This window comes from Sphaerisporangium sp. NPDC051011 (assembly GCF_040653595.1).
GTDB lineage: Bacteria > Actinomycetota > Actinomycetes > Streptosporangiales > Streptosporangiaceae > Sphaerisporangium.
In genome coordinates, this window is record NZ_JBFAGG010000003.1 from 56,679 (window position 1) to 114,349 (window position 57,671).

General features: G+C 72.7%; 45 protein-coding genes (2 of these 45 cut by a window edge). 24 read left to right on the top strand and 21 right to left on the bottom strand.

Annotated features, from left to right (window positions below; genetic code table 11):
• The 3 genes from npdG to AB0H21_RS07585 form a co-directional block, all read left to right on the top strand.
• Positions 1-304 carry the 3' end of an NADPH-dependent F420 reductase gene (gene npdG, locus AB0H21_RS07575; RefSeq protein ID WP_358513150.1) on the top strand. The gene continues 368 nt to the left of window position 1, outside the view, so only the last 304 of its 672 coding nucleotides appear in the window; its start codon lies beyond the left edge, outside the window; it ends in the stop codon at positions 302-304.
• Positions 305-406: 102 nt separating this feature from the next.
• Entirely contained in the window at positions 407-1,582 is a 1,176-nt protein-coding gene (locus AB0H21_RS07580) for an aminotransferase class I/II-fold pyridoxal phosphate-dependent enzyme (protein ID WP_358513151.1), read from the top strand.
• Between the two features lie 9 nt (positions 1,583-1,591).
• Positions 1,592-2,512 carry a threonine/serine dehydratase gene (locus tag AB0H21_RS07585; RefSeq protein ID WP_358513153.1) on the top strand — a complete coding sequence of 307 codons (921 nt, stop codon included), beginning with the start codon at positions 1,592-1,594 and terminating at the stop codon, positions 2,510-2,512.
• Between the two features lie 194 nt (positions 2,513-2,706).
• Here the strand turns inward: AB0H21_RS07585 and panB are convergent, their stop codons facing one another.
• Positions 2,707-3,558 carry a 3-methyl-2-oxobutanoate hydroxymethyltransferase gene (gene panB, locus AB0H21_RS07590; protein WP_358514194.1) on the bottom strand — a complete coding sequence of 284 codons (852 nt, stop codon included), beginning with the start codon at positions 3,556-3,558 and terminating at the stop codon, positions 2,707-2,709.
• Between the two features lie 387 nt (positions 3,559-3,945).
• Here panB and AB0H21_RS07595 point away from each other — a divergent pair, with 387 nt between their 5' ends.
• Positions 3,946-5,457, top strand: coding sequence for an MFS transporter (locus tag AB0H21_RS07595; protein WP_358514196.1), 1,512 nt, complete (start codon positions 3,946-3,948; stop codon positions 5,455-5,457).
• Positions 5,458-5,464: 7 nt separating this feature from the next.
• Positions 5,465-6,070 carry a TetR/AcrR family transcriptional regulator gene (locus AB0H21_RS07600; RefSeq protein WP_358513155.1) on the top strand — a complete coding sequence of 202 codons (606 nt, stop codon included), beginning with the start codon at positions 5,465-5,467 and terminating at the stop codon, positions 6,068-6,070.
• A gap of 188 nt (positions 6,071-6,258) precedes the next feature.
• Here AB0H21_RS07600 and AB0H21_RS07605 read toward each other — a convergent pair whose 3' ends face one another.
• The 5 genes from AB0H21_RS07605 to AB0H21_RS07625 form a co-directional block, all read right to left on the bottom strand.
• Positions 6,259-8,049, bottom strand: coding sequence for an NAD+ synthase (locus tag AB0H21_RS07605; RefSeq protein WP_358513157.1), 1,791 nt, complete (start codon positions 8,047-8,049; stop codon positions 6,259-6,261).
• A gap of 44 nt (positions 8,050-8,093) precedes the next feature.
• The gene (locus AB0H21_RS07610) at positions 8,094-8,339 is read right to left on the bottom strand and encodes a hypothetical protein (RefSeq protein ID WP_358513159.1); all 246 of its coding nucleotides are present in this window, start codon (positions 8,337-8,339) and stop codon (positions 8,094-8,096) included.
• A 190-nt stretch (positions 8,340-8,529) separates the two neighbouring features.
• The gene (locus AB0H21_RS07615; RefSeq protein WP_358513161.1) at positions 8,530-9,999 is read right to left on the bottom strand and encodes a BTAD domain-containing putative transcriptional regulator; all 1,470 of its coding nucleotides are present in this window, start codon (positions 9,997-9,999) and stop codon (positions 8,530-8,532) included.
• Positions 10,000-10,184: 185 nt separating this feature from the next.
• Entirely contained in the window at positions 10,185-12,152 is a 1,968-nt protein-coding gene (locus AB0H21_RS07620) for a sensor histidine kinase (protein ID WP_358513163.1), read from the bottom strand.
• Positions 12,153-12,355: 203 nt separating this feature from the next.
• Positions 12,356-13,555 carry an MFS transporter gene (locus AB0H21_RS07625; RefSeq protein WP_358513165.1) on the bottom strand — a complete coding sequence of 400 codons (1,200 nt, stop codon included), beginning with the start codon at positions 13,553-13,555 and terminating at the stop codon, positions 12,356-12,358.
• Between the two features lie 62 nt (positions 13,556-13,617).
• Here AB0H21_RS07625 and AB0H21_RS07630 point away from each other — a divergent pair, with 62 nt between their 5' ends.
• Positions 13,618-14,604: a winged helix-turn-helix domain-containing protein gene (locus AB0H21_RS07630; protein ID WP_358513167.1), complete on the top strand. Its 987-nt coding sequence runs from the start codon at positions 13,618-13,620 to the stop codon at positions 14,602-14,604.
• A gap of 95 nt (positions 14,605-14,699) precedes the next feature.
• On the opposite strand, the gene AB0H21_RS07635 is transcribed toward AB0H21_RS07630, so the two are convergent.
• Positions 14,700-16,106, bottom strand: a complete 1,407-nt coding sequence (locus AB0H21_RS07635; RefSeq protein ID WP_358513169.1) for an expansin EXLX1 family cellulose-binding protein — start codon at positions 16,104-16,106, stop codon at positions 14,700-14,702.
• Between the two features lie 312 nt (positions 16,107-16,418).
• On the opposite strand from AB0H21_RS07635, the gene glnA (AB0H21_RS07640) reads away from it, so the two are divergent.
• From glnA (AB0H21_RS07640) to AB0H21_RS07650, 3 genes are all read left to right on the top strand, one after another.
• Complete coding sequence (gene glnA, locus AB0H21_RS07640; RefSeq protein WP_358513171.1) at positions 16,419-17,780, top strand: type I glutamate--ammonia ligase; 1,362 nt, start codon at positions 16,419-16,421, stop codon at positions 17,778-17,780.
• 605 nt (positions 17,781-18,385) lie between these two features.
• Positions 18,386-20,890, top strand: coding sequence for an IPT/TIG domain-containing protein (locus AB0H21_RS07645; protein WP_358513173.1), 2,505 nt, complete (start codon positions 18,386-18,388; stop codon positions 20,888-20,890).
• A 644-nt stretch (positions 20,891-21,534) separates the two neighbouring features.
• On the top strand, positions 21,535-22,272 hold the full coding sequence (locus AB0H21_RS07650; protein WP_358513175.1) for a hypothetical protein: 738 nt from the start codon (positions 21,535-21,537) through the stop codon (positions 22,270-22,272).
• Between the two features lie 36 nt (positions 22,273-22,308).
• Here AB0H21_RS07650 and AB0H21_RS07655 read toward each other — a convergent pair whose 3' ends face one another.
• The 6 genes from AB0H21_RS07655 to grpE form a co-directional block, all read right to left on the bottom strand.
• Positions 22,309-24,135: a hypothetical protein gene (locus AB0H21_RS07655; protein WP_358513177.1), complete on the bottom strand. Its 1,827-nt coding sequence runs from the start codon at positions 24,133-24,135 to the stop codon at positions 22,309-22,311.
• On the bottom strand, positions 24,135-26,672 hold the full coding sequence (locus tag AB0H21_RS07660) for a hypothetical protein (protein ID WP_358513179.1): 2,538 nt from the start codon (positions 26,670-26,672) through the stop codon (positions 24,135-24,137). The genes AB0H21_RS07655 and AB0H21_RS07660 overlap by 1 nt, the downstream gene beginning before the upstream one ends.
• Positions 26,673-26,795: 123 nt before the next feature.
• Positions 26,796-27,968, bottom strand: a complete 1,173-nt coding sequence (locus AB0H21_RS07665; protein ID WP_358513181.1) for a hypothetical protein — start codon at positions 27,966-27,968, stop codon at positions 26,796-26,798.
• Positions 27,969-27,972: 4 nt separating this feature from the next.
• Positions 27,973-30,567 carry a hypothetical protein gene (locus AB0H21_RS07670; RefSeq protein ID WP_358513183.1) on the bottom strand — a complete coding sequence of 865 codons (2,595 nt, stop codon included), beginning with the start codon at positions 30,565-30,567 and terminating at the stop codon, positions 27,973-27,975.
• Positions 30,568-30,577: 10 nt separating this feature from the next.
• Positions 30,578-32,161 (bottom strand): Hsp70 family protein, encoded by a 1,584-nt coding sequence (locus AB0H21_RS07675; protein ID WP_358513185.1) that lies wholly within the window; start codon positions 32,159-32,161, stop codon positions 30,578-30,580.
• Positions 32,162-32,164: 3 nt separating this feature from the next.
• Positions 32,165-33,094 (bottom strand): nucleotide exchange factor GrpE, encoded by a 930-nt coding sequence (gene grpE / locus AB0H21_RS07680; RefSeq protein WP_358513187.1) that lies wholly within the window; start codon positions 33,092-33,094, stop codon positions 32,165-32,167.
• Positions 33,095-33,524: 430 nt separating this feature from the next.
• Here grpE and AB0H21_RS07685 point away from each other — a divergent pair, with 430 nt between their 5' ends.
• The 4 genes from AB0H21_RS07685 (at position 33,525) to AB0H21_RS07700 (ending at position 38,430) form a co-directional block, all read left to right on the top strand.
• Positions 33,525-34,277 (top strand): type 1 glutamine amidotransferase, encoded by a 753-nt coding sequence (locus tag AB0H21_RS07685; RefSeq protein WP_358513189.1) that lies wholly within the window; start codon positions 33,525-33,527, stop codon positions 34,275-34,277.
• Between the two features lie 64 nt (positions 34,278-34,341).
• A complete protein-coding gene (locus tag AB0H21_RS07690) occupies positions 34,342-37,338 on the top strand; it encodes a bifunctional [glutamine synthetase] adenylyltransferase/[glutamine synthetase]-adenylyl-L-tyrosine phosphorylase (RefSeq protein WP_358513191.1) in 2,997 nt (998 codons plus the stop codon).
• Between the two features lie 66 nt (positions 37,339-37,404).
• Positions 37,405-37,902 carry an NUDIX domain-containing protein gene (locus AB0H21_RS07695; protein WP_358513193.1) on the top strand — a complete coding sequence of 166 codons (498 nt, stop codon included), beginning with the start codon at positions 37,405-37,407 and terminating at the stop codon, positions 37,900-37,902.
• Positions 37,903-37,965: 63 nt separating this feature from the next.
• Positions 37,966-38,430: an XRE family transcriptional regulator gene (locus AB0H21_RS07700; RefSeq protein WP_358513195.1), complete on the top strand. Its 465-nt coding sequence runs from the start codon at positions 37,966-37,968 to the stop codon at positions 38,428-38,430.
• A gap of 327 nt (positions 38,431-38,757) precedes the next feature.
• Here AB0H21_RS07700 and AB0H21_RS07705 read toward each other — a convergent pair whose 3' ends face one another.
• Positions 38,758-39,129 carry an amidohydrolase family protein gene (locus AB0H21_RS07705; protein WP_358513197.1) on the bottom strand — a complete coding sequence of 124 codons (372 nt, stop codon included), beginning with the start codon at positions 39,127-39,129 and terminating at the stop codon, positions 38,758-38,760.
• Positions 39,045-39,302, bottom strand: coding sequence for a hypothetical protein (locus AB0H21_RS07710; RefSeq protein WP_358513199.1), 258 nt, complete (start codon positions 39,300-39,302; stop codon positions 39,045-39,047). The genes AB0H21_RS07705 and AB0H21_RS07710 overlap by 85 nt, the downstream gene beginning before the upstream one ends.
• Before the next feature lie 446 nt (positions 39,303-39,748).
• Between AB0H21_RS07710 and AB0H21_RS07715 the strand changes: the two genes are divergently transcribed.
• The 4 genes from AB0H21_RS07715 (at position 39,749) to AB0H21_RS07730 (ending at position 45,005) form a co-directional block, all read left to right on the top strand.
• Positions 39,749-41,458, top strand: a complete 1,710-nt coding sequence (locus AB0H21_RS07715; RefSeq protein WP_358513201.1) for a BTAD domain-containing putative transcriptional regulator — start codon at positions 39,749-39,751, stop codon at positions 41,456-41,458.
• A 214-nt stretch (positions 41,459-41,672) separates the two neighbouring features.
• Positions 41,673-42,245: a hypothetical protein gene (locus AB0H21_RS07720; protein ID WP_358513203.1), complete on the top strand. Its 573-nt coding sequence runs from the start codon at positions 41,673-41,675 to the stop codon at positions 42,243-42,245.
• A gap of 507 nt (positions 42,246-42,752) precedes the next feature.
• Complete coding sequence (locus AB0H21_RS07725) at positions 42,753-43,784, top strand: hypothetical protein (protein WP_358513205.1); 1,032 nt, start codon at positions 42,753-42,755, stop codon at positions 43,782-43,784.
• A gap of 168 nt (positions 43,785-43,952) precedes the next feature.
• On the top strand, positions 43,953-45,005 hold the full coding sequence (locus tag AB0H21_RS07730; RefSeq protein WP_358513207.1) for a polysaccharide deacetylase family protein: 1,053 nt from the start codon (positions 43,953-43,955) through the stop codon (positions 45,003-45,005).
• Between the two features lie 200 nt (positions 45,006-45,205).
• Here AB0H21_RS07730 and AB0H21_RS07735 read toward each other — a convergent pair whose 3' ends face one another.
• From AB0H21_RS07735 to AB0H21_RS07750, 4 genes are all read right to left on the bottom strand, one after another.
• Complete coding sequence (locus tag AB0H21_RS07735) at positions 45,206-47,473, bottom strand: heavy metal translocating P-type ATPase (protein ID WP_358513209.1); 2,268 nt, start codon at positions 47,471-47,473, stop codon at positions 45,206-45,208.
• Positions 47,474-47,493: 20 nt separating this feature from the next.
• Complete coding sequence (locus AB0H21_RS07740; protein WP_358513211.1) at positions 47,494-48,489, bottom strand: hypothetical protein; 996 nt, start codon at positions 48,487-48,489, stop codon at positions 47,494-47,496.
• Positions 48,486-48,698, bottom strand: coding sequence for a heavy-metal-associated domain-containing protein (locus AB0H21_RS07745; RefSeq protein WP_358513213.1), 213 nt, complete (start codon positions 48,696-48,698; stop codon positions 48,486-48,488). The genes AB0H21_RS07740 and AB0H21_RS07745 overlap by 4 nt, the downstream gene beginning before the upstream one ends.
• A gap of 203 nt (positions 48,699-48,901) precedes the next feature.
• Entirely contained in the window at positions 48,902-49,084 is a 183-nt protein-coding gene (locus AB0H21_RS07750) for a hypothetical protein (RefSeq protein ID WP_358513215.1), read from the bottom strand.
• 200 nt (positions 49,085-49,284) lie between these two features.
• Here AB0H21_RS07750 and AB0H21_RS07755 point away from each other — a divergent pair, with 200 nt between their 5' ends.
• Positions 49,285-49,455 (top strand): hypothetical protein, encoded by a 171-nt coding sequence (locus tag AB0H21_RS07755; RefSeq protein ID WP_358513217.1) that lies wholly within the window; start codon positions 49,285-49,287, stop codon positions 49,453-49,455.
• Positions 49,456-49,752: 297 nt separating this feature from the next.
• Positions 49,753-51,000: a glycosyltransferase gene (locus tag AB0H21_RS07760; protein ID WP_358513219.1), complete on the top strand. Its 1,248-nt coding sequence runs from the start codon at positions 49,753-49,755 to the stop codon at positions 50,998-51,000.
• Between the two features lie 350 nt (positions 51,001-51,350).
• Here the strand turns inward: AB0H21_RS07760 and AB0H21_RS07765 are convergent, their stop codons facing one another.
• Positions 51,351-51,764: a VOC family protein gene (locus AB0H21_RS07765; RefSeq protein WP_358513221.1), complete on the bottom strand. Its 414-nt coding sequence runs from the start codon at positions 51,762-51,764 to the stop codon at positions 51,351-51,353.
• Between the two features lie 436 nt (positions 51,765-52,200).
• Here AB0H21_RS07765 and AB0H21_RS07770 point away from each other — a divergent pair, with 436 nt between their 5' ends.
• From AB0H21_RS07770 to AB0H21_RS07790, 5 genes are all read left to right on the top strand, one after another.
• Positions 52,201-52,416 carry a winged helix-turn-helix domain-containing protein gene (locus tag AB0H21_RS07770; RefSeq protein ID WP_358513223.1) on the top strand — a complete coding sequence of 72 codons (216 nt, stop codon included), beginning with the start codon at positions 52,201-52,203 and terminating at the stop codon, positions 52,414-52,416.
• 6 nt (positions 52,417-52,422) lie between these two features.
• Positions 52,423-52,680 (top strand): hypothetical protein, encoded by a 258-nt coding sequence (locus AB0H21_RS07775; protein ID WP_358513225.1) that lies wholly within the window; start codon positions 52,423-52,425, stop codon positions 52,678-52,680.
• 101 nt (positions 52,681-52,781) lie between these two features.
• The gene (locus AB0H21_RS07780; RefSeq protein ID WP_358513227.1) at positions 52,782-53,246 is read left to right on the top strand and encodes an ATP-binding protein; all 465 of its coding nucleotides are present in this window, start codon (positions 52,782-52,784) and stop codon (positions 53,244-53,246) included.
• A gap of 143 nt (positions 53,247-53,389) precedes the next feature.
• Entirely contained in the window at positions 53,390-53,788 is a 399-nt protein-coding gene (locus AB0H21_RS07785) for a hypothetical protein (RefSeq protein WP_358513230.1), read from the top strand.
• Positions 53,789-53,974: 186 nt separating this feature from the next.
• Positions 53,975-55,981, top strand: coding sequence for a glycosyltransferase family 39 protein (locus tag AB0H21_RS07790; protein WP_358513232.1), 2,007 nt, complete (start codon positions 53,975-53,977; stop codon positions 55,979-55,981).
• Between the two features lie 338 nt (positions 55,982-56,319).
• Here the strand turns inward: AB0H21_RS07790 and glnA (AB0H21_RS07795) are convergent, their stop codons facing one another.
• A protein-coding gene (gene glnA / locus AB0H21_RS07795) for a type I glutamate--ammonia ligase (RefSeq protein ID WP_358513234.1) crosses the window boundary here: on the bottom strand, positions 56,320-57,671 show its 3' portion. Its footprint extends 73 nt past the window's final position; only the last 1,352 of its 1,425 coding nucleotides appear in the window; its start codon lies off the right edge, out of view; its stop codon occupies positions 56,320-56,322.

Here is a 57,671-nt window from a genome sequence, read left to right on the forward strand (position 1 = left end):
CGCGGCCCAGCAGGCGGCGGCCGTTCTGCCGGACAGCCGCGTCGTGGCGGCGTTCCACCACGTCTCCGCGGTGCTGCTGCTCGACCCCGAGGTCGCCGAGATCGACCTGGACGTGCTGGTGCTCGGCGACGACCGCGAGGCCACCGACACCGTGCAGGCGCTGGCGGCCCGCATCCCGGGCGTGCGCGGGATCTACGGCGGGCGGCTGCGCAACGCCCGCCAGATCGAGGCGTTCACCGCGAACCTGATCTCGATCAACCGCCGTTACAAGGCCCATGCCGGGATCCGCGTCACCGATGTGTGAGCCTGTGTGAGCCGCCTGCGCGGGGGCCGGGAGCGCGGCCGTTCGCCCGCCCGGGTGAGATGAATCTGACAAAACGGGTATTTTCCCGCCATTCTTGACGTCATGAGCGATCTGCACCCGGATACCCGTGCCGTCCACGTGCCGCGGCCGCCGCTGAACGGCAGCGTCCCCATCGCGACCCCCCTCTACCAGACCTCCGGATTCGCCTTCGAGGACCCCGCCGTCTTCGCCGACGGGATGGGCCGCCCCGACGGCGCCTTCGTCTACGGGCGGCTGTCCAACCCGACCGTCCGCGCGCTGGAGGACGCGGTCGCCGGTCTGGAGGGCGGCGTGGCCGCCGTCGCCGCCGGGTCGGGCATGGGCGCGATCAACTGCGTCCTGTTCGGGCTGCTCTCTCCCGGCGACCACCTGATCGCCCAGAAGCCGCTGTACGGCGGGACGGCCACGATCATCGCGGACCTCGCCCGCCGGTTCGGGGTCGCGGTGACCTACGTGCCGGAGGACGACCCCGCGGCGGTGCGCGAGGCCGTGCGCCCCGAGACGCGGCTGCTGTACCTGGAGACGATCGCCAACCCGATGACCCAGGTCGCCGACCTGCCCGGCATGTGCGCCGCCGCGCGCGAGGCGGGCCTGATCTCCGTGGTGGACAACACCTTCGCCTCGCCGGTGCTGTGCCGCCCGCTGGAGCACGGCGCCGACGTCGTCGTCCACTCGGTGACCAAGTACCTCAGCGGGCACAGTGACGTCCTCGGCGGGGTCGCGGTCTTCGCCGACGAGGCGCTGCACCGGAAGGTCTGGACGTTCTCCACCGAACTCGGCGCCACGCTCGACCCGTTCGCCGCCTGGCTGACGCTGCGCGGCATCCAGACCCTGCCCCTGCGCATGGCCCGCCACTGCGAGAACACCCGCGTGCTCGCCACCCGCCTGGCCGAGCACCCCGCCGTCGCGGCGGTCCATTGGCCGGGACTGCCCGGGCACCCTTCCCACCGGCTCGCCGCCAAGCTCCTGCCGGACTTCGGGGCCGTCTTCTCCTTCGACCTGACCGGTGGGCGCGCGGCGGGGGAGAGGTTCATGAGCTCGGTACGGCTGGCGCTGCTCGCGCCCTCGCTGGGCGGGGTCGAGACGCTGATCCTGCACCCGGCCACGACCTCCCACCGCTCGCAGACCGCCGAGGAGCTCGCCGCGTCGGGGATCGGCGAAGGGACCGTGCGCGTGGCGGTCGGCATCGAGCACGCCGAGGATCTATGGTCCGACTTCACCCAGGCCCTCGACCGCTAGGAGACATAGGTGATCATCACGCGGCAGGACGTCGAGGAGGCGGGCGCCCGCATCGCCGGGCGCGTCCGGCGCACCCCGGTCGTGGAAGGGGAGCCGGGGCTCGTCCTGAAGCTGGAGAGCCTCCAGCACGCGGGCTCGTTCAAGGTCCGCGGAGCGTTCAACCGCATCCTCGCCGCCGGGCCGGCGCCGGAGGCCGGGGTGATCGCGGCCAGCGGGGGCAACCACGGGGTCGCCGTCGCCTACGCGGCCCGCGTGCTCGGCGTCCGGGCGGAGATCTTCGTCCCCGAGGTGTGCGCGCCGGTCAAGGTCGCCGGGCTGCGGGCGCTCGGCGCGCACGTCACCCAGACCGGCGCGATCTTCGCCGACGCCTACGAGGCCTCGGCCAAGCGGGCCGCCGAGACCGGCGCCCTGGAGATCCACGCCTACGACCAGCCGGAGGTCGTGGCCGGGCAGGGCACGCTCGGGCTGGAGCTCCTCGGCCAGGCCCGCGCGCTCGGCGGCGTGGACACCATCCTGGTCGCCGTCGGCGGCGGCGGGCTGATCGCGGGCGTGGCGGCGGCGGTGGCGGGCGAGGCCCGGGTCGTCGCCGTGGAGCCCGAGCGCATCCCGACGCTGCACGACGCGCTCGCCAACGGCGGCCCGGTGCCGGTCGAGGTCGGCGGGGTCGGCGCCGACGCCCTGGGCGCGAGCCGGGCCGGGCGGATCGCGTACGAGACGACGCGGGCGGCGGGCGTGCGCACGCTGCTCGTCACGGACGAGGCGATCATCGAAGCGCGCCGCGAGCTGTGGCGCGACTACCGGCTCGCCACCGAGCACGCGGGCGCGACGGCCCTGGCCGCCCTGCGCTCGGGGGCGTACACCCCCGAGCCAGGCGAGCGACTCGCGGTCGTCATCTGCGGCGCCAACACCGACCCGTCCACCCTGACCTGAGGTTCAGGCCTAAAGGGCGCACCGGACCCGCCGCGCCGGAGGCGCGGCCATGGGTACGGTTCGGGGCGCGGTGGTGTTCTGGAGCCGGCACGCGCGAGGGTGAGGAACGATCCCTTGCGTGGGACGGTGGAAGAACGCCGCCTAAAGTGCGCCCCGGACCCGCCGTGCCGGAGGCGCGGCCATTAGCACAGCCATCAGCGGTAGCTGTGCTCCGGGGCGGGGAAGGCGCCGGAGACGACCTCGTCGGCGAAGGCGCGGACCGCGTGGTCCATTTCGCCGGCCAGGTCGAAGTACTTCTTCACGAACTTCGCGGGGCGTTGGGTGAGGCCCATGAGGTCCTGCCAGACCAGGACCTGGGCGTCGCAGGACGGCCCCGCGCCGATGCCGATCGTCGGGATGGACAGCGCGGCCGTGATCCGGGCGGCGAGGTCGGCGGGCACGCACTCGAGCACGACGGCGAACGCCCCGGCGTGCTCAAGGGCCTTGGCGTCGGCCATCAGCTCGTCGCCCGACTGGCCCCGGCCCTGCACGCGGTAGCCGCCGAACGCGTTCACCGACTGCGGGGTCAGCCCGAGGTGGCCCATGACCGGGATGCCGGCCGAGACCAGCAGGTCGATCTGCGGGAGCACGCGGCGCCCGCCCTCCAGCTTGACCGCGTGGGCGCCGGCCTCCTTCATGAACCGCGCGGCCGAGGTCAGCGCGTCCTTCGGGGAGGCCTGGTAGGAGCCGAACGGCAGGTCGGCCACGACCAGCGCGCGGGAGGAGCCGCGGACGACGGCGGCGGTGAGCGGGATCAGGTCGTCGACGGAGACCGGCAGCGTGGAGTCGTAGCCGTACACGACCATCGCTGCCGAGTCGCCTACCAGCATGACCGGAATGCCGGCCTCGTCGAACACCTTGGCGGTCATCGCGTCGTAGGCGGTGACCATCGGCCACTTCTCGCCGCGGTCCTTGGCGGCGGCGAGGTCGCGGACGGTCACCCTTCGCCCAGCTTGGCCGCCGTAGAGCGCGGTCGGCGAGCTGGTGTTTCTCGACGTAGAGGACATCATGGATACCTCCAGGTCTCGAGGCGCCCCTGTGGCGTCCCCGGACGGTCAGATCATCGCACGGCTGACCGTTATGACAACACCCCGGATGCCCTCTGCTCATCCCTCCACGCACCCCGGCCGGCGCTTTACCTGGCGGACGCCGCCACGACCGTCCTGCGGACGTAGCCACGACCGTCCTGAGGTGCGGCGACGCCGGAGATCTCGCCCCGATGGGCTCGCGCGGGCAGGAGATCATAACGAAACGGGACGGTTGCGTATCGAATCCTCGCGCGCTACGGTAACGGTGCGAAACGCACTCGTATCGAAATTTCGCTCTTACTCGTACTTGGGGGGTTCGTGGACAAGACGACAGGTCACCCACGCCGATGGCAGGTCCTAGGTGTGATGGTGTTCAGCCTGCTCGCCGTCGTTCTCGACAACACGATTCTCAACGTGGCTCTGAAGGTCATCTCCGATCCCGAGGCCGGGCTCGGGGCGTCGCAGAGCCAGCTCGAATGGGCCATCAACTCCTACACGCTCGTCTTCGCCGGCCTGCTGTTCACCTTCGGCGTGCTCGGCGACCGGTTCGGGCGCAAGCGCATGCTGCAGATCGGCATGGTGCTGTTCGGCCTGGCGTCCCTGGCCAGCGCCTACGCGCAGGACCCCGGGCAGCTCATCGCCGCGCGGGCCGCCATGGGCCTCGGCGGCGCGGCCGTCATGCCCGCCACCCTCGCGATCATCTCCAACGTCTTCGCGCCGCAGGAGCGCGGCAAGGCCATCGGCATCTGGTCCGGAGGGGTGGGCCTCGCGGTCGCCATCGGCCCCATCACCGGCGGCATCCTGCTCGAGCACTTCTGGTGGGGCTCGGTCTTCCTGGTGAACGTGCCCATCGTCCTCATCAGCTCCGTGCTGATCGCGGTGCTGGTGCCCGAGTCCCGCAACCCCGACAAGGCCCGGCTCGACCCCTTCGGCGTGCTGCTGTCCATCGTCGGACTGGTCGGCGTCGTCTACGGCATCATCAAGATCGGCGAACTCGGCACGGTCACCGACCCGCAGGTCCTGGTGCCCACGCTCGTCGGCCTGGCCGTGCTCGCGGGGTTCGTCCTGCACGAGCGCAGGGCGGCCCACCCGGCCTTCGACGTACGCTACTTCGCCATCCCGCGGTTCTCCACGGCCGTCGCCAGCGTCGGCCTGGTGTTCTTCGCCATGATGGGCGTGATGTTCTTCATGGCGTTCTACCTGCAGATCGTCAAGGGGTACTCGCCGCTCGCCGCGGGCGCGCTCGTGCTGCCGTTCGCGGCGGCCCAGCTCATCTTCTCGCCGCTCAGTGCCCAGATGGTCCGCCGCTTCGGCGGCAAGGTGCTCGCCACCGCCAGCATGCTGCTGGTCGCGGCGTCCCTCGCGAGCTACACGATCCTCCAGGTGGACACGCCGATCTGGGTGTTCGAGATCATCGGCTTCGTCCAGGGCGCGGCGCTCGCCAACATCGGCCCGCCGGCCACCGAGGCCGTGATGTCCTCGGTGCCCCGCGAGAAGGCGGGCGTCGGCTCGGCCATGACCAACACCATCCGGCAGGTCGGCGGCGCGCTCGGCGTGGCGCTGCTCGGCTCGGTCCTGTCCGCGACCTACCGCGACAACGTGGCCGGCGCGCTCACGGTCCTCCCGGAGGGCCTGCGGCACGCCGCGGGCGAGTCGATCACGGCCACCATGGGCGTCGCCCAGTCCCTCGGCGCCCAGGGTGCCGCGATCGTCGCCCACGCCAAGCAGGCGTTCGTGGACGGCATGCACGTGACCGCCCTCTGCGCCGCCGTGATCGCGCTGGTCGGCGCGGCCGTGGTGGCGAGGTGGCTCCCAGGGAAGGAAACGGTCGTGCCGCCGGTGGCGGCACCGGAAAGCACGGAACCGGCAGTAGTGTGAACAGATCATGGTGACTGAGCGCATGGGGGTGGCCCGCGCGCCGGGCCGCCCTCGCAGCGAGAAGGCGGAGCGCGCGATCGTCGACGCGACGATCGACATGCTGGCGGAGGGTACGAGCGTGGCCGAGCTCTCCATCGAAGCCATCGCCACGCGGGCGGGTGTGGGCAAGACCACCATCTACCGGCGCTGGTCCAACAAGGAGGACCTGGTCGTCGACGCGCTGGCCACGCTCAAGCCTCCCATGCCCGAGCCGCTCGGCAGATCCGCCCGCGAGGACATCGTCCGGCACCTCGGCGCGATGCAGCAGGAGACGCACGATCGGCGCCTGCGCTGCATCATGACCATCGCGCTGAGCGAGTCCGACCGCTACCCGCACCTGGCCCAGCGCTTCCGCGAGATCGCGATCAAGCCCCGGCGCGAGGCGCTGCGGTCGATCATCCGGCGGGGCGTCGACACGGGCGAGTTCCGCGCCGAAACCGACGTCGAGATGGCGATGGCCGCGCTCAGCGGCGCGATGCTGGTCTTCACCAAATGGCATGACCCCAAGGAGGAGCTTCCCGCCGACCTGGCCGAGCGCATCACCGACCAGGTGCTGGCGGGCCTGCAAGCGTGAGCTGTGCCTATTGCCGCGCCTCCGGCACGGCGGTTCGGGACGCCCCTTTTGGCGGCGTTCTTCCGCCCTCACACGCGAGGGATCGTTCCTCACCCTCGCGCGTGAGGACTCCAGAACACCGCCGCGCCCCGAACGGCCTATGGCCGCGCCTCCGGCGCGGCGGTTCGGGCTTCAGGCGCTCTGAACGGTCAGGTGGCGGGGGTCTCGCGCCAGCGGTTGGTGATGGGCAGTCTGCGGTCGCGCCCGAAGTTCTTCGGGGTGATCTTCGGGCCCGGCGGGTACTGCCGCCGCTTGTACTCGGCGAGGTCCACCAGCCGGATCACCCGGGCCACCAGCTCCGGGTCGTGTCCCGCCGCGACCAGGTCGTTCTTGCCCATGTCGTGCTCGACGTAGTCGGCCAGCAGCCGGTCCAGGACGTCGTACGGCGGGAGCGAGTCGGTGTCGCGCTGGCCGGGGCGCAGCTCGGCGCTCGGCTCCTTGGTGATGGAGTTCTCCGGGATGGGCGGGACGGCGAACGGGTACAGCAGGTCGCCCTCGCGCCCCACCTGGGCGTTGCGCCACCGGGAAAGGTCCCACACCGTCGTCTTCAGTACATCCTTGATCGGCGCGAACCCGCCCGCCGAGTCGCCGTACAGCGTGGAGTAGCCGGTGGCCAGCTCGCTCTTGTTGCCCGTGGTCAGCACCAGGTGACCGTGCTCGTTGGACAGGCCCATCAGCAGCATGCCGCGCACCCGCGCCTGAAGGTTCTCAGCGGCCAGGCCGTGCAGGTCGACCTCCTTCTCGAACGCGTCCACGATGCCCTCGATGGGCACCAGCCGCGCGTGCGAGCCCTGTCGTTCGACCAGGTCGCGGGCGTCGCCCACCGAGTGGTCGGAGGAGTGGCGGGACGGCATGAGCACGACGTGCACGCGGTCGGGGCCCACGGCGTCGGCGGCGATGGTGGCGGTCAGCGCCGAGTCGATGCCGCCGGACAGGCCGAGGATCACCGAGCGGAAGCCGTTCTTGGTGAAGTAGTCGCGCGTGCCGAGCACGAGCGCCGAGTACACCTCTTCCAGGTCGTCCAGGCGTGGGGCCACCACGGGCGGCTCCGGGGTGTAGGCGGGGAGGGGCTCGGCGGAGAGCTCCAGCCGCTCGACAGTGATCGTCGTGCCGTCCTGGGCGTCGACCGGGAAGGTCCCGGGACGCGCGGCGGGGTCGGCCGCGGGCAGTTCCAGGTCGGTGACCAGCAGCTCCTCCCGGAACTGGCCCGCGCGGGCGATGAGCTCGCCGTCGGCGCCGACCACGATCGAGTCGCCGTCGAAGATCAGCTCGTCCTGGCCGCCGACCTGGTTGGCGTAGGCGAGCGCGCACCCGGCCTCACGCGCCCGGTTCGCGCACAGCTCCAGCCGCACATCGTCCTTCTCGCGCTCGTACGGCGAGGCGTTCGGCACGACCAGCAGTCCCGCACCTGCCTGCGCGACGGCCGCGACCGGGCCGCCGTCCTGCCACAGGTCCTCGCAGACGGCGATCGCGACGTCCACGCCGTGCAGGCGGAAGATCGGCAGCCGGTCGCCGCGCACGAAGTAGCGGTACTCGTCGAAGACGCCGTAGTTGGGCAGGTGGTGCTTGGCCGTGCGGGTGACGACGCGGCCGCGGTGCAGCAGGGCGGCGGCGTCCAGCGGCGCGCCCTTCGGCTGCCCGGCCCGGGGCGCGAGGCCGGAACGGTCGACGTAGCCGGCCACCACGGGCACCTCGCCGAGCCCCTCCTCGGCCAGTCGCGCGGCGACGGCCTCCAGTGTCGCGATCGAGGCGTCCACGAAGGATGTGCGGAGCACCAGGTCCTCGACCGGATAGCCGGTCAGGAACATCTCGGTGAAGACCACCAGGTGCGCGCCGCGGTCGGCGGCGCGGCGCGTCCACGCGACGAGCGCGTCGGCGTTGGCGGAAAGGTCGCCCACCACCGGGTTGGTCTGGGCGAGGGCTATACGCAGTTGAGGCACGATCTCCACCTTACGTGTGGCGCCGGCCCGGCCCTCGGGGCGGTTCAGCTCTGAGGGCGCAGGCCGTCCATCATGATCGTGAGCAGCGGTTCGCCGCTCTCTTCCGAGCGCTCCGTCGCCACCGCGACGGCGTGGGCGATGCGCAGCAGCTCCAGGCCGGTGAGGCCGTCCCGCACGACCCCCGCCTCCTGGGCCCGGGCGAGCAGCGCGCCGGCGGCGGCGCGCATATGGACGTGGCAGGCGGCGTACGGCTCGGAGTCGGCCTCCATCGTCGACTTCAGCGCCTCCACCAGCCGCGCTTGGACCGTCGGTCGGGCTCCGCGCGGGCGCGCGATACCACGACTGTAACCGACCGCCAACCGAAGACAGCCTCGCATCATTGGAGCCCCAGGATGTATCAAACCCATCCCCTAATGGGGTGGTGTGGGTAGGGTTCGACACGATCACGGATCCGCCGCGAGCCGCCGTTCACGGGCGCGGTCAGCGGGCCGTGCCCGGGCTGATCAGGCCGGACTCGTAGGCCAGGACGACGAGCTGGGCGCGGTCGAGCAGGGCCAGGCGGTCCAGGAGCGAGGCGATCGCCGCCCCGACGGAGTCCTCGGGGACGGACAGCGTCGTGGCGATCTCCTGGTTGGTCTGTCCCCGGGCCACCAGCTTGATCACGTCGAGGTCGGCGTCGGTCAGGCCCTTCAGGGCGGGGGGCACGTCCGGGTCGCCGCGGCCGGCGAAGGCCGCGATGAGCCGGGTCGTCAGGGCGGGGTCGATCAGCGCGTCGCCATCCGCCGCCGCGCGGAGCGCGGCCAGCAGCTGCTCGGGCGGGGAGGTCTTGAGGACGAACCCGCTGACCCCGGCGCGCAGGGCCGCGTACAGGTTGTCGTCCGTCCCGAAGGTGGTCATCATGACGACCTTCGGCGGGGCGGCGTCGGCCAGGACCCGGCGCGCCGCGGCCAGGCCGTCCAGGCGCGGCATGGAGATGTCCATCAGCACCAGGTCGGGCCGGGTGCGCCGGATCAGCGCGATGGCCTGCTCGCCGTCCTGGGCCTCGCCCACCAGCTCCACGCCCGGCTCGTTCTCCATGATCACCCGGAGCCCGGCGCGGACGAGGGCCTGGTCGTCGGCGACGACCACCCGCAGCGCCGACGCCTCCCGTGCGGCCACCCCGGCGGGCGCCGCGTCGGGGGCGTCCGGGGCAGGGCCGTCCAGGTGCGCGGCGTGGGCGAGGATGTCACGTTCCAGCCGCTGTAGCGTCGGGCCGAGGTCCAGGCCCAGCTCCTCGCGCAGCAGCGTGCGCGCCCGGCGCAGCGCCCCGAGGGCGTCGCCCTGCCGCCCCGCCCGGTACAGGGCCAGGGCGAGCAGCCGCCACGCCTCCTCCCGCAGCGGATGGGCCGAGGCGTGGGACTCCAGGTCCGGGATCGTCGCCGACGCCATGCCGAGCCGCAGCGCCGCCTCAGCGCGCTGCTCGACCGCCATCAGCCGCAGCTCGTCCAGCCGCATCGCCTCGGCGGCGGCCCACGAGAGGTCGGCGAACTCGGCCAGCGCCGGGCCGCGCCACAGCCCGAGCGCCCGTTCCATGCGGTCCCACACCGCGGCGGCGTCCCCGGTCTCGCCGGCGCGGACGAGGCTCTCGAACAGCCAGGTGTCGACGGTGTCGGAGCCGGCGCGCAGCGCGTACCCGGGCGGGGCGGAGACCAGGATCTCGGCCTCCTCGCGAGGAGCGCGCCCGGGCTCCAGCGCGCGGCGCAGCCGGGAGACGTACCCCTGGATCGTCGACAGCGCCTGGGCGGGGGGATCGCCCGGCCACAGCTCGTCGATGAGCACGCTCATCGGGACGGCCCTGCCGCGCGCCACGAGCAGCCGCGCGAGGACGGCCTGCTGGCGGAGCCCGCCGAGGTCCAGCGGGGAATCGCCAGCAACTACCTGAAAAGGACCCAAAGCATGGAATTTCAACATCGCAGCGCACAGCGTAGGGCCTCAACGGTCCATCCGGGCGCCGATACGGCCGGTCGATGCGCGGTCGTGAGCCTCGGCGTGGCATTCGGCGTGGTTTCCGGGGCCTGCTCAGGGATTCGCCACGAAATCCGGACGAATTCGCAACACAAGCGAGAAGGAACCGAACGCCCCCACCCTGCCGCCGGTCAGAGGGGGAGGATCGCCTCGACGGTCGTGCCGCCGGTCGCGACGGGCACGGTGACGCACGTGCCGCCGAGCTCGGCCGCGCGCTCGCGCATCGAGTGCAGGCCGACCCCGGCGCGCGGGCGTTCGGGCAGCCCGGCGCCGTCGTCGGAGACGCGCACCCGCAGCGCGTCGGGCGCGCGGTCCAGGGCGATGGAGGCGCTCGTGGCGCGGGCGTGCCTGCGCACGTTGGTGAGGGCCTCCTGGACGATGCGGTAGGCGGCCACCTCGACCGCCGCGGGCAGCGTCGTGAGGTCCCCGCTCACCTCCACGGTCACCGGCGGCGGTCCCTCGACGGCCAGGGCCCGGACGGCGCCCGCCAGCCCCAGGTCGTCCAGCGCGGGCGGGCGCAGGCCGTACACGAGCTGCCGGATGTCGCCCGACACCGCGTCCATGCCGGTGCGCAGGTCGCGCAGGAGCGTGTCGGCGGAGTCGGGGGACTTCTTGAGGCTGCTGCGGGCCAGGTTGATCGTCATCGCCATGCTGGAGAGCGTCTGCCCGAGCCCGTCGTGCAGGTCGCGGCGCAGCCTGCGGCGCTCCTCCTCGCGGGCGGTCAGGATCTGGTGGCGCGAGCGTTGCAGGTCGGCCGCCATGCGGACGGCGTGGGCGACGTCGGCGGCGTACGGCGCGAGGGTGCTGATCACCCGCTCGTCGTGCGCGGCGGCGAAGCGGCGCGGTCCCGGGCGGCCGAGCAGCAGGCGGCCGACGGTCTCGCCGTGCCACACCAGCGGGATCTGCCGGGGCTCGCTGCCCACGTGCCCGCTCTCGACGTACCCCGGCCTGCCGTCCACGACCTCGACCGCCGCGCCCTCGATGGCGAGGCCGTCCTGCAGGACGGTCACGACCGACGACAGTGCCTTGGCGGGGTCGGCCCTGCGCACCTCCTGCGTGAGCCGCTCGGCCAGCAGGCGCGGGTCGCCGACGTGGCCGTACAGCGCGCGGTCCACCAGGCGCTGCAGGAGCCGCCGCAGCGGCTGGAAGAACGCGCCCGCGACCAGCGCGGCGGCCAGCCCGGCGACCTGGTTCTCGCGGGAGGCGACGAGACCGGCCAGCGCGCCGGCGCCGAAGTACACGCCGCTGATGACGGCGAGCAGGCCGCCGCCGACGAAGGCGCGGCTGATGATCGTGTCGATGCCGTACAGGCGGTAGCGCATCACCGAGAACGCCATGGCGATCGGCACGAGCCCCGCCCAGATCACCGCGATCAGCCAGAACCGCTCGCCGATCAGCAGGAACGTCACATAACCGGTGAAGGCCAGCAGCGGCCAGGCGATCTGCCGCCGCGTCAGCGGGTCCGAGGGCAGGAAGCGGGCGACCAGTGAGACCAGCGACAGCACCACCGCGGCGTAGATGCCCGCCCAGGTGATGGTGCTGATCAGGTGGGTGTAGGGCCGCAGCGCCTCGACCGCGAGCGGGTTCGGCACCGCGGCCGGCCACGGGTTGGGGTCGAGGGCGGGCCGGACGATCAGCCGTAGCGCCTCGGCGGACATGGAGAGGGCGCCGAGGACCGCGACCGCCCACCAGCGGCGGGAGGGCGGCCGGCCGTCGGGGGAGAGCAGCGGCACCAGGACGGCCAGGGAGAGGCCCGAGACCAGCCAGCCGAGGATGGAGACATAGCGCAGGTATCCGGCGGCGCCGAGCGCGCCGTCGGCCGCGGCGCGGAACATCAGCGCGCCGCTGATCTGGCCGGCCGCCGCGCCGAACCCGCCGCCGCACATCAGCCACGCGACGTTCAGACGCGGCCGGTGGTACACGAGGAACGCGCCGACGGGCGGGAACATCAGCCCGGCCGCCGTGTCGGGGGTCGCGAAGACGTCGATGTGCCATCCGGGCGGGAGGGCCGCGTAGACGAGCAGGGACGTGACCACCATGACCGGGGAGGCGACCGCCGTGACGACGGCCACCGCGCGCGTCGTCGTGATCCTGACCATCCCGATCCCCTTCCCTCAACGTCCCCCACGGTGGAGGGTGTGCGCACTCCCGCCGGAACAGGAGGCATCCGGGAAAGTATGGGACGTCACATAACGCCCGATCAACGGCGGATTGATGCTGAAAAAGCACCGTTCGAGCCGACTGACTGACTTTACCGAAATGGGTCGCGGCCATCAGAGGACCGGCGCCCGTGAAGGCGAGGTCAGGACGCGGACCGCCGGCGGATCGCGGGGGAGATCACGAACTGACCCACGGCGGCGAGCACACCGACCGCCCCCACGGTGATCCACAGTACCGAGTGTCCGAGCGCCAGAAGGCGCGTTCCGGCCAGCGGCGCGAGCAGCCCGCCCGCCGACCACGCGAAACCGAACATCCCGCTGTAGCGCCCGCGCAGGTGGGGCGGGGCCAGGGCCGCCACGACCGCGCCTCCCATGCCCGCGGTGACCACCTCGCCGAGCGTCCAGACGGCGACGGCCCCCGCGTACCCCGCCGTCGTGGAGACGAACGCCATCAGCGCGAACCCCGCCCCCACCACCGCCATGCCGGCCGCGAGCGTCCTTCCGGGGTCGTGCCGGTTCAGCCACGGCCCGACCAGCGGCTGCACGATGACGATCAGGATGCCGTTGACCGAGATCGCCAGCCCGTAGGCGGCCGTGGACAGGCCCTGGCCGGTGACCGCCAGCGGCAGCGTCGCGTACGACTGGAGGTAGACGAACGCGTACATCAGCGTGATCACCACGTACGTGACCATCAGGCGGTCCTTCAGCACCTCGCGGAAGCCGGGCGCGTCGTGCCCGCGCTCGGGACGGGTCTCCGGCACCGCCCGCCACACCAGGAAGCCGAAGACGATCGAGGTCACGGCGTCGATCCAGAACAGCCACAGGAAACCGGACTGCGCCAGCGCGCCGCCCGCCACCATGGCGACCGCGAACCCGAGGTTGATCGCCCAGAACAGCAGCCCGAACGCGCGCGGCCGGTCGTGCGCGGGGATCAGGTCGGCGACCAGCGCCTGCGAGGCCGGGCGGTAGGCGTCCAGGACCAGGCCCAGCACGGCCATCGCCGCGACGATGCCGGGCAGCGACGTGCTGTACCCGAGGGCGACCATGCACACGCCCGTCGCGACCGTGCCGCCGGTGAGCGTCGCCCTGCGTCCCACGTGGTCGGCCAGCCACCCCGCGATGAGCTGGGAGAACAGCGACCCGACGCCGAACACCGCCATGACCAGCCCGGCCGCCGCCAGCGACATCCCGCGCGACTGGGTGAGGTAGACGCCGATGAACGGCTCGACCATGGTGCCGAGGCGGTTGACGAACGTGCCGCCGAAAAGGACCCAGAACGCGCGGGGGAACCCGCCGATCCTGGACTGGAGGAGGGAGGGTTTACGGCTGACGGTGCTGGTCACGGGACAAGCGTTGAACAAGGGTTCGCATCCGTGCCAATCTTTTAGGCACCACTAAAAGGTGAATGGGGGCAGGCCTGGTGAGCGTCGACTGGCGGTTCGGGGCCGACGACCTGGCACGGCTGCGCTTCGCGTTCTCGCCGATGTGGGAACTGGTCGCGAGCCTGCGCGTCCTGCACGCCCCCGCGCGCCACTCGGTGCACCTGCCCTGGATACGGGCCCTGCGGCCCCGGCTCGCCGCGCTCGACCTGTCCGAGCTGCTCGCCCTCGTCCCCGCCCACGGGTACATGGCCGACTTCCTCACCCCGCCGCCCGACACGCCCCTGCCCGACTTCGCCGCCGAGCTGGCCCGCGTCCGGGAAGCCGCCCCCGAGAAGGCCGCCGAGGAGGCCGGTTGGGTGGACACCCCGGACAGGCGGGCCATCGCGCGCTTCCAGGCAGACCCCGCCGAGGGCGTGCGCCGGGTCGCCGGCACGCTCGCCGTGTACTGGGAGCTGGCCCTGGAGGAGTTCTGGCCCCGGGTGTACGGGCTGCTGGAGGCCGACCTGATGTGGCGGTCCCGGCGGCTCGCCACCGGAGGCGCGCGGGAGCTGTTCGCCGACCTGCACCCCGCCGTCCGCTGGCACGGCGACCGGCTTACCACCGGCACCGGCGCTGGCGCCTGGTGCCACACCGGCGACCTCGGCGGGGACGGGCTGCTGCTCGTGCCGAGCGTGTTCCGCTGGCCGGACATCGCCACCATGAGCGAGCCCTACCAGGCCATGCTCGTCTACCCGGCGCGCGGCGTCGGCACGCTCTGGGAGGCCGGGCCGCCGCCCGCGCCCGAGGCCCTCGCCGCGCTGATCGGCAGGACCCGCGCACAGATCCTGCTCTCGCTGTGCCGGCCCGCCTCCACGACCGCCCTGGCCAGGCGCATGTCGCTCACGCCCGGCGCGGTATCCCAGCACCTGTCGGTGCTCAGCGGCAACGGGCTGGTCACCCGCCGCCGCATGGTCCGCGAGGTGCTCTACCGCCGCACCTCCACCGGGGACGCGCTGGTCAGCGGCTCCTGACCGCGCCCGGCGCGGCCGCCGTGCGGTCGGTGGTGCGGTCGGCGGTGGGGCCGCTCTGGGGCGGCGGAGGGGGCGGCCGTCGGGTCGTCGTGGGGTTAGCAGAAGAACGGGGCGGTGGATGGCAGGGCGGCGAGGGGCGCCGGGCCGGAGAGCCCGGGGGTGTCCCCGCGCGACCCCGCCCGGTCGCCGGGGACGTCGCCGGAGCCGGAGCTCTCCTGCCATGCGCCGCCGTACCCCCAGCCTCGCGCGTTCCCATCCCCGGACCAGCGGCCCGATCCGCGCTCGTCCGGGGAGCGGGGGCGCGACGGCCCGCCGTTCGTCCTCGCCCGGGCCTCCGGCGCCCTCGCCGAACCCGTCCCCGGCGTACTCATCCCCGCCGAACCCGTCCCCGCCGAACCCGCCCGCGGTGACGGACGGGCGGCGGGTGACGGCGGACGCGCGGGCTCGCCGTCCCTCACGCCTCCGGGGGTGACGGTCGACGGCGGACGCCCGGACGGCCCGGCGGGCGCGACGTGCGGCCCGGACGGTCTGGATGGCGCGGATGGCGCGGGCGGCGTGGCGGTCGGCCCGGAGGACCCGGCGGGCCGACCGGACGGCCCGGGCGCGTCCGGATCGGGGACCGGCGCGGGGCCGGGCACCTCCCTGCCCGTGGCCGTGCGGGCGGGCGGTGCGGGCGACGCCTGCGCCGGGGCGTACAGGCGGCGCGTCGTGCGCTGGAGGCCGGGCTCGTCCAGGCGGATGCCGCTCGCCGTGAGCCGCTGCCCGTACACGTCCGTGATCCGCACGACGAACGGGCCCGGCCCGGCGCCGTCCTCGGCCACCCAGTAGTTGCCGGAATCGCGGGACAGGCGCCGCCAACGCCCGTCCGTCAGGACTTCGAGGCGCAGCAGCGGGTTGCCGTGGTCGACGGCCTGGATCGCCAGCCTGCCGGCCGAGGAGCCGGGCCTGACGCGGAACGCCACCGGCAGCGTCATCGCGGGGTTGCGCACGGTGTGGTAGCCGACCGGCACCACGCGGCGGCCGGGGTAGGCGATGCGCGTGAACGCCGGGCGGCTCAGGTCCACCTCGCCCGGGGCGCACCCCAGGCACTCGCCCACCACCTGGACGCGCACGATGCCGCGCGGCCCGGTGACGTCGAGGTACGCCCCGCACGCGCTCGCGCCCGCGTACTCCTCCGCCGACACCGCCACGACCAGGTCGTCGCGGACCGCGCCCCGCAGCGAGCACTCCCCGCCGCCCGTCCTGCCGGACGCCGCCGCGCCGCCCCCGCCCGCGGGGCCCGCGAGCGAGGCCGCGCAGGCCGCGTTCCTGCCGGTCTGGGCGCCGAGCGCGACCAGGGCGAGCGCCGCCGTCGCCGACACGGCCCACGCCAGCCGCCGCACCACGGCCGGGGGCCCTCCGGCGTCATCGTCCGGCCGCCGGCCGAGCCGGAAGCCCGGCCGCGAGCCCGGGCGCGTACGCCGGGCGGACGGGCGCCGGATCTGCCGTCGATCCGCGTTCATGGCGAACTCCTCGCACTGAGGTCATCCTTGACGAATACGGGATGAGATCATGCTGTCACATTACGTGACGACAGTACGAGTCCGTGATACACCCGCCGATGGCCTGTCCGCCTCCTGGTCGCGCCGTTCGTGTCGAAAACCGGAAACCGGGTTCCGGTCCGCGAGATGCGGCCTCACAGCGGACCCGCGTAACGTGTGCGAAACACCAAGCGGGCAGACTGGTAGATGACCAGACATGTCTTCCGCCGACTCAGAGACTGGTTCAGCGCGACGACGATGGTGTCCGATCACCGTCCGGCAGAAGGGGATGCCTTGGACCGCCAGCAGGAGTTCGTGCTCCGCACGCTCGAAGAACGCGACATCCGGTTCATCCGGCTGTGGTTCACCGACGTCCTGGGGTTCCTCAAATCGGTGGCGATAGCCCCCGCCGAGCTCGAAGGCGCGTTCGCCGAGGGCATCGGCTTCGACGGCTCGGCCATCGAGGGCTTCGCCCGCGTCTACGAGTCCGACATGCTCGCCAAGCCGGACCCTTCGACGTTCCAGATCCTGCCCTGGCGCAGTGAGACGCCCGGCGCCGCCCGCATGTTCTGCGACATCCTCATGCCGGACGGTTCGCCTTCGCACGCCGACCCGCGCTGGGTGCTCAAGCGCACTCTCGCCAAGGCCGCGGACATGGGGTTCACGTTCTACACCCATCCCGAGGTCGAGTTCTTCCTGCTGAAGGAGCGGCCGGAGGAGGGCCGCGGGCCCGTCCCGATCGACTCCGGCGGCTACTTCGACCACACCCCGCACAGCTCCGGCCACGACTTCCGCCGCAACGCGATCATGATGCTGGAGGCCATGGGCATCTCGGTGGAGTTCAGCCACCACGAGGGCGCCCCCGGCCAGCAGGAGATCGACCTGCGGTACGCCGACGCGCTGACCACCGCCGACAACATCATGACCTTCCGGCTGGTGATGAAGGAGGTCGCGCTGGAGCAGGGCATCTGGGCGTCCTTCATGCCGAAGCCCTTCACCGAGTACCCCGGCTCGGGCATGCACACTCACATGTCCCTGTTCGAGGGCGACCATAACGCCTTTTACGAGCCCGGCGCCGACTACCAGCTCTCCAAGATCGGCCGGTCGTTCATCGGTGGTCTGCTTCGCCACGCCGCCGAGATCACCGCTGTGTGCAACCAGTGGGTGAACTCCTACAAGCGGCTGTGGGGCGGCTCCGAGGCGATCGCCGGGCTCGGCGGCGAGGCGCCCAGCTACATAAGCTGGGGTCACAACAACCGGTCCGCGCTCGTCCGCGTCCCCATGTACAAGCCACACAAGGGCAACTCCGCGCGGGTGGAGTTCCGGTCGCTCGACTCCGCCTGCAACCCCTACCTCGCCTTCGCGGTGGTGCTCGCCGCCGGCCTGAAGGGCATCGAGGGCGGGTACGAGATTCCGCCCGGCGCCGAGGACGACGTCTGGGCGCTTACCGCCTCCGAGCGGCGCGCGCTCGGCATCGAGCCGCTGCCGCAGAGCCTGGACGAGGCGATCTCCGCGATGGAGCGCAGCGAACTGGTCGCCGAGACCCTCGGCGAGCACGTCTTCGACTTCTTCCTGCGCAACAAGCGCGCCGAGTGGCACGAGTACCGCCGCCAGGTCACCGAGTTCGAACTCGGCCGCTACCTGCCGGTGCTGTAATCCCAGCTCAGAGGCGGGTTCTCGTTGATCGAAGGGTGAGGGCCGACGGTGCGCAACCGTTGGCCCCTCACCCTTTCATCGGTCCTGGGCCGTCTGTGGGCCGTCAGACCTGTGATCCATGGCCTCATACACCCTGTCTACGGCTCGCCGGGTGCGTCCCTCGCTGCTCGGCATGAGGTGCGTGTACGACCCGGGCGTGCACACCGCGACGTTCGTTGACGTGCTGCGGGTGGGACAGGCCCGCTCTTGGCGGCTGTTGCTGCCGACCCGAATTCCGGGCTTGCGAAGACAACCCTCCCCGTTCACCTTTGCCCTGATAGGCGGCCTTTATCGCAGGAAAGGCAGGAGCGCCAGAGGTGTGGGGGTGAGTGATGGTTCGCCAGTAAGGATAGTGGTTAATACACGCCGGGTGGCTGTCGCGCCCACATGATCGATGAGAGTTTTCGCTGTGACGTGGGGCGTGCGAACGGTTCCTCTCGGTGATGAAAGTCGGGATTCGGGGACACCGGGCGGGTGCGCGCCGCCGCGTCTGGCGTCCGGCTGTACGGCCTGGTCCGACGGGGACCGGGCGGCCGAGGCGGCGAAGCCGAAGGGGAATCCTTCCTATGTCCTCGACCACAAGTACCTCCTCGCGCGGGCCGCGCCCGCGGGGCCGTCTGCGCGGGCTGGCCCTGCGGGGCACGCTGGCCGTGGCCCTGGCCGTCGGCGGCCTGGCCGCGACCGCCCCGGCGGCCCAGGCCGCCGACAAGACGGTGACGTTCTCCTATACCGGGCGCGCGCAGACGTTCACCGTGCCGGCCGGTGTGACCTCGATCGAGGTGGACGCGTTCGGCGCCCAGGGCCAGGCCGCGCCGAGGACCGGAGCAGGCGGCCGGGGCGGAGAGGCCAAGGCCACCTTGGCCGTCACCCCCGGGCAGGAGCTCCAGGTCAACGTCGGCGGGACCGGCGGCGGAGGCTACGGCGGCGGAGGCCTCAACCCGATCCCGGGGGGCGGCGGTTCGGGCGGCGGCGCCTCGGACGTGCGCACCGGCCCCGGCTACGGCCTGGATGACCGGGTGCTGGTGGCCGGCGGCGGAGGCGGCGGCGGAGCCGCCGCCACCCCACGTTACGGCGGCCCAGGCGGCGACGGAGGCGGGGCCGCCGGTGCCTCCGGCGGCCCGGGCGGCACCCCTGCCGCCGACAGCAGCGGGATCTACAGCGGGGCCAGCCCCGGCGGCGGAGCGACCTCCTCGGCCGGTGGGAGCGGCGGCGCCGGCGCCGGCGGCGCCGCCGGAGCTGACGGCACGGCCGGTAAGGGCGGCGCGGGCGGCGGCGCGGACGGCGCCGGTGGAGGCGGCGGTGGAGGCGGCTGGTACGGCGGCGGCGGGGGCGGCGGCTGCGGGCACTTCGTCCCCGGCTACGGCTACGCCGGTGGGGGCGGCGGGGGCGGCGGCAGCAGCTACGGCCCGGCCGGGACCGTCTTTTCCACCGGCGTCCAATCGGGCCACGGCGTCGTCACCATCACCTACACCCCGGTCCCCGCCATCACCGGTATCAGCCCCGCCAGCGGGTCCACCGCAGGCGGCACCACGGTGACGATCACGGGCACCGACCTGACCGGCGCCACCGCTGTCGTCTTCGGCGGCACCGCCGCGGCTTCGTTCACCGTCGACTCCGACACCGAGATCACCGCGACCAGCCCCGCGGCCACCGCCGCCGGAGCGGTCGATGTGAAGGTCACCACCCCGGACGGGACCAGCGCCACCAGCAGCGTCGGCACCTTCACCTACATCAAGCCCCCCACCGTCACCGGCATCAGCCCCGCCGGCGGGCCGGTCGGCGGCGGCACGAGCGTGACCATCACCGGCACCGACCTGACCGGCGCCACCGCTGTCGTCTTCGGTGGCACTGCCGCGGCTTCGTTCACCGTCGACTCCGCCACCAGCATCACCGCGACCAGCCCCGCCGCCGCCGCCGCCGGAGCGGTCGATGTGAAGGTCACCACCCCCGGCGGGACCAGCAGCGCCGGCACCTTCACCTACATCAAGCCCCCCACCGTCACCGGTATCAGCCCCGCCGGCGGGTCCACCGCAGGCGGCACCACGGTGACGATCACGGGCACCGACCTGACCGGCGCCACCGCTGTCGTCTTCGGCGGCACCGCCGCGGCTTCGTTCACCGTCGACTCCGACACCGAGATCACCGCGACCAGCCCCGCGGCCACCGCCGCCGGAGCGGTCGATGTGAAGGTCACCACCCCCGGCGGGACCAGCAGCGCCGGCACCTTCACCTACATCAAGCCCCCCACCGTCACCGGCATCAGCCCCGCCGGCGGGTCCACCGCAGGCGGCACCACGGTGACGATCACGGGCACCAACCTGACCGGCGCCACCGCCGTCACCTTCGGCGCCACCGCCGCGACCTCGTTCACGGTGAACTCCGCCACCAGCATCACCGCGACCAGCCCCGCCGCCACCGCCGGCGCGGTCGACGTGAAGGTCACCACCCCCGGCGGAACCACCGCCACCACCAACGATGACAAGTTCACCTACGTCAACCCCGCACCCACCATCACCGCCGTCAACCCGGCCACCGGCCCCGCCGGCGGCGGCACGAGCGTGACCATCACCGGCACCAATCTGACCGGCGCCACCGCCGTCGCCTTCGGCGGCACCGCCGCGACCTCGTTCACGGTGAACTCCGCCACCAGCATCACCGCGACCAGCCCCGCCGCCACCGCCGCCGGAGCGGTCGACGTGAAGGTCACCACCCCGGACGGGACCAGCGCCACCAGCAGCGCCGGCACCTTCACCTACACCAAGGACACCACCAAGCTCCAAGCCCAGCCGCTGCTGCTCTCCCTTACCGGCGGCGCGCTCAACATCAACCTGCATCCCTCGGCGACCCTCACCGACACCACCACCGGCCGGCCCGTCGCCGGCCAGACCATCACCTTCAAGGTCGGCACCCACACCGTCTGCACAGCCACCACCGACAGCAGCGGCGTCGCCTCCTGCTACGGCCTGTGCCCGCTGACCACGATCCTGCTCAACCTGTCCTACACCGCGACCTTCGCCGGTACCCCGGCCCTCGAAGCCGCCACCGACACCGCCGGACTCATCCAGCTCTGACCCCGACCACCACCGAAGGCCCGTCCTTTTCCGGGGCGGGCCTTCGGCGTGCGTATGGACCGGCCGTCCGGGGGGCTCGTCGGGGTTCGCTCGGCCAGGCGCGTGAATATTGGTATAAACCATTGGCCTAAACCAATTGGGCCCCCGGGCGGTAGGTGAATGGAAAGGGGTGCCCGGCATTTCCGTGCGGGCCCACCTCGACCGGCTCGAACCGACTCGAACCGGCTCGAACCGCCTCGACCGGCGGGCGGGTCCTGGGAGCGGGGCCGGCCGGATCGACCGCCGGGTGGTGGGCGTTGTCGTGGATTGCGGTCATGTTCGCGCAGGGAATGGGGCCGGGGGCGAGCCGGTTGCCACTGTCGTAGCGTCCGCGGCCGGTCTCCCGGGAGCCATCCGGGTGGGCGGCGCGGGGTGGCTCGGCGCCGGGTGGTGTTATTCGCCGCCTGTCACGCCGCCGTTACCCCGGGCTAACGGTTCCGTCATCGGTTCCTGGTTCGATGATGCCGCGGGTGAGGTGGATTAAAATGGCCACGACTTGTCGGGCCATTTACGGCACTAGCGGTTTATGCGCCCATGAGGGCATTGGTGGTATTGACAATATGGATTGCGCTCCGGGTTCTGGAGAGCAGTAGGGGGTGCCCAGCATGACGACTTCTGCCGGTTTGGAGACCGGGCTCACCGTATCGGCCCGCTTCCGAGGCCCCGAGGGTACCGCCAACGGCGGCTGGATCGCGGGAACGCTCGCGGGCACCCTCGTCGGCACGCTGGAGGGCCCGCACGCGGTCGAGGTGACGCTGCGACGGCCGATTCCCCTGGCGACGGAGCTCGCCGTCTCCCACGTCGCCAACTCGGCGTCGTTGTCCCATGACGGCCGGCTGCTGGCCGAGGCGATCCCCGTCGCCGAGGACGTCACGCCTCCTCCGTTCGTCCCCTTCACCGACGCCGCCAGGTCCGAGGCCGGCTTCGCCGGCTTCACGGGGGCGCACCCCGTGCCTGGGTGCTTCGTGTGCGGCCTGCGCGACCCCGGTGACGGCCTGCGCATCTTCCCCGGCCCCGTCGAGGGCTCGGACGTGGTCGCGGCCGGGTGGCGCGTTCCCGTGACCGTCACCGACGGCGAGGGGGTCGTCCCCGACCCGGTCGTGTGGGCCGCGCTGGACTGCCCGTCCGGGTGGGCGCACGCGGGCAACGGCGGGCCCGGCCTGCTGGGCCGCATCACCGCCCAGGTCTTCCGCCGCGTGTACCCGAACGGGACGTACTCCGTCGTGGCCCGCGCCACCGGCCGCGACGGCCGCAAGCTGTTCGGCGAGAGCGCGGTCTACGAGCTGGACGGCGCGTTGGTCGCCGCGGCCAAGGCCACCTGGATCATCCCGTCCCTGACGTGACCCGCTCGGCCCGCGCCCGCCCGGGCCCTGGCGGTGTCAGTAGATGGTCACCTGGCTGAGCAGGGTCCACACGCGCATGACGAGCAGCGTCAGTGTGGCCGCGCACAGGAACAGCGACGCGGCGAAGAGGGACCAGCGGAACAGCCGGTAGCTCAGCGGCGCCAGCCCCGACGCCCGCCTGCCGGGAGACCACGGCCGCCGCAGGTCCGTCATGGTGAGCTCGTCCTCGCCTGACGGATCCGCGTCCGCCGGTTCCATCGCCGCCGGATCCGCGTCCGCCGTTCCCGGCAGGCCCGCGTCCGCCGCCCGTGGCGCGGCGCCGTTGACGGTGGCGGGGCGCTCGGGGACCGGCAGGCCGGTCAGCCAGGCGACCAGGCGGCCGATCGCGGCCGTGTCCGCGGGCAGACCGGACGCCAGGTAGCGCACCTCGGCCGCCGTCCGCGCCAGCTCCCTGACCATGTTGCCGAGCCCGACCCCGTCGAACCACCCGGGCAGCTCGGCGGCGTCGCGCCCGACGGCGGTGCGGCGCAGCAGGTCGGCCTTGGTCACGACGACGGCGACCCGCTTCTGCCGCCCGCCGTCCGCCCGCGCGGCCAGTTCGTTGCGCACCCGCTGGAAGGTGTCGGACGGGTCTTCGGGCGACAGGACGACCCCGGCGTCCTTGAGCGTCTTGCGCTCCGCGTCCGACAGGCTCCGCTGCACTTCGGGGAGGGCGAACGGGTCCACCACGATGAGCATCGCCTCGCCGTGGGTGAGGTAGCTCATCGCCTCCACCTGCGCTGCCCCGGTGAAGCCCTCGCCGGACGGGTCGAACAGGTACAGGATGCGGTTGCCGCTGCGCGGCTTGGCGCCGGGCAGCGTGATGTCCACCATGGTCGCCGACGGCGCCTGCGTGGTCGTCTTGGACACCTTGCCGAGCCGCAGCTCCCGCCGGAGCCGCGAGAAGGCCACCTCGTCCCCCCGCACCACGAACCCGGCCCGTCCCCGCGCCTCCTTCACCACCCCGTTGAGGGCGTTGACGGCCAGCACCATGAACGTCGTCTTGCCCGCGTCGGGGCCGCCGACGAACGGCAGCGGCTCGATCCGCGCCCGGCCGATCCGGTGCGGCAGCGCGCGCTCGCATTCGGGGCAGTACGACTGGAGCCGGAAGCGGCCGAGCACGATGGCCGTCGGCAGCCGGGTGCCGCACCGGCACACGTGCCGGAACGCGCCGTCGAGGTTCGGGACCAGATGCCGGTGCCGCTCGCCGCAGGTCGGGCACGCGTACTCGGGCAGCGCGAACCTGGCGTAGCACTGCGGGTGCGGGCAGGTCTGCAGGATGCGGCGGGCCAGCATGACCACGCCCTCGACGCCTCGCACGAGCAGCGCGGACGCCGCCCACAGCAGCAGCCCGGCCCCGCAGACCAGGGCGTACGCGCCGACCACCGCCGTGGCGGCCGCCGCCAGCGGGATCAGCGCGACGCCGGTGCCGACGATGGCCGCGAGCCACACGGGCAGCAGGAAGAAGCCCTGCACGTTGCTCATGAGCCACCGCGTGAGCGTGCCGATGACCGTCCTGACGGTGCCCCAGAGGGCCGGGACGGCGAAGGCGGCGATCCGCCACCAGTCGAGGCCCGCCTGGCCGAACAGGTAGTGGCGGAAAACGGGGTCGCGCCGCTCGCCGGCCGTGGCGGGGAGCGCGGGGGAGATCCCGCCCGCCGTCGCCGGGAGCAGCACCCGGCCGGCGCGCAGGTAGTAGTGGCCCGCGCCGACGAGCGTGGCGCCGGCGACGGTGATCGCGCACACGACGGGGAACACGTAGAGGAACCCGAAGTACATGCACGCGAGCCACAACGCGATGAGGAAGATCACTACAAGTGGCATCAGCGGTCCTCGCGTTTCCACGGGAGGCCGCGCCGGGTTCGGGTCGCATCCTTCAGATCCTTCAGGCCGGCCGCGAGGTCCGGGTCCCGCTTGAAGCGCGACTCGGCCGACCCCGACATCGACCAGCCGCCGAGGCGGGTGCGCGCCCAGGAGTCCAGCTCGGGGACGGGCGCGTCCGCCATGTGGAGCCGTACGGCGACCTCCAGCAGCGCGAACTCCTCGTCGCGCGACCCGCGGGCCGCGAGCCACGTGCGCGCCAGCCCGCGCCGCGCCGCGTCCGGGAGCAGGGTGAGGACCTCGGTGCGGAACCTCGGGTCCCGTTCGGCCAGGGCGCGCGCGGCCACGGCCCGGGCCGCCGCGGGCAGGTCCTCGTGGGTCTCGCGGGCGAGTTCCTCCAGCCGCTGGAGTACGGCCGCCGCGTCCGCGGGCCTCGCCGCCTCGGCCGCCCCGGCGGCCAGCAGCACCATCTCGGCGTCCTTGGCCGGGTACCCGGGGACGGCCTGCCGCACCTGGCCGGCCAGCCGCACGACCTCGGGGTCGTCCGGCCCCGCGGCGAGGAACGTACGCGCGGGCAGGTCGCTCAGCGCCGACGAGTCGCTCAGCGCCGCCCCGATCCGCTCGACGAGCGCCGCACACTCCGCGGGCCCCGGCGCGTCCTTCCAGACCTCGGCCACCCCGGCGTCCCACCCGGCCGTCCCCAGGTCTGGGAGATCCGCTTCCTCTGAACCCCCGCCGCCCCTCTCTTCTGCGACCGACATTTCGCTTATTTCGGCAGAAGGCGGGTTCGCGGGGGCAGCGGTCGCGTGGGGAGCGAGGCGGAGGAGTCGCTCGGTGGCCTCGACGCGCGACAGGAGGCCGCGGCGGACCAGGGAAAGGATCACCGCCGTGCCCGTGCGCGGCGCGTGTGTCAGGTCGCGGCGCCATAATCGGTCGCAGACGGAGTCCGCGAGCATCCGCCGGCGGACCTCGTCGGGTGACGCCTCCAGCCCGGCCACCGCGCCCGACAAGATGGTCTCGCGCAGGTCGGCCGGAAGGCGTTCCAGCAGGCGGGCCAGGTCGCCCCGCCCGTCACGGGCCAGCGCGCCCGCCGCGCGTTCGAGCCCGGCCGGGTCGACGGGCGCCCCCACGGCGTACGCGGTCCGCGCCGCGTGGGCCAGTTCGTCCAGATCGCGGGCACCGGCGAGCGCGCGGGCGGCGTCGTCGGCGAGCGCCGCGCGCGTTCCCGGCCGCGAGGCGGGTGACGGGGCGGGCAGGCCGGGGTCGGCCAGGGCCAGGACGGCGCAGCGCAACGCGCACAGCTCGGCGGTCTCCTCAGGGGCGTGGGCGCGGACGGCCGCGGCGAGCTCGTAGTCCATGCGGTCGGCGGCGCGCGCGAGGTCGTCCCACAGCCAGTCGGGGAGGTCCTTGGACAGGGCGCGGGCGATGGCCGACTGCTCGGCGGCGGTCACACTCGTGTCGCCGCGGCAGAACGCCAGCAGCGCCGCGCTCGTGTCCGGCTCGAACGTCCCCCACCCCGCCGCGCCGTCCCCGCCGGCGGCTCCGTCACGGCCCTCGGGAGCGCCGTTCCCGCCCGGCTCGCCGAACGGGTCCGCGCCCGGCGGGGTGCCCAGTTCGCCGATCGCGTCGATGCCGTCCAGGTCCATGCGGCGCCAGCAGTCCGTGACCGTACGGGCGAAGCGGCCGGGGGCGCCCATCGTCCCGGCGAGGGCCGTGGCGCCGGCCGAGGACGCGGCGGCGGGATCGTCCAGGCGGACGACGGCGGCCTCGACGTCGGCGGGCATCCAGACGTCGGGGGTCGTGCCCACGATGATGTGCGGCGCGCCGGCGGGGTCGGCGCTGTAGGTCACGAACGACAGGCGCGCCGCGACCGGCCACGGCAGCGAGTACGAGACGACCGCGATCCAGCGGACGATCTCCTCGACGTCGGCGCAGACCAGGATGACGCGGCCGTGCCCGCCGGCGAGGGCGCGCCGGACGTTCTCCAGCAGGCCCGCGAGCCGGGTGTACGCGGCGTCGCCGCCGGAGGCCAGCCAGGCGCCGAGCGTGTCGGGGTCGATGCCCTCGCCCGGGGGCAGGTCGGCGAGCTCGGGCAGGGGCGTGCCCGGGGACGCGGGGACGTCCTGCCACAGGGGCGAGCGCCACAGTTCCACCGGCCGCAGGCCCGTCAGCTCCTCGGCGGTGGCGACGACCGCGTGGCCGAGGAAGTTGCCGTACCGGCCGGAGTAGTCGCGCCCGAGGTAGACGCAGCGGGTGACGACGCTCAGATCGCGCGGGCGTTCCCGGTCGCCGACGTGGCGATCGCCCGGCGGCTCGTACGGGCTCTCGCGGACGGGGCCGTAGGACAGCGCGACGGGCATCCGCGCGATCTCCTCGGCGGAGGGGGCGAGCGGCGCGGTCGGCGGGGGCTTGTAGGCGAGATGGCGGGCCACCTTGCCGGTGACGCCGTGCGGGAGCCCCGGCGACTCCGCGACGAACTGGAAACCCGCGCGCCCGGCGGGCCCGGCCTCGGCCGACGTGTAGTGCAGCTGCCAGGCCACCTCGTCACACCCACCCGTCGTCGGAGGAACAGGATCTCGCCCCCACGCGCCGGACGCGAAGCACCGCGGCGGGCGGGAGAGGAGGTGACCCGGCGACCGCGGGCGGACACCGCACCAGGGAGGTCATCCGCGGACTCCGGTCAGCATGCCGAAGCGGTACAGCAGCCAGAGCAGAGGGTCCTCGACGCGGTACGGGCGGACGCCGCCGGGGGCGACCGTGTCGTCGCCGGGGACGCCGCCGAGGGCGGAGAGCCCGAACAGCGCGAAGTCGTTGAAGTGCTGACGCAGGTAGCGGTCGACCATCCCGGCCTGCCACTCGTCCATGAGCGCCCGCACCTGCTCGTGCACGGCGTCGCGGTCGTCGAGGTCGAGCATGCCCGACGGGGTGCGGGCGCGGTGCAGCGCGGACTGCGCGTCCATGCTCTCCTGCAGCGCGTCGATCTTGCTGAGCGCGACCGCCACCGGCACCTTCAGCCGTCCGGACCCGGCCCGGTCGCGCAGCAGCTCGGTCACCCGGCTGATCACGTTGATCGGGTCGCTGTCAGGGTCACCGGCGTTGACGCCGCCCTTGGCCTGGGCCGTGCCGCTCAGTGAGGCCTTGGCCCCGGGCAGCTCCAGCGGGTCGACCAGGAAGATGATCGCGTCGGCGGCGTTCAGGTAGCGCAGGTGGGTCTCGGTGGACTCGCGGCTGCGCAGGTCCTCGCCCGCGGTGTCGAAGAACACCAGCGTGAGCGACATGGTCTTGGTCCGCAGCCGGCCGGGAACCGTGCGGGTCAGCAGGTACACCAGCGGGTCGCGCGGCTCGGTGGCGGCCGGGCGCGTGGTGCTGAGCAGGCGCTGCTCGCCGTACAGGGGACGGGCGAAGTCCTGCTTGTAGCGGGCGATCGTGCGGTCGTCGCAGGCGACCAGCGAGGCGTCCAGCTCGGCGCCGATCCGGTTGGTCAGCTCGTGCAGCAGCACGGCGATGTACGTGCTCTTGCCCGACCCCTTGGCGCCGACCAGCGCGACGATCCTGCCCGGGTTCGCGCAGTACTCGGCGGGCAGCCGGCTGTGGCACTCCGGGCACACCCGCCACCCGGTGGAGCGGCGGCAGGTCGGGCAGTCGGCGCGGCGGCCGGGCCTGCGGACCGAGAACACGGGAGGCAGGTAGGCGGCGGCGGAGGAGCCGAGGTACTCGGCCAGCGTCTCGTCCAGCCGCGCCTCACAGCCGCCGCCGCGCCCGGCTCTACCCGCGCACCGGAACGCGATGCGGTCGCGGTCCAGCCGGGCGAAGCAGAACGGGCAGGTGATGACCACGCAGTCACTCCATCTTCAGCCGCCGCACCGGCGGGTCGATCAGGGCCACGCCGCCGCGCCCGCCGGCCGCCTCGGAGGCGTCCTCGGCGGCCGTCCCGCCGTCCCCCTCGGCGAAGCAGCGCAGCCAGTACGGTTTGGCCTGCCGGGGCGCGGGGACGGTGAGGCGCGCCGGGACCTCCAGGTCGGTCCAGTGGGAAAGGACGAGGCCGTCGTCGGCGGTCCTCGGCTGGATGTGGCCGGGCTTGAGCACCAGCGCGAGGCGGCGCAGCGTCACCGGCCGGTCCGCGGTGACCTCGACCACCACCGAGCGCTTCCAGCTCGGCCCCTTGTACGTCAGGTCGTAGCGGACCGGGATGTGGCCGGGCAGGGTGAGCCGCGCTGCCGGCCCGCGCACGCGCCTGCCGTCCACGACGGACGTGGCCGCCACCTCGATGGCGACCGCCTCGCTCTCGGGGACCTCGTACCGCACCCCGCCGCGTGCCCGGTAGGCGGCCGAGGTGACGATCGCCGGGTGCCCGTTCCTGCGCACCTCGACCTCGGTGACGTCCTGAGGCCACTCGAAGCCGACGAGGACCGCGCCGCCGCGGCGCTGCGCGGTGAGGCCGGTCGGCGGGGCGAGGTTGATGTGGTCGACGTGGCCGCCGATCGTCACCAGCTCGCCCGCCACGGTGACCGCGACCAGCACCTCCCGCCCGGCTCCCGGCCGGATGGCCTGCCCGTCGCGGGTGGGGAACGCCGGGATCGCCCGTCCGGCCGCGCGCAGCTCGGCCAGGGACAGGGTGGTGCCCACGGGCCACGGCGGAGGCACGTCCAGGGCGACGAACTCGACCGCGCCCTCCGGCGGCTCCTCGTACCGCACGAGGAAGGTGCCGGGGGCCGCCGGGTCGGCGCGCAGCGTGAAGCCGGTGACCGGACGGGGACGTCCCTGCGGGGTGACCGCGCGCCGCACGCCCGGGGTGACCGCCTCGCCGTCCGGCGCGGGGTAGACGGCGGAGACCACGTAGGTGTAGCTCGTGCCGTTGACGACGTCGCGGTCGCGCAAGCCGGTGTCCCCGGCCGGGACCACCCGTCCGTCGCGGGTGACGCGCACGCGCGCCGCCTCGGCGGGCAGCGTCCAGGTGCCCGAGACCACGCCGTCGCCGCCGCTGAACCTGACCTCGCCCGGCTCTGGCCGCACGATCAGCGTCGCCGCCGCCGCGGGCATCGCCACGGCCTCCTCACGGCGGGCCACGACCGAGTAGACGATCGGCACGTTCACCGGCGGCCGCTCGTCACGCACCGAGGGACGGTCCGTGGTGGTCAGCGGCGTGCCGTTCCTGAGGACGTCATAGACGACGCGCCCGGCGCGCGACGGCGAGGGCTGCCACACCAGCCCGACGCCCTCGCCCTGGACGCTCGCGCGCACGGCCCGCGCCGGGTGGGGGGCCAGCCGCACCAGCAGCTCGCTCGCGCCCGGCAGGTCGGGCACCCGCTGGAGGGCGTCGCGCAGCGCGATCCACGCGTCGTCGGGGTCCAGCGCGGCGCGGGCGCGGTCCCTGAGCCGGACGGCGCTCGCCAGCCGGGCCCTGACCTCGGTGGCGAGCTCGGCGGCCTCGCCGGTGAGCGCTCCCGCGTCCAGGGCCTCGGCGAAGTCGGCCGCCGCGTGGATCTCCCCGGCGTCGACCAGCTCGCGTAGCCGCGCCGCGGGCCCGCTCGCCGCGCCGCCGGCGCCGCCCTCGGCGCGCACCGCGAAGATCAGCCTGCGCGCGTCGCCGGCGGCCAGGTCCAGCTCGGTGGTGGCGTGCCGCAGCAGCGAGTCGTCGTACGGGTGCTCGCGCACGCGCTCCCGCAGGCGGGCCACGATGTCGTACCGGATCAGCAGCCCCGGGTCCGGCGAGTTGCGCAGCGCCGCGATCACCGTGTCGGCGCCGACCGTCCACGGCCCGCGGATGCGCGCGGCCCAGTGCCGCTCGGCCTCCTCGAGCGCGTCCTCCAGGCTCGGCGCGCCGGGGACCGCGAAACCGTCCAGCACCCGCATGTCCGCGCACCGGTCGCCGTACAGGAACCGGCCCAGATGGCTCAGCCCCAGCGTGTCCAGCGCCTCGCGGGCCCTGCCGTAGCCGGAGTAGGGGGGAGCCCCCGGCAGCGCGTCCGGCTCACGGACCTCGATCGAGCGCCGCGCCGCCAGCCGCACGGCCTCCTCCTGGCCGACGCCGCTGGAGCGGGCGATGGTGGCCAGCAGCTCGGGGGTGAGCATGCGCAGCGGGCCCGCCGCGTCGTCCAGCCGGGACCCGGTGTCGGCGAGCCTGCGCTCGGCCCTGCGCTCGGACTCGCCGAGGGCGTCGCGCAGCGGCCGCAGGTCGCCCTCGGCGGCCGCGGTGAAGATCGGCGCGAACCGCGCGTGGTCGGCCTCCAGCCGGTCGGCCAGCCGCTTGTACTTCAGCATGCCGCGCGCCCGCCGCCAGCACTGGCGCACCTGCTTGACGGTGGCCGTCACGTCGGCCGAGGTCATCGCCTCTTGTAGCTGGTAGCGGATCCGCAGGTCCTCGGGCGGGAGCCCGCCCGCCTCGCGCGCGGGCTCCAGCACCTCGCGGGTGTACCGCCGCTCGTCGAAGGCCATAGCCGCCCGGCTAGCTGACCTGGACGCGGGAAAGGGCGGCCCGTGACTCGGCGACGTCCTCCTCGGACATGCCGCCGATCTGGATGCGCAGCTCCAGCTCCTCGCCGGTCTCGCGCTCCCGGGCGGTCACCTGGAGCAGCCCGGAGGCGTCCAGGGCGAAGGTGACCTGGACCGGCAGGCCCGCGGGCTTCCCCGGCGGGATCCTCAGGACACCCTCGGCGATCAGGCCGTTGTCCTCCGGCTCCTCCGACTCGACCGCGCCGGCCTGCTCCATCACCTCGACGTCCACGCCGGTCTGGTCGTCGTCGATGGTGTAGAAGTCCTGCGTGACGGCGGCGGGCAGCGGGTCGTTGGCGTGCACGAGATGGGCCACGCCGCGGCGCCGGGTCTCCTTGTCGGTGACGATGATGCCGAAGGCGCGGGAAGCGACCGTCTTGATGGTGCGGCCCGCGATCCGCTCCTGCTGGTCGGCGGACAGGCCCGCGCGCGCCGCCATGTCCTCGGCCTGGTCGCGCCGCCCGGCGACCAGCAGCCGCCGGTAGGTCTCCTCGAAGGCGTACAGCGCCGCACCCTTGGCGACGGCGAGGTCCGGGTCCTGCAGGCGCGGGACGAGCTGGAACTCCTTCTGCAGCGTCTCGGCGACCGCCGGCATCTTGGTGGAGCCGCCGACCAGCACCAGGTGGTCGTAGGAGCGCACGCCCTTGGCCGCGGCCGTGTCGATCGTCCTGCGGGTGATCTCGATGGTGCGGTCGAGCAGGTCGCGGGTGAGGTCGACCAGGTCCTCGCGGGTCACCTCGACGGTGGCCACCCTGCCGTCGTGGACGACCCGCACGACGTGCTGGGTGCGCGTGGACAGCGTCTTCTTCAGGTCCTCGGCGTCCCGGCGCAGCTGCTGCTCGGACTGCTTGTCGAGCAGAGGGTCCCCGGCGTCGGGGTGCTCGGCCTGGAAGCGCCCGGCCAGGTGCTCGACGAGCCGGTCGTCCCAGTCGGCGCCGCCGAGCTCGTGGTCGCCGTCGGTGCAGACGACCTCGATGTCGCCGCCCTTGAGGGTGATCACCGTGGTGTCGAACGTGCCGCCGCCGAGGTCGTACACCAGGATCGTGTGGTCCTCGTCGGGGTTGAGCACGCCGTAGGTGATCGCCGCCGCGATGGGCTCGGACAGGATGTCGATGACGTTGAGCCCGGCGATGTGCCCGGCCTTCCTGGTCGCGTCGCGTTCGGCCGCGCCGAAGTAGGCGGGAACGGTGATGACGACGTCCTCGACGGTCTCGCCGGTGGCGGTCCTGGCGTCGTCGGCCAGCTTGCGCAGGATGAACGCCGAGATCTCCTCGGGTGTGTACGGGCGGTCGTGCCGGACACGCGGGACGTCCTGGCCCATGTCGCGCTTGATGCGGCTGACCACGAGGTCGGGTTCGAGGACGGCGCTGTCCTTGGCCGTGGCGCCCACCACGACGTTGTCGGGGGACTCGAAGAACACGACCGACGGGGTGGTGTCGGTGCCCTCCAGGTTGCGCAGCACCGTCGGACGTCCGACGTCGTCGACGTAGGCGATGCAGGAGTACGTCGTGCCCAGGTCGATCCCGTAAACAGCCATCGCCTACTCGCTCTCCCTTTCCGTACCGCTTCGCGGGTCCGGTTTCGTGCCGGGTCCGGTGGGTTCCTCGCCGGGGTCCGTGCCGCGCCGCTCTTCGCCGTTCGTGTCGTCGGTGCCGTCGTCGGTGCTGTCGGTGCTGTCGTCCGTGCCGCCGTCGCGGTCCTCGCCGCGCGCCGTCTCCTCTTTCCCGTCTGTGCCGTCCGGATCGCCATTCTCCCGGCTTTCCGGACCTCCGCGATCACCGGGGCCGTCCGAGTCGCCCTTACCGTCGGCGCTGTCCTGAACGTCCGGTTTCGCGGCCTCCGTCTCGCCCTCGGCGGCGGCCCTGCCGACGATCACGGACGCCTTGCGCAGCACGCGGTCGCCCGCCACGAAGCCGTCGGCAAGGACATCCACGACCGTGCCGTCCGCGCCGGCGTCCACCGGGCTCGTGCCCGACGGGCGGTGCAGGGCCGCGTCGTAGGGGTCGCCGGGACGGACGCTCACCCGCTCGGCGCCGGTGCGGCCGAGCACCTCGGCGACCTCGTCCGCCATCGCCGCGAGCAGCGGGCCGGCCAGCTCGGGGGAGGGCGGGTCGTCGGAGCGCCACCGGGCCGCCACGCGGGTCACCGTGTCGTGCAGCCGGTAGAGGGCGGTCCTCACCGGGGTCAGCACCTCCTGGACGATGCCGTGCCGGAGCTGCTGGTTCTCGGCGTGCAGCCGGTCGATGACCTGCTCCCTGTGGGCCGCCCGCTCGTGCTCGCGCCGCACCGTCTCGGTGAGCGCGGCGACCTGCCGGGTGAGCTCCTCGATCTGCCGCGCCACTTCCTTGCCCTCCGCGCCCTCCGCGTCCCCGCCCTTCTCTGCGGGGCCGGGGCCGGTGGGGTGATCGTCGCCTGACGTGGGAGAAGACGCCTTCTTGGACGGCACGCGCGGCTCTGGGGGAGACGCCATCTAACTCCTTGCAGAGGAAATACAGGAATTGCTGACGGCAGTTACTCTAGCCATCAATGCCGCCCCCTGGTAGGCATTCGCGTGTCCGTCAATGAGTCGTTTGTCGTGGTTGTCGGCACGCTGTCGAACGCCCTTCCGAGTCCTCCGGGCCGGTACGTATATCGGCTGTCGGCCGCCCCGGACCCGGTCTTTCGGCGAAGATCCGGAATCTCGGCGGCCCCATGCAACACAAATTCCCCGTTTACCGGGGAATAGCTCGCGAAACACGCGGCAATGCCAAAAGCACGCCTTCGCCCCTCTGGCCCGTCCCTCGCCCGTAGCCCCCGGCGGACCTCCGGTGCGACGACAGGCGGCCGGGGGAAGGGCCGTCCGGCAAGCTTCCGCGCGCCGTCCTCTGCCGCAAGTCAATTGGGATACCCATAATCGAGTCATGACATATCGGGTATTGATCATCGAGCACGAGGCCGAGGCCGGTCCGGGCTTCTTCGGGGAATGGCTCGCCGCCGCCGGGACGCGCCCCGAGGTCGTGCGGCCGTACCTCGGCGAGAAGGTGCCCGCCGAGGTGTCCGCGCACGGCCTGATGGTGCTCGGCGGCGCCGCGTCCGCATGGGACGACGACGGCCATCCCTGGCTGCCCGCCACCCGCGCCCTGATCAGGCACGCGGTCGCATCCTCCCTGCCCACCCTGGGCATCTGCCTCGGCGCCCAGCTCATGACCCTGGCCTGCGGCGGGCGCGTCGAGCGCGGGGCCGCGGGCCTGGAGGTCGGCCTGCGCCCGGTCACGCCCCTCCCCGCCGCCGCCGATGACCCGCTCCTGGCCGGCCTGCCCACCGCCCCGAGGGCCGTCCAGTACCACCAGGACGCGATGACCGTGCTCCCCACCGGCGCCGTCCCCCTGGCCACGGGCGACCCCTACCCCAACCAGGCGTACCGCCTCGGCGAGCGCGCGTGGGCCGTGCAGTTCCACCCCGAGGCGTCCCCCGCGATCTTCCACTCGTGGACGGCCCCCAACGTCGCCGAACTGGCCGGCGCCGGGTACGACCGGGCGCGCCTGGACGCCGAGGTGGCCGCCGCGGACGCCGAACTGCGCGCCACCTGGCGCCCGCTCGCCGAGGCGTTCGCCGCCGTCGTGGCGCGCACACCCCAGCCCCCGCCGCGCCACACCCCTGTCTTTTCTCCGTGACCACGCGATTACGTTGCGGAACCACTAACGACGGGCCGGTGAGCGACCGGCTACGTTGGGCTGTGTGAACGCCGAGTCACGCATACAGACGACCGCCGGGCGTCTGGCCCGCCTGGGCTTCGCGGACGGCGCACGGGCCGAGCGGCTGCTGGACGGGCTCGGCCCGGAGGCCGTCGGCGACCTCGACCTGCTCGCCGCCCTCGTCGGCACGGCGGACCCCGACCTCGCGCTCACCTCGCTCAACCGGCTGGCCGAGCGCGACCCGAGCGTGCTCGGCGCCATGCGGGCCGGCACGGGCCTGCGGGCCCGGCTCGTCGGCGTCCTCGGCCTGTCGGCGGCCCTCGGCGAGCACGTCGTGCGCCACCCCGGCCACTGGAAGCTGCTCGAAGGTGAGTCGGCCGTGCAGCGCATGCCCGCGCGCGAGATGCGCGCCGAGCTCCTGGAGGCCGTCGGCGCCGACCCCGGCGAGCCCGAGCCGGTGGCCCCCGTCGGCGCCGACCCCGTGCCCGCCATGTCCGCGCTGCGCGTCGCCTACCGCGGCAGGCTGCTGCAGCTCGCCGCGCGCGACGCCACGGGCACGGTGTCTCTGGCGCAGGTCACCGCCGAGCTGTCCGACCTCGCCGGCGCCGCCCTGGAGGCCGCGCTCGCCATCGCCAGGGCCGACGTCCCCGAGTCCGCCGACGCGCGGCTCGCGGTGATCGGCATGGGCAAATGCGGCGCCCGCGAGCTCAACTACATCAGCGACGTCGACGTCGTCTTCGTCGCCGAGCCCCGCGAAGGCGTGGACGAGACCAAGGCCCTCCAGGCGGCCACGCGGCTCGCCCAGGGCATGATGCGCGCCTGCTCCACCAGCACCCCCGAGGGCTCGCTGTGGGAGGTCGACGCCGCCCTGCGCCCCGAGGGCAAGGCCGGGCCCCTCGTCCGCACCCTGGCCAGCCACCTGACCTACTACCGCAGGTGGGCCAAGACCTGGGAGTTCCAGGCCCTGCTCAAGGCCCGCCCCGTCGCCGGCGATCTCGGCCTCGGCGAGGAGTACGTCGCCGGGGTCAACGAGATGGTCTGGCAGGCCGCCACCCGCGACCACTTCGTCGAGGACGTCCAGGCGATGCGCCGCAAGGTCGAGGCCAACGTCCGCGCCAGCGAGGCCGACCGGCAGATCAAGCTCGGCCCCGGCGGGCTGCGCGACATCGAGTTCGCCGTCCAGCTCCTCCAGCTCGTGCACGGCCGCTCCGACGGGCTGCTGCGCCGCCGCGCCACGCTGCCCGCGCTGAACGCCCTCTCCCGGGGCGGCTACGTCGGCAGGGACGACGCCAAGGCCCTCGCCGAGGCGTACACCTTCCTGCGCCAGGTCGAGCACCTGCTGCAACTGCACCGCCTGCGCCGCACGCACGTCGTCCCCCAGAACGTGACCGACCTGCGGCGCATCGGGCGCGGCCTCGGCATGACCGCCGACCCGGTCGGGGAGTTCACCACCCGCTGGAAGCGGCACGCCATGGAGGCCAGGCGGCTGCACGAGAAGCTGTTCTACCGGCCCCTGCTGCACGCCGTCGCCCGGCTCCCCGGAGACGAGGCGCGGCTGTCGGCCGCCGCCGCGTCCGCGCGCCTGTCCGCCCTCGGGTACACCGACCCCGACGGCGCGCTGCGGCACATCGCCGCGCTCACCAGCGGCGTCTCGCGCAGGGCCGCGATCCAGCGCACGCTGCTGCCCGTCATGCTCGGCTGGTTCGCCGACGCCCCCGACCCCGACGCAGGCCTGCTCGGGTTCCGCCAGGTCAGCGAGAGGCTCGGCAGGACCCCCTGGTACCTGCGGCTGCTGCGCGACGAGACCGCCGCCGCCGAGCGCATGGCCCGCCTGCTCGGCACCAGCCGGTACGCCACCGGGCTTTTGCTGCACGCCCCGGACGCGGTGGCCATGCTCGGCTCGGAGGCCGAGCTGGCGGCGCGTCCCAAGGAGGCGCTGGCCGGTGAGCTGGGCGCGTGCGTGCAGCGCCACGCCGAGGACGCCGAGAAGGCCGTCGACGCCGTCCGCGCGCTGCGCAGGCGCGAGCTGCTGCGCACGGCCGTCGCCGGGCTGGTCGGCCCCATCGACATCGAAGAGGTCGGCCAGGCGCTGTCGGAGCTCAACGACGTCACCATCCAGGCGGCCCTGGACGCGGCGATCCACAAGGTCTCGGGGGAGCGTGGCGGCCCGATGCCCACCCGCTTCACCGTCATCGCCATGGGACGCCTCGGCGGGTACGAGTGCTCCTACGGCAGCGACGCCGACGTCATGTTCGTGCACGCGCCGGTCGAGGGCGCGGAGGACAAGGAGGCCGCCGACGCCGCGTACGCGGTGGCCAACGAGCTGCGCCGCCTGCTGGCACGGCCAGCCCCCGACCCGCCGCTGCTGATCGACCCCGACCTGCGCCCCGAGGGCCGACAGGGCCCGCTGGTGCGCTCCCTGTCGTCCTACGCGGAGTACTACCGGCGGTGGTCCTCGCCGTGGGAGTCGCAGGCCCTGCTGCGCGCCCGGTACTCCGCCGGGGACGCCGAGCTGGGCGCCGCCTTCATGGACCTCATCGCGCCGCTGCGCTACCCGCCCGGCGGCATCGGCGAGGCCGCCCTGCGCGAGATCCGGCGGCTGAAGGCCCGCATGGAGGCCGAGCGGCTGCCGAGGGGCGCCGACCCGCTGATGCACACCAAGCTCGGCAGGGGCGGGCTGGCCGACGTCGAGTGGCCGGCGCAGCTCATCCAGCTCGGCCACGCCTACGCGGTGCCCGGGCTGCGCACCACGCGCACGCTGGAGGCCCTGCGCGCCGCCGTCGGGGCCGGGCTGCTGTCCGCCTCCGACGAGGAGGTCCTGGCCGAGGCGTGGCGGTTCGCCTCGCAGGTCCGCGACGCCATCATGCTCGTGCGCGGCCGCGCCGGCGACAGCATCCCCGCCGACGTGCGCGAGCGCATGCTCATCGCCCGGGCGCTCGGATACCCGCCGGACGGATCGGAGGACTTCGTCGAGGACTACCGCAGGACCACCCGCCGCGCCAGGCTCGTCTCCGAGCGCGTCTTCTACGGCGTCGCCTGACCTCCGCGCCTTGACCGACTCGGTACCTTTGTGGAGTCGAGTCGGCGAAGCGGCAGGAGACGGTTCGTGCCCATTTCGGAGTACCTCGCGGGTCTGCGCAGCCAGGTGGGGACCGCCCTGCTGCTCCTGCCCTCGGTCAACGCCTTCATCTTCGACGAGCAGGGTCGCCTGCTCCTCGCGCGGCACAGCGAGCAGGACGACGTGTGGTCCGCGCCCGGCGGCACCGTCGAACCCGACGAGGCGCCCCTGGACGCGGCGGTCCGCGAGACCAGGGAGGAGGTCGGCCTCGACGTCACCGTCCGCGGCCTCATCGGCGCCTACGGAGGGCCCCGGTTCCGCACGACCTACCCCAACGGCGACCAGGTGTCGCACGTCATCACGATCTACGGTTGCACGGCCGAGGGCGGCACCCCCGTGCCCGACGGCGTCGAGATCTCCGAGATCCGCTGGGTCACCGAGCCGGAGGCCGCGACACTGGCCTCGCCGTCCTGGCTGCCGGTGGTGCTGCCCGACTGCTTCGCCTGGTGGCGGGCCTCCCGCGAGACCTGGACCCCGGTCGCCTGACCCGCCCGCGGGCGGGCGATGGCCGGTGTGCCCGCTGCTTGATATGGTCCTCTCGGAGTAGCGATGGCCGACAAACGATACAGACGTCCTCTGGCGGAGCAACTCGACCACCTGTTTCGCACGGTGCGCCAGCCCGACGGCACCACCTACAGCTACGAACAGGCGGCCCGAGAGATCACGCGGCGCGGCACTCCGGTCTCCCACACCACGCTGTGGAAGCTGCGCACCGGCAGGACCGACGACCTGTCGGTGAGCCATCTGGTGGCCATCGCCGGCTTCTTCGGCGTCGAACCGGCCTACTTCTTCGACGACGCCTACGCCGAGCAGGTCAACGTGCGGCTCGAACTGCTGCCCGCCATGCGCGACGCCGGCGTCCGCAGGATCGCCATGCGCGCCGCCGGGCTGTCCCACTCCAGCATCGAGAACATCGCCGCCATGATCGCCCACCTGCGCACCCTCGAGGGCCTGCCCCCGGACTCTCCGGGGGCCGGAGCGCCCTCCGAGAAGTCCTCTGGCGAGGACACCTGAACCGCCTAGCGGAGCGAGGCCATGAACACCCGCCTATAGGGCGCTGCGAACCCGCCCTGCCGGAGGCGCGGCCACGGACGCCACGGACGCCATGGACGCGGAGAAACAGCTCTCCGACGTCGAGCGGCGGGCGGATGTCCAGCTCTCTGAGCAGGCGACGGCACTGTCTGCGCAGCACCCTCTCACTCAAGGAAACAGATTCCTTAGACTGCGACGCGGTAGTTCAACCCGAACGCCATGACGCGCGGTGTGAAGCGCGCCGAAATGAAATCGCCCGGCGGCCTTGTTCCCGCTTTCCCGGCGGTGTATCCGGCGGTCCTGGTCGTGTCATTCGGCGCGCACGGGCGGCACGTGGGCGACGCCGCCCTTGACGACGAGCCGCGGGCGGCGCAGCGCCTCGACGCCGGCCAGCGGGTCGCCGTCCACGACCAGCAGGTCGGCGCGCAGGCCGTCGGCGACGCGGCCCGTCTCGGCCCCGATGCCGAGGGCCTCGGCGGCGTCGGACGTCGCCATCTCGATGACGCGCGCGGGGGAGAAGCCCAGCTCCTCGTACAGGCCGAAGCTGCCCGGGAAGTCGTCGAACACCGAGCCGGGCAGCCCGGCGTCGGTGCCCATCACCATGCGGACGCCGCGGTCGCGCATCCACGGCAGGCGGCTCTGCAGCAGGGCGGCGCGCTCCTCGCCGATCCACCGGGCCATGGCCCGCCAGTTGGGCTGGTCGTCGGGCAGACGTGGACGCCCTCGGCGGCGATCAGCGCGGCGACGTCCTCGCGGGGGTCGTAGACGTCGCCGGTGAGCCACGTGCAGTGCTCGATCGTGTCGACGCCGGCCGCCGCGGCGGAGGCGATGCCCTCGGTGCCGTGCGCTGCCATGCTGCCACAGCGCCCCTCCCGCCGTCGGTCGAGGCGATATTCCGCTCGCCGATTTCCCCGGCCGTACAATCGGCGATCCGCGCACAACGGTGTATCACTTCAGGATTACAAATGGTCTTGCTCATCATCCTCTGTTGACGGCAAGTCGGACGTCGTGAAAGGCTTTCTGATGATGCGCATCCGGGGGCGCCGCCTTTTCGTCGCGTCCGCCGCCTGCCACGGGGTCCTGGCGGCAGATCCGGGCCGTGGCGGGCCCCCCGTGTTTCTCCGAATGAGGGCCACCTGCTCGCCACGCAACCAAGGGGGATCGCGCGCAGTGCTTCAGGAGCTTCCACGGCCATCGCGTACGAGACGACCGCGTTAGGGCAGCGATGTCACACGTCTTCCGCCTCCTCGGGCCGGTCGAGGCAGGGCCCTCGGGCAGAACCGTCAATCTGGGCGGACGCATGCGCCGCACGCTGCTGCTGTCGCTGCTGCTCAACATCAACCGGCCGGTCACCCTCGACTGGCTGTCGGAGGCGCTGTGGGAGGGCGAGCCCCCGCTGTCCGCCACCGCCAACCTGAGGACCTACGCCGGCGGGCTGCGCCGCGTCCTGACCACGGAGATGAAGGGCGTCGGCATCGTCGCCTCCGACCGGGCGTACCAGCTCGTCGCGTCCCCGGGCAAGCTCGACCTGACGAGCTTCGAGAAGTTCACCACCCAGGCGCGCACGGCGCTGGCCGAGCGGCGGCACGACGTCGCGGTCCAGCGGTTCGACGACGCGATGGCCCTGTGGCGCGGCCCGGCCGGCGACGGCCTCCCGTACGGCAAACCGCTCGCCGCGCGCCTCGCCGTCCTGCAGGAGCAGCGCCTCGCCGCCCTGGAGGACCGCGCGGAGGCGCGGCTCGTGCTCGGCCGGCACTCCGAGGTCGTTGCCGACCTGCGGCTGCTGGTCGGCGAGCAGCCGCTGCGCGAGCGGGCCTGGGCGCTGCTCATGCGCGCCCTCTACGGCTCGGGCGACGCGGCCGGGGCGCTCGGCGCGTACGCCGAGGCGCGCGACCACCTGGCGGTCCAGCTCGGCCTGGAACCGGGGGAGGAGCTGCGGCGCGTCCACCGGGCCGTCCTGCACCGCGACCCCGCGCTCGCGCCCGCGGTACGCCACCAGGCCCGGCTCGTCCCCGCCGCCTCCCCGGCGCCCCGGCAGCTCCCGCGCCCCGGCCTGCTCGTCGGCCGCGACCGGGAGGCCGAGTTCCTGGAGGGCGCGCTCACCTCACGGGGAACGGTGCCGCCGGTCGCCGTCGTCAGCGGGCCCGTCGGCGTGGGCAAGTCGGCGCTCGCCCTGCGGGTGGCGCATGCGATGGCCGGCCGCTTCCCCGACGGCCAGCTCTACGTCGACATGGCCGGCGCCTTCCACCAGGAGCGCGCGGTGACCGCGCCGCAGGCGGTGTCGTGGTTCCTGCGCGCGCTCGGCGACAGTGCCTCCGGGGACGAGCTGAGCCTCGGCGAGGCCAGCACGCGGCTGCGCTCGCTGACCTCGGGCCTGCGGGTGCTGTTCGTCGTCGACAACGTCATCGGGTCCGCGCAGGTCCGCCCGCTGCTGCCCTCGGGGCCCGGCTGCGCGGTGCTGGTCACCAGCCGGCGCGTTCTGCCGCTCGACCACGCCGAGCACCTCACGCTCGACGTCCTCGGCACCCAGGACGCCGTGGCCATGCTCGCCGGGCACGCGGGCCGGGACCGTGTGGACGCCGAACCGGACGCCGCCGCGCGGATCGCCCGCCTCTGCGAGCACCTCCCGCTGGCCCTGCGCGCGGCGGGGGTGCTGCTGGCCGCCCGGCCCGACTGGTCGCTGGAGCGGATGGCGGGCCAGCTCCCCCGGGGCATCTGCGAGCTGCTGGACCACTGGGACGAGCAGCGCATCCGCGACCGGTTGTGGGCGAGCTACGAGCTGTACCGCCAGAACGACCCCGAGGCAGCGCGCCTGCTGTGGATGATCTCGCATCAGCCGGGCTCCGAGGTGAGCGTCTCGCGGGCGGCGGAGCTGCTGTGCGCGCCGGGCCCGTGCGCCCAGCGGGCCCTCGACCGGCTCACCGACGAGCATCTGCTGCGGCGGCTGTCGCCCGACAGGTACGAGATGGTCGGCCTGCTGCGCATCCTCGCGCCCCGGGACTCGCCCTGACACCGGGCGCCGCTCCCGGGCCTCCCGGCACTCGGGACGGTGGAGCCGGCGCGACAAAAGGTGACATTTCCTCCGTCTCACGGAGACGGCCTTGTGGGGGAGGCCGCCCGGGGGTCGCACATCCTGGTGTACCGGGCGTGTAGCGGCCTCATCTACGTTTCGTTGCGATGCGTTCCGCCAAGACCGAGTCGAGGGCCTTTCGATGATGGCTTATGTGGCAGCGGGGTTCGGGTCCCTCGCCGGTGTCGTGTTCGGGGTCGCCCTGATCGGCAAGGTGCGCAACGGGGCCGCGTTCTCCTCGTTTCTCGAGACCGTGCGCCGGGCGCCCGTCCTGCCGCCCGGCTGGGCGCGCCGGACCGCGCTCGCGACCGTGGCCGCCGAGGCGACGCTGTCGGTGACGTCCCCGCTGGTCCTGCCCCGGATGCTCTTGGGGAAGACGCCCTACGTCCCCGGGCTTCCGGCGGTGTGGGTGCTGCTGGCCCTGCCGCTTCTCGTGGCCGGCGGCGCGGCGGCGCTGGCCCGCGTGAGGCGCCCCCGCCCGCGGTGGCCAGGCCGGCCGGCGTGCGCGGCGACCTGGCGCGTGCTGCGCAAGTTCGCGCTCGCGGCGATCGCCTCGGTCGGCGTGGTGAGCGGCATCGTGGCGCGGCCCGGCGATCCGGACCTGGCCGGCGGGGTGCTGGCGAGCCTGGCGGGCGCCGCGATCGCCTCGCTGTTCCTCCACTACGACGCCATCGCCGAGGTGTTCGGCCTGAACCGCGTCACGCGCTTCCCGGGCGAGCCGAAGTGATCGGCACCGGTGGGCTCTGGGGGCGTTTTCGCTGGTCGATGGGCATTTCCGCGTGTATCTCGCATATGCCCGCGTGTATATCGGCCGGTTCTAGGGTTGTCCGTGACGGCCGATCGGCGAGAACGACGTCGATGGGACGCCTGCGTGATCCTTGAGGCAGGTGCATCACGGGTGCGGCACCTGCGGTGGCGGCCGACGTGGCAGGCCGTCGCCGATTCCGGGTGAACGGTCCTCCTCATGGGGAGGCGGGTCGAGGTCCGCCGCCGTCTCCGCGGTTTCGCGGGGTGGCGGCGGGCGGCCGTCGGACGGCGGGCGCGCGTCCAGGGGACCGGCGCGCGCCACGCCGCCGTCCGGAGCGGGCAGGGCCCGGTCTCGCGCGAGGCCGGAGCGCGGCGTGACCGGAAGCGGTCTTGACGGACCTCCATGGCAACCGATCGCCCGGCGGCGACGTCAGTTGAGTGCGGCCCACCGTCGCGGAAGTGCATGTCCACGTGTCCACAGTCGCGGGTGAAATCCTTGAACTCTGTCTACATCGACCTGGCCGTCGGCCTGGTGATCGCGTTCCTGCTGTTCTCGCTGCTGGTCAGCGGCATCAACGAGGGCCTGGTGCGGCTGCTCGGCATCCGCGGCAAGTTCCTGTGGGCCTACCTGCGCGACACCCTCGACGGGCCCCGCGGAAAGGGTTCGTGGCTTCCCGGCACGGTGGCCGAGGTCTTCGCCCGGCTCCCGTTCAGCAAGGACGCCCGGCCCGTATTCAGCCCGCTACCCGCGCCGGTCGAGAGCACGGCCACCACCTGGTCGGGCCGGCTGTACGAGCGGCTGCGTGAGATCGACCACCGCAAGGACGGCAGGACCAGCATCGCCTCGATCCCGCCCGCGCGGTTCGGCGTCGCCATCATGGAGATCGTCACCGGCGAGGGCGGGGTGACCTCCCTGCTGGAGAAGCTCAAGGCCGACGGCAGCCCGCTGTACGGCCCGCTCAAGGGCGTGTGGGACGCCGCGCACGGCGACCTCGACGCGTTCCGCAAGGGCGTCGAGGAATGGTTCGACGGCGAGATGCGGCGCCTGACCATGCTGTACCGCCGCTACGTCAAGTGGGTCATCGCCGCGCTCGGCCTGGCGATCACGCTGCTGTTCAGCATGGACTCGCTGGAGTACGGCCGGGCGATCCTGACCGACAACGCCGTCCGCGCCCAGGTCGCGTCCATGGCGGACGGCGGCACGAGCGCGCTCGCGGGCCTGCGGGAGAAGTGCCCCGAGCACCCCACCGATCCCTACGCCTGCATCACCGAGGTGCTGTCGGCGCCGGCGTTCGTGAAGATCGTCGGGAACGCCCCGGTGTCGGTGAACATCCCCGACGGCGGGAGCCCGCGGTGGTCGTGGAACGGCGGGGAGTGGCTGCGCCGCCTCGGCAGTCCCGGCCACTGGCCCGGCTTCCTCGTCACGTTCGTGGCCGTGCTGTTCGGCGGGCCGTTCTGGTGGGACATCTTCCGGCGCCTGACCGGCATCCGCGCGCGGGCGGGGGAGACCGACAAGTGACCAGCGAGTGACCCGTACTCACCCGTCACATGCGGCGACAACCGGTGAATGCCGATATATGCGGAATAAAGTGTCACGCTTGGCGTTCGTGCGACTTCGCCACGTGTGCGATCCCCGGCCTCGCAGGGTAGGAGAGACGTATCTCATTGCTCGGGTGCTGGGGGGACCATGGGGCGCTTGGGGATACTCGGAACGACGGGCGCCGCGCTGGTGCCGCTGACCCTGGCCGCGCTCGCCGGATGCGCGGACCAGGAGGCCAAGGTGGTGGCGCAGCCGGCCAAGGCCGCCAAGCCGGTGGCCTCACAGGAGGCGCGCAAGGCCGCCGCAGCGAACGCCGCCAAGGTCAAGGCCAACGAACTGGGCCAGATACCGGTGCTCATGTACCACCGCATCGTCGCCAAGCCCGCTGGCACCGACGACCGCACCCCCGAGCAGTTCCGCACCGAACTCGAACGCCTGGCCAAGGACGGCTACGTCCCCATCACGGCCCGCGAGTACACCACCGGCCAGATCGGCATCCCTGCCGGACGCCACCCCGTCGTGCTGACCTTCGACGACTCCTCGCCCTCGCAACTCACCCTGGACGGCTCGGGGCAGCCCAAGCCCGACACCGCCGTCGGCATCCTCATGGACGTCGCGCGCAAGCACCCGGGCTTCCGGCCCGTCGCCACGTTCTACGTCATCAAGGACATGTTCGGCACGTTCGGGCCGGAGGCGCAGGCCCAGACGCTCGGCTGGCTGCGCGACAACCACTTCGACGTCGGCAACCACACCCGCGACCACCTCAACCTGCGCGGCAAGCCGCAGGACCAGGTCGTCGGCCAGGTCGCCGCGGGCCACAAGCTGATCACCTCGCTGATCAAGGACGCCCCGGCGACGCTCGCGCTGCCGTACGGCAACCAGCCGAGCACCAAGGACTGGGCGATCCGCGGCGACTCCGCCGACGTGCACTACCGGTACACCGGCGTCTTCCTCGCGGGCTACACCCCGGCCGCCTCGCCGTTCAGCAAGGACTTCGACCCGCTCGGCATCCCGCGCATCCGCGCCATGGACAAGGTGGGCGACTGCGCCCGCTTCTGCTCGACGGCGTGGCTGGACTGGCTGAACGCGCATCCGGAGGACCGCTACACCTCCGACGGCGACATCCGCACGGTCGCGTACCCGAAGTTCAAGGCGCCGTACGTCGCCCAGCGCTTCACCAAGTACACGCTGCCGTACTGACCACCACTCTCGCTCCCGGCGCCACGCCCGGCGCCCCTCTGCGCGTGCCCGCTTCGCCCTTGCGACGGTCGGTGGACCGCGGACACCACTTCGTGTATCGGTAACGTCTCCGACCAGAACGTGACGGTCACCTCGCCCTGCTGAGCGGGCCGCCCGGACCGCCGGCCTCGTGGCGGAAGGGGCGGCGCCGTCGCGGGGGCCTAGCGGAAGCGGCGCAGGCGCAGGCTGTTGGCGACCACGAAGGCGCTGCTGAGGGCCATCGTGGCGCCGGCGAGCATCGGGTTGAGCAGGCCGAGGGCGGCCAGAGGCAGGGCGGCCACGTTGTAGGCGAAGGCCCAGAACAGGTTGGACCTGATCGTCGCCAGCGTGCGGCGCGACAGCCGAATCGCGTCCGCCGCCACCCGCAGGTCCCCCCGGACCAGCGTGAGGTCGGAGGCCTCGATGGCGGCGTCGGTGCCGGTGCCCATCGCCAGGCCCAGGTCGGCCCGGGCCAGCGCGGCGGCGTCGTTGACCCCGTCGCCCACCATCGCCACGACCCTGCCCTCCGCCTGGAGCCGCTCGACCACCTCCACCTTGCCGGCGGGCAGGACCTCGGCGACGACCTCGGTGATGCCGACCTCGGCCGCGACGGACTCGGCCACCGCGCGGGCGTCGCCGGTCAGCAGGACCGGGGTCAGGCCGAGGGCGCGCAGCCGCCGGACGGCCTCCGCGCTGGTGGGCTTGACGGTGTCGGAGACCACCAGGACCGCGCGTGCCTCGCCGTCCCAGCCGACCACCACCGCCGTACGGCCGTAGGCGTGCGCGTCCCGCAGCGCCTCCTCCAGGCCTGAGGGGAGGTGGTGCGCCGACTCGGCCAGCAGGCGCGGGCGGCCGACGAGCACCGCGTGCCCGTCCACGATGCCCCGCACGCCGAGGCCCTCGACGTTGGCGAAGTCCTCGGGCACGGGGAGCTCCCTGGCCCGCTCACGCGCCCCCCGGACGACGGCCTGGGCGATCGGGTGCTCGGAGGCGTCCTCCAGCGCGCCCGCGAGCCGAAGCACCTCGGTCTCGTCCAGGCCGTCGGCGAGGTGGACGGCGGTCAGCGTCATGCGGCCCTCGGTGACCGTGCCGGTCTTGTCCAGGACGACCGTGTCGACGCCTCGGGTGGACTCCAGCACCTCGGGGCCCTTGATCAGGATGCCGAGCTGCGCGCCCCTGCCGGTGCCGACCAGCAGCGCCGTCGGGGTGGCCAGGCCAAGGGCGCACGGGCAGGCGATGATGAGGACCGCGACGGCGGCGGTGAAGGCCGCAGCCGGTCCGCCGCCGGTGCCGAGCCAGAAGCCCAGCGTGCCCACGGCGAGCGCGATGACCACCGGTACGAACACGCCCGAGACGCGGTCGGCCAGCCGCTGGACCCGCGCCTTGCCGTTCTGCGCCTCCTCCACGAGGCGGGCCATCTGGGCGAGCCGCGTGCCGGCGCCGACCCGGGTGGCGCGGACGACGAGCCTGCCGCCCGCGTTCACGGTGGCGCCCGTCACGGCGTCGCCGGGCCGCACCTCCACGGGCACGGACTCGCCGGTCAGCATGGACGCGTCGACGGCCGACGCGCCCTCCTCGACCACGCCGTCGGTGGCGATCTTCTCGCCCGGCCGGACCACGAACCGGTCGCCCACCGCCAGCCGGTCGCTGGGGACGCGCGTCTCGACGCCGTCGCGCAGCACCGCGACGTCCTTCGCCCCGAGCTCCAGCAGGGTGCGCAGCGCGGCGCCGGCGCGGCGCTTGGAGCGGGCCTCGAAGTACCGCCCGGCCAGGATGAACACGGTCACCCCGGCCGCGACCTCCAGGTAGATGTCGCCCGAGCCGTCCGTGCGCTCGATGGTGAACGCGAACGGGTGCGTCATGCCCGGCACGCCCGCGTCGCCGAGGAACAGCGCCCACACCGACCAGCCGAACGCGGCCAGGGTGCCGACCGAGATCAGTGTGTCCATCGTCGCGGCGCCGTGACGCAGGTTCGTCCAGGCCGCCCGGTGGAACGGCCACCCGGCGTAGACCACGACCGGCGCGGCCAGCACCAGCGACAGCCACTGCCAGTTGGTGAACTGCAGCGAAGGGACCATCGCCATCGCGATCACCGGCACGGCCAGCGCGACGGCCGTGACCAGGCGGTCGCGGAGCGGCCGGAGCTCGTCGCGCGCCTCCGGCCCGCCCTCACCAACCTCGGCCGCGGGCGGTTCGGGCAGCGTGGCGGTGTACCCGGCCTTCTCGACCTCGGCGATGAGCCGCTCGGCGTCCACGCCTTCGGGGAAGGTGACCTTGGCCTTCTCGGTCGCGTAGTTGACGGCCGCGCTCACGCCGTCGATCTTGTTGAGCCTACGTTCGATCCGGTTGGCGCAGGAGGCGCAGGTCATGCCGCCGATCGAGAGCTCGACCGCGTTGCGCCGGTCGCCGGCGACGCGGGGGGCCCGGGACGCGGGGGACGCGGGGGACATTTCCTTCTCCTTTCTCTCGCTCAGTGGGCGTGGTCGCCGTGCCCGCCGGGCATGGCCTCGGGGCCGGTGGCGTGGGTGGCGGTCAAAGTGAAGGCCGCGGTGCGGACCTCGCCGCCGTGCCGGAAGTCCAGAAACAGGCGGTAGTCGCCGGCACTCGGCACCTCGGCCTGGAAGGCGATCTCGGGGCCGGGCCGGGTGGAGCCGTCGCCGGGCGTGCCCTCGGGGTGGACGTGCAGGTACGCCAGGTCTCCGGCGCGCAGCGCGACCAGGTGACCGTAGGCGCCGAGGTACGGCTGCAGGTCGGTGACCGGACGCCCGTCCTTGGCGACGGTGAGCGCGAGCCCGCTCGCCCGGCCGGGGACCAGATCGCCGGCGAGGGCGACGGTGTACCCGCCGACGGTCGCCGTACGGCCGGTCCGCGGGAGCGGCTCCGGGGTGTAGGGGCCCCGGACGAGCAGGTCGGTCCCCAGGGTCAGCGCGTCGCCGCCGGCGGGGGCGAAGTCGGCGAGGACGCGGTAGGCGCCCGCCGCCGGGAGGGTGAGCCGGACCGACCAGACGCCGCCTTCCGTGAGGACGGGGTGGACATGCTGGAAGTGGCCGAGGTCGCGCGAGACGACGATGAGGTGCAGCTTCTTGTCGTGCCGGACCTCGTAGCCGGTGACCGGCCCGCCGCCGGGGCCCGTCACCGTGAACCGGTAGTCGGTGGGCGTGCCGGGCTCGACGGCCGTGGTCAGCGGGGTGAGCGTGTAGCCGTTCGCGGACACCTGCAACCCTCCGGGGGTATCACCCGCCGGCTGTGCGGCGCCTTCCGTCTGCGCCGGGCGCTGCGGCGAGCCGTGACCCGCCTCCTGCGGGGAGGCGTGACCTGGGGCGGGGGAGGTGTGGCCTGGCGGGGTGGTGTGGGCGTCGTTCGGAGGGGCTGCGACGGGCCCTGCGGCTCGGCCCGCGCCCAGGGCGCCGCCGAAGACGACGGCGAGCCCCAGCACGTAGGCGCCCAGCTTGGCGGCGGCGTTCACGACCCCTCCGCCAGGCGGTATCCGGCGGTCTCGACCGCGGCGGCGACCCGGGCGCGGTCCACGGGGCCGTCACCGGTGACGGTCAGCAGTCCGGTGGCCAGGTCCACCTCGACGCCGCCGACCCCGGCGACCTCGCCGACCTCCTCCTTCACCGAGCTCACGCAGTGGCCGCAGGTCATGCCCTCGACGGTGTAGGTGGCGGTGTTCATCTCGATCTCCTCAGAAGCGGTTCCGTGGACGGGTCGTCCACTGCCAGAGGAGTACCCCAGGGGGGTATCTCACATGCATGGAACCGTAATATACCCCCAGGGGGTTGGTCAAAGGGAAAATATGCTCCCAGGCCCGGCGACGGGTGCGTTGAAGATCGTGATGGTCGTGCGGCGGGGGACGGGCGGGGCCGTCGCCGGGCGCGTCAGTGCAGGTTGAGCGCCATGAGGATGAACAGGCCGATGAAGTGGGCCAGCACGACGAAGGCGATCAGGAAGATGAACACGAACTTGGCCGGGCCGTGCTCGAAATGCCGTCCCTCGCGCAGCGGCGGGAGCTGGGCGCGCCGCTCGGCGAGCCGTTCCTCGATGGGCTTGCGACCGAACACCGCGCCGTCCTTCGGGTCCTGAGGCTTCGAATTCCCCCTAAGGGTATAGGGCGATGCCAGAGGTCGTTCGGCGAGCCCTCTCGTAGGGCGGGTGGCGTACGGAAAGGGTGATCTCGGTGGACGGGGCCCTTGACGCGATATATCGTGATTTGTGGACCTGGTACCACTGGCAGCCGATCCGCTCACAAGGAGTACCCATCATGTCGAGCAGTTCCGAGAACGCCGAGCACGTCACGGGGTCGAAGAAGCCCGAGAGCCTCCTCGTGGACCTGATCCGCGCCGTGAGCGGCCTCACCTCGGCCGTCTCCAAGGGGGTCATCGGCACTCCGATCAACCCTGGCCCGGCCGTCGACATCAAGAACCGCAAATGACCCCCTGGCCGCGCTGACGCCCTGGTGGGCTTCGCCGACCGTGCTCACGGCCGCGCCTCCAGCGCGGCGTGTTCGGGGCGCACTTTGAGTTCTTGAGTGATGCCAAGGCCGCTGCCTACGGCCTCCCCAGGCGGGATGGGGCTGCCTACTGGGCGGCGAAGCAATAAAAGGGCAAGGGGGACATCCGCTCCTTACCACTACCAACGTATAGCGCATGGGGGGGCTTGCCACAAGGCCCCGGGCGTACCCCACAATCACCCTTCGACACCGGAACGTACGGAGATCGGGGGCTGCGGAATGCGCGTTGTGTTGGTGACCTACGGGTCGCGCGGGGACGTCGAGCCGATGACGGGGCTGGCGGTGCGGCTACGGGAGCTCGGCGCCGAGGTGCGGGTGTGCGCACCGCCGGACTTCGCGGAGCTGCTGGACGATGTCGACGTGCCGCTGAGTCCCGTCGGCTGGCCGATCCGCGCGCTGGCGACGGGGGCGATCCCCGGGAAGGCGAAGGCGGGCCTGTCCGACATCGCCGCCGAGCTGACCGCCATGGCCTACGAGGCGGTCGCCGGGGTGGCCGAGGGCTGCGCCGCGGTGGTGGCCACCGGCTCGTTCCCGGCCTTGGCCGGTACGCGGACGGCGGCCGAGAAGCTGGGCGTGCCCTATGTGTTCACGTCCTTCTCCCCGTGTTACCTGCCGTCGTCGCATCACCCGCCTCTCCGCCGGCCGGGCCAGGTGATCCCCCCTGAGGTGACCGGCAACCGGGAGCTGTGGGACCGGCACGCCGAGCATATGGAAGCCATGTTCGGCGACACGATCAACACCCACCGGGCCTCGATCGGCCTGCCGCCGGTGAGCGGCGTCCGCGACCACGTCTTCACCGGCCACCCGTTCCTGGCGGCCGACCCGGTCCTGGGCCCGTGGCAGGAGACGCCGGAGCTCGACGTGACGCAGACCGGCGCGTGGATCCGGCTGGACGAGCGCCCGCTTCCGGCCGACCTGGAGGCGTTCCTGGCCGCCGGTGCGAAGCCGGTGTACGCGGGCTTCGGCAGCATGCCGATGCGGGGCGCGAACGCGCAGGAGGTCTCCCGGGCCGTCATCGAAGCGGTCCGGACGCAGGGTCGCCGCGTCCTGCTCGGGAGCGGCTGGGCTGACCTGGCCCTGATCGACGACCGGGACGACTGCTTCGTCGTCGGCGAGGTCAACCAGCAGGCGCTGTTCCGCCGGGTGGCCGCGGTCGTGCACCACGGCGGCGCGGGCACCACGACGACGGCGGCCCGTGCCGGGGCGCCGCAGGTGATCGTGCCCCAAGTCGCGGACCAGCCGTACTGGGCGGGGCGGGTAACCGAGCTGGGCATCGGCACGGGACACGACGGTCCGACGCCGACCGCCAAGTCCCTGTCAGCCGCACTCAAGATCGCCATGGCCCCCGAGACCGGTGCCCGCGCGGCCGTCGTGGCCGAGACGGTCCGCACCGACGGGGCGGAGCAGGCCGCGAAGCTTCTGCTCGACATGATCGGCCGGAGCGGGTCCGCGCTGTCCGCGGGCTGATCCCCCGGAGGTCGCACAGGTAGGCACCCCGCCGGTCCGCGCGTGCCCGCGGCCTGTCGGAGCCGCCGTCCCCGGCTCACCCCCGACCAAGGCCGCGCCCCGCCCAGCAGGCCCCGAACAGGTCGGTTCCCTGGTGTACCTGGACGCCATGATGCCCGGGCACGGCGACTCCTGCTGGGCTCTGGTCACCGACCGGGAACGGAACCGTAGGTGGTCTCGCCACTTGAGAAACTGTCGTGAAGGCCGAGGATGTGGGCCTGGGTGAGGGCGACGTGGTCGAAGGCGGCTCGCGGACCCGCCTTCGCACGGATCTGTTTCCGGGCTTCGGTCCAGGACCTGGCCGGGGCGGATCAGGCCTGCGGCCGCGTGATGTTGACCATCCAGCCGATGCCGAACCTGTCGACGCACATGCCGAACTCGTCGCCCCACATCTGCTTCTCCAGGGGAACCTGGACGGTGCCGCCCGCGCTGAGTTTCTCCCAGTAGCCGCGCAGCTCGTCGGCGTCGTCCCCGCTGAGGCTGATCGAGATGTTGTCCCCAGGGTTGCGCGTCATCCCGGGCGGGGTGTCGGAGGCCATGAGCGTGTACCCGCTTGCGGTCTCCAGTTGCCCGTGCATGATGCCGTTGGCGTCCGCACCGTGCTCCCCGGCGGCCTCGCCGAAGGTGTTCAGCGTCAGGCTGCCGCCGAAGACGCTCTGGTAGAACTCCAGGGCCTGCCGCGCCTCGCTGGCGAAGCTGATGTATGGGTTGAGACGAGAAGTCACCGTGACCTCCTGGTTTGGATGGAAGTTGCCGTTCTGGCAGACCGAAACCATACCCACTGCCACCGACAATTCCGCTCGACCCCGGCGCCTTCCTTCGCCCCACGCCGCCTCAGTCCAAGCTCCCGCCCTTAGATCCGAATGGCATTAGGGCCGTCGACCGCGCGCTCAGAGCGGCGGCGAACGGCCCCATGACGGCCCAGGCGCTAGGCCAATGGCCATGCGCCCCAGGTCGGACGCCCATGTGTATGAGAGGTCGTAGATGTGATCCATAAGGTGCCCCGACCCGCCAATCCCTTGATCATTAAGGGGCTCGTTCCGGATCTGTTCCGGTTCCCGGATCCTCACGATGGAAGGCCATGTCGATCACCTTCCCGGCCCGGCCCTCGGTGCCGGAGATCAGGTGCGTATAGGTCCGCAGCGTGTACCCGGGGTCCTGGTGCCCGAGGTATTCGGCCCGGGACAGGTGCTCACCCGCACCCACATCCTGGAGCACGTATGGGACTTCGCCTATGACGGCGTCTCCAATGTCGTGGACCAGTACATCGCCTACCTTCGCCGCAAGATCGACCGGCCGTTCGGCGTGAAGCACCTGGAGACCGTCCGCGGTGCCGGCTACCGGCTCCGAGTCCCGGTTCCCCCCGGCGCCGGGTGAGCCGTGGTGTCGCTGCGGCTGCGGCTTTCGCTGCTGTTCACTCTGGGCATCGCGATTGCGATCGCCATCGCCGGGATGGTGTTCCTGGCCCAGCTCCAGTCCGGCTTGAACACCGCCTTGGACGAGACGCTCCGCGCCCGGGGGGAGGCCGTGACGACCCGGCTCGCCGCGACCCAGGCGACCGCACGCCCGATTGGCGGTGACCAGCGGGGCGACTACCGAGGCGAGTTCTCCGAATCCGAGCGGCCGACACCGAGCGGCTGATCCGGCTGGCCGAAGACCTGCTGTTGCTGGCCCGCGCCGACGAAGGAGCCGAATTCCTGCAAGCGCAGCCGATCACGCTCTCCGATCTCGTGGCGGCCTCCGTGCGAAGCTCAGCGGCCACCGCCGCCACGCGAACGATCTCGATGGAACTGGACGCCGACCCGTCGATACGGATCGTGGGCGATCCGGACCGGCTTCGCCAGGTCGTTGACAACCTGCTTGGCAACGCACTTCGCCACGCCCCCGAGGGCAGCACCGTGGGACTGAACGTGCGGACCGCGACCAGCGACGGCGAGCCTGTGGTGGTCATCGAGGTCAGCGACCGTGGGCCCGGGTTTCCGCTGGAGTTCCTTCCATACGCCTTCGAACGCTTCCGCCGCGCCGACGCCGGACGTGCCCGCACGCAGGGCGGGGTCGGCCTGGGCCTCGCGGTCGTGGCGTCCATCGCCAACGCTCACGGCGACCGGGCCCGTGCCGAGAACCGCCCGGGCGGGGGCGCACGTGTCTGGGCCGAGTTCCCTCTCCGTCGTCCTCGGGGGCATTCCCGTGGGCGTGGCCACCTCTGACGTGCCGCTTTGTGGTTCCGCGGCCTCTGTCCAGGCATGTAGGGAAAGATGTCAATGCTCACATCTGGCGTACACGACCGTCTCATGAGCCGGCCTGCAAGCTGATCGGTGTCAGTCGACAACCGATTCCAAGGAGGTAATCAGTGAAGGTCACGCCCAAGATCGCCGCGATCACCCTGACGACCCTCGCCCTGGCAGGTGTGGGAGCCGGCACGGCGCTCGCCTCCAGCAACCCAGCCCCCAAGGCGCCGGTCGCTGTCAACTGGTCGCAGCCGACCACGTCGGATGCCGGTGCCGATGGCGAGCAGCAGGACGACAACGCCACCACTGCGAGCAGCCAGGGTCAGGACAGGCAGGACAAGCAGGACAAGGCCGGCCCCAACGACCCCGTTGATTCCACGGGCAAGGAGCCCGGCGGGAAGGCCGACGCGGAGACCAACGACGGCCCCGGCGGGAAGGCCGACGCCGAGACCAACGACGGTCCCGGCGGGCACACCGACCCGGCTGGTGATGTGAACCACCAGGCCACCGGCAAGCACTAACCACCACTGGCAAGGAGTAACAGCGAGAGATGGACGCGAGCCAGGGCCGCGGGGTGGCCCTGGCTCGCGGTCTTTCGTGGGCCGCTGCGCGAGGGTCCGGGAAATCCGCCGAAGGTTCCCACAGCCGTCTGGGTGTTATGCGGCTTTTATTCAGGAAGAAGCATATTTGTCCACATGAACGGGAACATGTCGCCTAGCATGGCGCTCGCCGCGGGCTCGCCGGCTCCCCGCCGGTGGCGCCCGTGGAGATCCACCCCCGGTGAGCCCGCGTACGCCCGCCCGCTGCTGCTGCTGATCGCAGCGGTCGCCGCGGTCCTGTTCACGTGGGACCTCGACCGCAGCGATTACCACATCTTCTACGCGACCGCCGTGCGCAGCATGACCCAGAGTCCGCTGGCCTTTCTGTTCGGCTCGTTCGACCCGGGCAACTCCATCACGCTCGACAAGCTGCCGGGGTTCCTGTGGCCGCAGGCGATATCGGCGTTCGTGTTTGGTTTTCACCCGTGGGCGTTGGTCCTGCCTCAGGCCATCGAGGGTGTCCTGTGCGTGTTCGTCCTCTACAAGGTGGTGCGTCGCTGGGCCGGCGACGTGCCGGCGCTCCTGGCGGCGGCCATCTTCACGCTGACCCCGGTGACCGTGGGTCTGGGTCGATCCATCGTCGAGGACTCGCTGTTCACGCTGTTGCTCTTGCTGGCCGCCGAGGCCGTGCAGCGCTCGGTGGAGCAGGCCCGGCTGCAGATCCTGTTGCCGGCCGCTGCCTACGTCGGGCTGGCGTTCCAGACCAAGATGCTGGAGGCTTGGGCCGTCCTGCCGGCACTGGGACTCACCTACCTGGTCGCCGCTCCCATCTCGCTGCGCCGCAGGACCGCGCACGTGGCGCTGGCCGGCCTGGTCACGGTCGCGGTGTCCGCCTCCTGGATTCTGATCGCGGCGCTGATACCGCCGAGCCAGCGGCCGTACATCGACGGCACGACGAACAATTCGGCCCTCAGCATGGTCGTCGGCTACAACTTCCTGAACCGCTTCGGATCCATGGGGGTCGACGCGTCCACGACCGGAAGCGTCATCGCGGACCAACAACGCGTGGATCCGGCGCCCGGCCGGACGGCGGATGCCACGACGGGCTCTTCGACGTCCCACATGGGCGACAGCGTGGCGAAGATGGTGAGTCCGGGGATCGCCTCGCAGACAGGGTGGCTCTATCCGCTCGCCCTGCTCTCGATCGGGCTCAGCCTCCTCACCCTCATTCGCAGGCGCGCCTCCCGGACCGACCGCCACCTCGCCCACCTGCTTTTGTGGGGGGTGTGGCTGGCGACGTACTTCATGGTCTTCAGCGTCGGCAGCGTCACCGGGCACACGTACTACATGGGGGTCGTCGCCGTGCCGCTGGCAGCCCTGATCGGCACCGGCTTCATGATCTGCTGGAAGGCGTACAAGGCCGGCGGGAGGCGGGCCTGGGTGCTGCCCGCCGCACTCGCCGTCAACGCCGCCTGGTGTGCCCTGCTCGCACTGTGCTACCCGAGGTTCCTGCCATGGCTGGCCCCCATGACCCTCGGGTTGTGCGTCATTGGAGTGGTCCTCATGTGTGTCCCCAGGCCGGGCCGGACCGCACCCCGTGGGGCGGCCATGGCGATCGGCATGGCGACCGGTATGGCGTCGGTGCTGGTCGGGCCCGCGGCCTGGTCGGTCTCGGCACTCGACGCGCGCTACAGTGAGACCGGTGGAATGGGCAGGGTCGGCCCGACCAGCCACCAGGGACGGCCCCAAGGGCTGACGCCGAGGCAGCGCAGCCTGCTGGCCTACGTGACGGCGCACCGCGCCGGCGCGAAGTACCTGTTCGCCGTAGAACGCTGGAATGACGCATCGCCGTACATCCTTTACGCCGCCGCATCGATCCTTCCGATGGGCGGCTACACCGGACAGGTCCCCTTCCCCACGCTGTCGCAGTTCTCGGGGCTCGTCGCGTCCGGGCAGGTCCGCTACGTGTTGTTGCGCGTCGGCCGGGGCGCCGCCGACCGGCCGGGGTCGACGACCGCGCAGGTCACGTCCTGGGTCCGTGCCAGGTGCACGCTCGTCCCGGAGCCCGCCTACGGCGGACCGCTCTTCCCTTCCCGGCGAGTCGGCGCCGTCGGCGGGGGGCACAGCGCGGCGGGTCCGAAGTGGGTACTCCACCGATGCGGCCCGGGCGCCTGAGCCCCGGTGGGCCCCGGCGTCTGAGCATCTCTTCCGGCCCGGAGATGGGGGGCGCGGCGGCGACGGCTGAGGATGAACCGGGTGCTCGGGTCCTACGCGAGGACTCCCGCAGCCGGCGCGGAACACCGATGCCTCCTTCGGAGGGGCCGCAGGGGGCTTCCTGAGTCCTCTCACGTGCAGAAACGGCCTGGCATCGAATCGCGATGCCAGGCCGTTCTGTTCGGGTTCTGTTCCGCCTAAGGACGAGAAACGACGGGAAACAACGAGCAAGAATGAGAACATTTTTCCAGCTCAGCGGCTGTTCCTAGGAAGATCGCCGAGGCCGGAAAACCCCGCCGTCACACGTCGTAGTACAGCTCGAACTCGTGCGGGTGGGGGCGCAGGCGGATCGGGTCGATCTCGTTCTCGCGCTTGTAGCTGATCCACGTCTCGATCAGGTCGGGCGTGAAGACGCCGCCTTCGAGCAGGAACTCGTGGTCGGCCTCGAGGGCGTTGAGGACCTCGGCGAGCGAGCCCGGGACCTGCGGAACCTGGCCGGCCTCCTCGGGCGGAAGCTCGTACAGGTCCTTGTCGACCGGCGCCGGCGGCTCGATCTTGTTGCGGATGCCGTCCAGGCCCGCCATGAGCTGCGCGGCGAACGCGAAGTACGGGTTGCAGGACGGGTCGGGCACCCGGAACTCGATGCGCTTGGCCTTGGGGTTGGACCCGGTGATCGGGATGCGGATGCAGGCCGAGCGGTTGCGCTGGGAGTAGACCAGGTTGACCGGCGCCTCGTAGCCCGGCACCAGGCGGTGGTAGGAGTTCACCGTCGGGTTGGTGAACGCCAGCAGCGCGGGCGCGTGCTTGAGCAGGCCGCCGATGTAGTAGCGGGCGGTGTCGGACAGGCCCGCGTAGCCGACCTCGTCGTAGAAGAGCGGCTCGCCGTCCTTCCAGAGCGACTGGTGGCAGTGCATGCCGGAGCCGTTGTCACCGAAGATCGGCTTGGGCATGAAGGTGACCGTGTGGCCGTACTCGACCGCGGTGTTCTTGATGATGTACTTGTACAGCATCAGGTTGTCGGCGGTCTTGAGCAGCGTGCCGAACCTGAAGTCGATCTCGGCCTGGCCGGCGGTGCCGACCTCGTGGTGCTGCATCTCGGTCTCGATGCCGGCGTCGATCAGACGGCGCACCATCTCGGAGCGCAGGTCGGTGAAGTGGTCCATCGGCGGCACGGGGAAGTACCCGCCCTTGTACCGCGGCTTGTAGCCGAGGTTGCCGCCCTCCTGGGCCTTGCCGGTGTTCCAGGCGCCCTCGATGGAGTCGATGTGGTAGTACGACTCGCTGGCGCTGCTGGCGAAGCGCACGTCGTCGAAGATGTAGAACTCGGCTTCGGGGCCGAAGAACACCGTGTCGGCGATGCCGGTGCCCTTGAGGTACTCCTCGGCCTTGCGCGCGACGTTGCGCGGGTCGCGGCTGTAGGCCTCGCCCGTCAGCGGGTCGTGCACGAAGAAGTTGATGATGAGGGTCTTGTGCTGGCGGAACGGGTCCAGCACGGCCGTGGACGGGTCGGGCAGCAGCAGCATGTCCGACTCGTGGATGGCCTGGAAACCGCGGATCGACGATCCGTCGAACATCAGGCCGTCGGTGAAGACGCTTGCGCCGAAGTTCTCCACGGGGAACGTGAAGTGATGCGTCGTGCCCGGCAGGTCGG

Excerpts from the sequence above, each read along its gene's own strand:
- AB0H21_RS07730 (WP_358513207.1), top strand. The coding sequence starts at position 43,953 with ATGGGGCGCTTGGGGATACTCGGAACGACGGGCGCCGCGCTGGTGCCG.
- AB0H21_RS07630 (WP_358513167.1), top strand. The coding sequence starts at position 13,618 with ATGGGGGCAGGCCTGGTGAGCGTCGACTGGCGGTTCGGGGCCGACGAC.
- AB0H21_RS07620 (WP_358513163.1), bottom strand. The coding sequence starts at position 12,152 with ATGGTCAGGATCACGACGACGCGCGCGGTGGCCGTCGTCACGGCGGTC.
- AB0H21_RS07700 (WP_358513195.1), top strand. The coding sequence starts at position 37,966 with ATGGCCGACAAACGATACAGACGTCCTCTGGCGGAGCAACTCGACCAC.
- AB0H21_RS07735 (WP_358513209.1), bottom strand. The coding sequence starts at position 47,473 with ATGTCCCCCGCGTCCCCCGCGTCCCGGGCCCCCCGCGTCGCCGGCGAC.
- AB0H21_RS07705 (WP_358513197.1), bottom strand. The coding sequence starts at position 39,129 with ATGGCCCGGTGGATCGGCGAGGAGCGCGCCGCCCTGCTGCAGAGCCGC.
- AB0H21_RS07745 (WP_358513213.1), bottom strand. The coding sequence starts at position 48,698 with ATGAACACCGCCACCTACACCGTCGAGGGCATGACCTGCGGCCACTGC.
- AB0H21_RS07655 (WP_358513177.1), bottom strand. The coding sequence starts at position 24,135 with ATGCCACTTGTAGTGATCTTCCTCATCGCGTTGTGGCTCGCGTGCATG.
- AB0H21_RS07715 (WP_358513201.1), top strand. The coding sequence starts at position 39,749 with ATGCGCCGCACGCTGCTGCTGTCGCTGCTGCTCAACATCAACCGGCCG.
- grpE (WP_358513187.1), bottom strand. The coding sequence starts at position 33,094 with ATGGCGTCTCCCCCAGAGCCGCGCGTGCCGTCCAAGAAGGCGTCTTCT.
- AB0H21_RS07600 (WP_358513155.1), top strand. The coding sequence starts at position 5,465 with ATGGTGACTGAGCGCATGGGGGTGGCCCGCGCGCCGGGCCGCCCTCGC.
- AB0H21_RS07685 (WP_358513189.1), top strand. The coding sequence starts at position 33,525 with ATGACATATCGGGTATTGATCATCGAGCACGAGGCCGAGGCCGGTCCG.
- AB0H21_RS07650 (WP_358513175.1), top strand. The coding sequence starts at position 21,535 with ATGACGACTTCTGCCGGTTTGGAGACCGGGCTCACCGTATCGGCCCGC.
- AB0H21_RS07615 (WP_358513161.1), bottom strand. The coding sequence starts at position 9,999 with ATGTTGAAATTCCATGCTTTGGGTCCTTTTCAGGTAGTTGCTGGCGAT.
- panB (WP_358514194.1), bottom strand. The coding sequence starts at position 3,558 with ATGTCCTCTACGTCGAGAAACACCAGCTCGCCGACCGCGCTCTACGGC.
- AB0H21_RS07760 (WP_358513219.1), top strand. The coding sequence starts at position 49,753 with ATGCGCGTTGTGTTGGTGACCTACGGGTCGCGCGGGGACGTCGAGCCG.
- AB0H21_RS07755 (WP_358513217.1), top strand. The coding sequence starts at position 49,285 with ATGTCGAGCAGTTCCGAGAACGCCGAGCACGTCACGGGGTCGAAGAAG.
- AB0H21_RS07710 (WP_358513199.1), bottom strand. The coding sequence starts at position 39,302 with ATGGCAGCGCACGGCACCGAGGGCATCGCCTCCGCCGCGGCGGCCGGC.
- AB0H21_RS07645 (WP_358513173.1), top strand. The coding sequence starts at position 18,386 with ATGTCCTCGACCACAAGTACCTCCTCGCGCGGGCCGCGCCCGCGGGGC.
- AB0H21_RS07595 (WP_358514196.1), top strand. The coding sequence starts at position 3,946 with ATGGTGTTCAGCCTGCTCGCCGTCGTTCTCGACAACACGATTCTCAAC.
- AB0H21_RS07635 (WP_358513169.1), bottom strand. The coding sequence starts at position 16,106 with ATGAACGCGGATCGACGGCAGATCCGGCGCCCGTCCGCCCGGCGTACG.
- AB0H21_RS07790 (WP_358513232.1), top strand. The coding sequence starts at position 53,975 with ATGTCGCCTAGCATGGCGCTCGCCGCGGGCTCGCCGGCTCCCCGCCGG.
- AB0H21_RS07580 (WP_358513151.1), top strand. The coding sequence starts at position 407 with ATGAGCGATCTGCACCCGGATACCCGTGCCGTCCACGTGCCGCGGCCG.
- AB0H21_RS07675 (WP_358513185.1), bottom strand. The coding sequence starts at position 32,161 with ATGGCTGTTTACGGGATCGACCTGGGCACGACGTACTCCTGCATCGCC.
- AB0H21_RS07670 (WP_358513183.1), bottom strand. The coding sequence starts at position 30,567 with ATGGCCTTCGACGAGCGGCGGTACACCCGCGAGGTGCTGGAGCCCGCG.